The 57671-nt window shown below is 75.2% G+C and carries 56 protein-coding genes (2 of these 56 running past the window's edge); 33 read left to right on the top strand and 23 right to left on the bottom strand.

The genetic code is table 11. From position 1 onward, the window contains the following. Window positions 1-1960, top strand: the 3' portion of a protein-coding gene (locus tag BM158_RS18695) for an AAA family ATPase (protein ID WP_165629015.1). It extends 128 nt beyond the left edge of the window; the window shows 1960 of its 2088 coding nt (coding positions 129-2088); the start codon falls outside the window, past its left edge; the stop codon is at window positions 1958-1960. A 326-nt stretch (window positions 1961-2286) separates the two neighbouring features. On the opposite strand, the gene BM158_RS18700 is transcribed toward BM158_RS18695, so the two are convergent. After that, window positions 2287-3129, bottom strand: coding sequence for a DUF998 domain-containing protein (locus tag BM158_RS18700; protein ID WP_165629016.1), 843 nt, complete (start codon window positions 3127-3129; stop codon window positions 2287-2289). A gap of 37 nt (window positions 3130-3166) precedes the next feature. Between BM158_RS18700 and BM158_RS18705 the strand changes: the two genes are divergently transcribed. Both BM158_RS18705 and BM158_RS18710 read left to right on the top strand, forming a co-directional pair. Next, window positions 3167-3538: a GntR family transcriptional regulator gene (locus BM158_RS18705; protein ID WP_091562971.1), complete on the top strand. Its 372-nt coding sequence runs from the start codon at window positions 3167-3169 to the stop codon at window positions 3536-3538. Further along, entirely contained in the window at window positions 3535-3867 is a 333-nt protein-coding gene (locus tag BM158_RS18710; protein WP_091562975.1) for a YnfA family protein, read from the top strand. Before BM158_RS18705 ends, BM158_RS18710 begins: the two co-directional genes overlap by 4 nt. Here the strand turns inward: BM158_RS18710 and BM158_RS18715 are convergent. Both BM158_RS18715 and BM158_RS18720 read right to left on the bottom strand, forming a co-directional pair. After that, window positions 3842-4255: a hypothetical protein gene (locus BM158_RS18715; protein WP_091562980.1), complete on the bottom strand. Its 414-nt coding sequence runs from the start codon at window positions 4253-4255 to the stop codon at window positions 3842-3844. The genes BM158_RS18710 and BM158_RS18715 overlap by 26 nt on opposite strands. After that, complete coding sequence (locus BM158_RS18720) at window positions 4249-5202, bottom strand: WcbI family polysaccharide biosynthesis putative acetyltransferase (protein WP_091562983.1); 954 nt, start codon at window positions 5200-5202, stop codon at window positions 4249-4251. The genes BM158_RS18715 and BM158_RS18720 overlap by 7 nt, the downstream gene beginning before the upstream one ends. 79 nt (window positions 5203-5281) lie before the next feature. On the opposite strand from BM158_RS18720, the gene BM158_RS18725 reads away from it, so the two are divergent. Next, entirely contained in the window at window positions 5282-6508 is a 1227-nt protein-coding gene (locus BM158_RS18725; RefSeq protein ID WP_229827760.1) for an MFS transporter, read from the top strand. Window positions 6509-6512: 4 nt separating this feature from the next. Here BM158_RS18725 and BM158_RS21890 read toward each other — a convergent pair whose 3' ends face one another. After that, entirely contained in the window at window positions 6513-6680 is a 168-nt protein-coding gene (locus BM158_RS21890; RefSeq protein WP_165629017.1) for a hypothetical protein, read from the bottom strand. Beyond that, window positions 6677-8521, bottom strand: coding sequence for a 4-alpha-glucanotransferase (gene malQ / locus BM158_RS18730; protein WP_409359892.1), 1845 nt, complete (start codon window positions 8519-8521; stop codon window positions 6677-6679). Before malQ ends, BM158_RS21890 begins: the two co-directional genes overlap by 4 nt. Window positions 8522-8555: 34 nt before the next feature. Between malQ and BM158_RS18735 the strand changes: the two genes are divergently transcribed. Continuing rightward, on the top strand, window positions 8556-9206 hold the full coding sequence (locus tag BM158_RS18735; RefSeq protein WP_131802074.1) for a hypothetical protein: 651 nt from the start codon (window positions 8556-8558) through the stop codon (window positions 9204-9206). A gap of 2 nt (window positions 9207-9208) precedes the next feature. Here BM158_RS18735 and BM158_RS18740 read toward each other — a convergent pair whose 3' ends face one another. After that, window positions 9209-10033, bottom strand: a complete 825-nt coding sequence (locus BM158_RS18740; protein ID WP_229827758.1) for an HpcH/HpaI aldolase/citrate lyase family protein — start codon at window positions 10031-10033, stop codon at window positions 9209-9211. 47 nt (window positions 10034-10080) lie between these two features. Then, a complete protein-coding gene (hrpB, locus tag BM158_RS18745; RefSeq protein ID WP_229827757.1) occupies window positions 10081-12489 on the bottom strand; it encodes an ATP-dependent helicase HrpB in 2409 nt (802 codons plus the stop codon). A 94-nt stretch (window positions 12490-12583) separates the two neighbouring features. Between hrpB and BM158_RS18750 the strand changes: the two genes are divergently transcribed. From BM158_RS18750 to BM158_RS18765, 4 genes are read left to right on the top strand one after another with little or no spacing between them, the layout of a single operon-like run. After that, window positions 12584-13633 (top strand): TIGR03885 family FMN-dependent LLM class oxidoreductase, encoded by a 1050-nt coding sequence (locus BM158_RS18750; protein WP_091563003.1) that lies wholly within the window; start codon window positions 12584-12586, stop codon window positions 13631-13633. Next, window positions 13630-15300, top strand: coding sequence for an alpha-amylase family protein (locus BM158_RS18755; RefSeq protein WP_091563006.1), 1671 nt, complete (start codon window positions 13630-13632; stop codon window positions 15298-15300). Before BM158_RS18750 ends, BM158_RS18755 begins: the two co-directional genes overlap by 4 nt. Beyond that, window positions 15297-15887 (top strand): helix-turn-helix domain-containing protein, encoded by a 591-nt coding sequence (locus BM158_RS18760; RefSeq protein ID WP_091563010.1) that lies wholly within the window; start codon window positions 15297-15299, stop codon window positions 15885-15887. Before BM158_RS18755 ends, BM158_RS18760 begins: the two co-directional genes overlap by 4 nt. Window positions 15888-15908: 21 nt before the next feature. After that, window positions 15909-16463 (top strand): isochorismatase family protein, encoded by a 555-nt coding sequence (locus BM158_RS18765; protein WP_091563013.1) that lies wholly within the window; start codon window positions 15909-15911, stop codon window positions 16461-16463. 13 nt (window positions 16464-16476) lie between these two features. Here the strand turns inward: BM158_RS18765 and BM158_RS18770 are convergent, their stop codons facing one another. The 4 genes from BM158_RS18770 to BM158_RS18785 form a co-directional block, all read right to left on the bottom strand. Further along, window positions 16477-18297, bottom strand: coding sequence for an HNH endonuclease signature motif containing protein (locus tag BM158_RS18770; protein WP_131802075.1), 1821 nt, complete (start codon window positions 18295-18297; stop codon window positions 16477-16479). 246 nt (window positions 18298-18543) lie between these two features. Continuing rightward, window positions 18544-19305 carry a sulfite exporter TauE/SafE family protein gene (locus BM158_RS18775; protein ID WP_091563019.1) on the bottom strand — a complete coding sequence of 254 codons (762 nt, stop codon included), beginning with the start codon at window positions 19303-19305 and terminating at the stop codon, window positions 18544-18546. Then, complete coding sequence (locus BM158_RS18780; protein WP_091563022.1) at window positions 19302-20072, bottom strand: sulfite exporter TauE/SafE family protein; 771 nt, start codon at window positions 20070-20072, stop codon at window positions 19302-19304. The genes BM158_RS18775 and BM158_RS18780 overlap by 4 nt, the downstream gene beginning before the upstream one ends. After that, on the bottom strand, window positions 20069-22573 hold the full coding sequence (locus tag BM158_RS18785; RefSeq protein WP_091563025.1) for a DEAD/DEAH box helicase: 2505 nt from the start codon (window positions 22571-22573) through the stop codon (window positions 20069-20071). Before BM158_RS18785 ends, BM158_RS18780 begins: the two co-directional genes overlap by 4 nt. 99 nt (window positions 22574-22672) lie before the next feature. Between BM158_RS18785 and BM158_RS18790 the strand changes: the two genes are divergently transcribed. Then, window positions 22673-23536: an SDR family oxidoreductase gene (locus tag BM158_RS18790; RefSeq protein WP_091563028.1), complete on the top strand. Its 864-nt coding sequence runs from the start codon at window positions 22673-22675 to the stop codon at window positions 23534-23536. Here the strand turns inward: BM158_RS18790 and mmuM are convergent. After that, window positions 23533-24390, bottom strand: a complete 858-nt coding sequence (mmuM, locus tag BM158_RS18795) for a homocysteine S-methyltransferase (protein ID WP_091563400.1) — start codon at window positions 24388-24390, stop codon at window positions 23533-23535. The genes BM158_RS18790 and mmuM overlap by 4 nt on opposite strands. Before the next feature lie 10 nt (window positions 24391-24400). Between mmuM and arfB the strand changes: the two genes are divergently transcribed. The 5 genes from arfB (at window position 24401) to pip (ending at window position 31407) form a co-directional block, all read left to right on the top strand. Then, window positions 24401-24847, top strand: coding sequence for an alternative ribosome rescue aminoacyl-tRNA hydrolase ArfB (arfB, locus tag BM158_RS18800; protein ID WP_091563034.1), 447 nt, complete (start codon window positions 24401-24403; stop codon window positions 24845-24847). A gap of 108 nt (window positions 24848-24955) precedes the next feature. Beyond that, window positions 24956-27502 carry a molybdopterin oxidoreductase family protein gene (locus BM158_RS18805; RefSeq protein ID WP_091563037.1) on the top strand — a complete coding sequence of 849 codons (2547 nt, stop codon included), beginning with the start codon at window positions 24956-24958 and terminating at the stop codon, window positions 27500-27502. After that, a complete protein-coding gene (gene nirB / locus BM158_RS18810; RefSeq protein ID WP_091563040.1) occupies window positions 27502-30027 on the top strand; it encodes a nitrite reductase large subunit NirB in 2526 nt (841 codons plus the stop codon). Before BM158_RS18805 ends, nirB begins: the two co-directional genes overlap by 1 nt. Beyond that, the gene (locus tag BM158_RS18815; protein ID WP_091563043.1) at window positions 30024-30338 is read left to right on the top strand and encodes a Rieske (2Fe-2S) protein; all 315 of its coding nucleotides are present in this window, start codon (window positions 30024-30026) and stop codon (window positions 30336-30338) included. Before nirB ends, BM158_RS18815 begins: the two co-directional genes overlap by 4 nt. A 118-nt stretch (window positions 30339-30456) precedes the next feature. Next, window positions 30457-31407, top strand: a complete 951-nt coding sequence (pip, locus tag BM158_RS18820; RefSeq protein ID WP_091563047.1) for a prolyl aminopeptidase — start codon at window positions 30457-30459, stop codon at window positions 31405-31407. 82 nt (window positions 31408-31489) lie between these two features. On the opposite strand, the gene BM158_RS18825 is transcribed toward pip, so the two are convergent. After that, entirely contained in the window at window positions 31490-32263 is a 774-nt protein-coding gene (locus BM158_RS18825; protein WP_091563051.1) for a hypothetical protein, read from the bottom strand. 134 nt (window positions 32264-32397) lie between these two features. On the opposite strand from BM158_RS18825, the gene BM158_RS18830 reads away from it, so the two are divergent. Continuing rightward, window positions 32398-33792: an MFS transporter gene (locus BM158_RS18830; protein WP_091563055.1), complete on the top strand. Its 1395-nt coding sequence runs from the start codon at window positions 32398-32400 to the stop codon at window positions 33790-33792. Here the strand turns inward: BM158_RS18830 and BM158_RS18835 are convergent. Continuing rightward, the gene (locus tag BM158_RS18835) at window positions 33789-34910 is read right to left on the bottom strand and encodes a uroporphyrinogen-III synthase (RefSeq protein WP_091563058.1); all 1122 of its coding nucleotides are present in this window, start codon (window positions 34908-34910) and stop codon (window positions 33789-33791) included. The genes BM158_RS18830 and BM158_RS18835 overlap by 4 nt on opposite strands. Before the next feature lie 28 nt (window positions 34911-34938). Beyond that, complete coding sequence (locus tag BM158_RS18840; RefSeq protein ID WP_207506733.1) at window positions 34939-35817, bottom strand: polysaccharide deacetylase family protein; 879 nt, start codon at window positions 35815-35817, stop codon at window positions 34939-34941. 117 nt (window positions 35818-35934) lie between these two features. Between BM158_RS18840 and BM158_RS18845 the strand changes: the two genes are divergently transcribed. Both BM158_RS18845 and BM158_RS21895 read left to right on the top strand, forming a co-directional pair. Beyond that, the gene (locus BM158_RS18845) at window positions 35935-36492 is read left to right on the top strand and encodes a TetR/AcrR family transcriptional regulator C-terminal ligand-binding domain-containing protein (RefSeq protein ID WP_165629018.1); all 558 of its coding nucleotides are present in this window, start codon (window positions 35935-35937) and stop codon (window positions 36490-36492) included. Between the two features lie 36 nt (window positions 36493-36528). Further along, window positions 36529-36708, top strand: a complete 180-nt coding sequence (locus BM158_RS21895; RefSeq protein ID WP_091563065.1) for a hypothetical protein — start codon at window positions 36529-36531, stop codon at window positions 36706-36708. Between the two features lie 4 nt (window positions 36709-36712). On the opposite strand, the gene BM158_RS18855 is transcribed toward BM158_RS21895, so the two are convergent. Both BM158_RS18855 and BM158_RS18860 read right to left on the bottom strand, forming a co-directional pair. Then, window positions 36713-37288 carry a uridine kinase family protein gene (locus BM158_RS18855; RefSeq protein WP_091563068.1) on the bottom strand — a complete coding sequence of 192 codons (576 nt, stop codon included), beginning with the start codon at window positions 37286-37288 and terminating at the stop codon, window positions 36713-36715. Then, on the bottom strand, window positions 37285-38355 hold the full coding sequence (locus BM158_RS18860; protein WP_091563071.1) for an MBL fold metallo-hydrolase: 1071 nt from the start codon (window positions 38353-38355) through the stop codon (window positions 37285-37287). The genes BM158_RS18855 and BM158_RS18860 overlap by 4 nt, the downstream gene beginning before the upstream one ends. A 33-nt stretch (window positions 38356-38388) precedes the next feature. On the opposite strand from BM158_RS18860, the gene BM158_RS18865 reads away from it, so the two are divergent. The 10 genes from BM158_RS18865 to BM158_RS18910 all read left to right on the top strand — a co-directional run bounded on the left by BM158_RS18865 (window position 38389) and on the right by BM158_RS18910 (window position 47276). Then, window positions 38389-38874: a PH domain-containing protein gene (locus tag BM158_RS18865; RefSeq protein ID WP_229827755.1), complete on the top strand. Its 486-nt coding sequence runs from the start codon at window positions 38389-38391 to the stop codon at window positions 38872-38874. A gap of 247 nt (window positions 38875-39121) precedes the next feature. Further along, a complete protein-coding gene (gene infC, locus BM158_RS18870) occupies window positions 39122-39715 on the top strand; it encodes a translation initiation factor IF-3 (protein WP_229827852.1) in 594 nt (197 codons plus the stop codon). Between the two features lie 38 nt (window positions 39716-39753). Next, a complete protein-coding gene (rpmI, locus tag BM158_RS18875; RefSeq protein WP_091064823.1) occupies window positions 39754-39948 on the top strand; it encodes a 50S ribosomal protein L35 in 195 nt (64 codons plus the stop codon). Window positions 39949-39986: 38 nt separating this feature from the next. Further along, a complete protein-coding gene (gene rplT, locus BM158_RS18880) occupies window positions 39987-40376 on the top strand; it encodes a 50S ribosomal protein L20 (protein ID WP_091563077.1) in 390 nt (129 codons plus the stop codon). Window positions 40377-40446: 70 nt separating this feature from the next. Next, complete coding sequence (locus BM158_RS18885) at window positions 40447-41229, top strand: TrmH family RNA methyltransferase (RefSeq protein WP_091563081.1); 783 nt, start codon at window positions 40447-40449, stop codon at window positions 41227-41229. 81 nt (window positions 41230-41310) lie between these two features. Continuing rightward, window positions 41311-42054 (top strand): ATP-binding cassette domain-containing protein, encoded by a 744-nt coding sequence (locus tag BM158_RS18890; RefSeq protein ID WP_207506735.1) that lies wholly within the window; start codon window positions 41311-41313, stop codon window positions 42052-42054. Next, window positions 42051-42815 (top strand): ABC transporter ATP-binding protein, encoded by a 765-nt coding sequence (locus BM158_RS18895; RefSeq protein ID WP_091563090.1) that lies wholly within the window; start codon window positions 42051-42053, stop codon window positions 42813-42815. The genes BM158_RS18890 and BM158_RS18895 overlap by 4 nt, the downstream gene beginning before the upstream one ends. Next, complete coding sequence (locus tag BM158_RS18900; RefSeq protein ID WP_091563094.1) at window positions 42812-44080, top strand: MFS transporter; 1269 nt, start codon at window positions 42812-42814, stop codon at window positions 44078-44080. Before BM158_RS18895 ends, BM158_RS18900 begins: the two co-directional genes overlap by 4 nt. Next, window positions 44077-45561: an ABC transporter substrate-binding protein gene (locus BM158_RS18905; protein ID WP_091563098.1), complete on the top strand. Its 1485-nt coding sequence runs from the start codon at window positions 44077-44079 to the stop codon at window positions 45559-45561. Before BM158_RS18900 ends, BM158_RS18905 begins: the two co-directional genes overlap by 4 nt. Further along, window positions 45558-47276: an ABC transporter permease subunit gene (locus tag BM158_RS18910; protein WP_091563102.1), complete on the top strand. Its 1719-nt coding sequence runs from the start codon at window positions 45558-45560 to the stop codon at window positions 47274-47276. The genes BM158_RS18905 and BM158_RS18910 overlap by 4 nt, the downstream gene beginning before the upstream one ends. Before the next feature lie 2 nt (window positions 47277-47278). On the opposite strand, the gene BM158_RS18915 is transcribed toward BM158_RS18910, so the two are convergent. The 3 genes from BM158_RS18915 to BM158_RS18925 are packed head-to-tail and all read right to left on the bottom strand — an operon-like array spanning window position 47279 to window position 49583. Continuing rightward, entirely contained in the window at window positions 47279-48469 is a 1191-nt protein-coding gene (locus BM158_RS18915) for an MFS transporter (RefSeq protein ID WP_091563106.1), read from the bottom strand. Further along, window positions 48466-49017 carry a TetR/AcrR family transcriptional regulator gene (locus BM158_RS18920; RefSeq protein ID WP_091563109.1) on the bottom strand — a complete coding sequence of 184 codons (552 nt, stop codon included), beginning with the start codon at window positions 49015-49017 and terminating at the stop codon, window positions 48466-48468. Before BM158_RS18920 ends, BM158_RS18915 begins: the two co-directional genes overlap by 4 nt. Continuing rightward, on the bottom strand, window positions 49014-49583 hold the full coding sequence (locus BM158_RS18925) for a sugar O-acetyltransferase (RefSeq protein ID WP_229827754.1): 570 nt from the start codon (window positions 49581-49583) through the stop codon (window positions 49014-49016). The genes BM158_RS18920 and BM158_RS18925 overlap by 4 nt, the downstream gene beginning before the upstream one ends. Window positions 49584-49656: 73 nt before the next feature. On the opposite strand from BM158_RS18925, the gene BM158_RS18930 reads away from it, so the two are divergent. The 4 genes from BM158_RS18930 to BM158_RS18945 are packed head-to-tail and all read left to right on the top strand — an operon-like array spanning window position 49657 to window position 54611. Further along, window positions 49657-50295: a TetR family transcriptional regulator gene (locus BM158_RS18930; protein ID WP_091563114.1), complete on the top strand. Its 639-nt coding sequence runs from the start codon at window positions 49657-49659 to the stop codon at window positions 50293-50295. A 29-nt stretch (window positions 50296-50324) separates the two neighbouring features. Next, window positions 50325-51392, top strand: coding sequence for a phenylalanine--tRNA ligase subunit alpha (gene pheS / locus BM158_RS18935; RefSeq protein ID WP_091563118.1), 1068 nt, complete (start codon window positions 50325-50327; stop codon window positions 51390-51392). Beyond that, window positions 51389-53839: a phenylalanine--tRNA ligase subunit beta gene (gene pheT, locus BM158_RS18940; protein ID WP_091563121.1), complete on the top strand. Its 2451-nt coding sequence runs from the start codon at window positions 51389-51391 to the stop codon at window positions 53837-53839. The genes pheS and pheT overlap by 4 nt, the downstream gene beginning before the upstream one ends. Further along, a complete protein-coding gene (locus BM158_RS18945) occupies window positions 53832-54611 on the top strand; it encodes an SDR family NAD(P)-dependent oxidoreductase (protein ID WP_091563125.1) in 780 nt (259 codons plus the stop codon). Before pheT ends, BM158_RS18945 begins: the two co-directional genes overlap by 8 nt. Before the next feature lie 4 nt (window positions 54612-54615). On the opposite strand, the gene BM158_RS18950 is transcribed toward BM158_RS18945, so the two are convergent. From BM158_RS18950 to BM158_RS18960, 3 genes are read right to left on the bottom strand one after another with little or no spacing between them, the layout of a single operon-like run. Further along, on the bottom strand, window positions 54616-55512 hold the full coding sequence (locus tag BM158_RS18950) for a diacylglycerol/lipid kinase family protein (RefSeq protein WP_229827753.1): 897 nt from the start codon (window positions 55510-55512) through the stop codon (window positions 54616-54618). A 59-nt stretch (window positions 55513-55571) separates the two neighbouring features. Further along, a complete protein-coding gene (codB, locus tag BM158_RS18955) occupies window positions 55572-56885 on the bottom strand; it encodes a cytosine permease (protein ID WP_091563132.1) in 1314 nt (437 codons plus the stop codon). Beyond that, window positions 56882-57379 (bottom strand): nucleoside deaminase, encoded by a 498-nt coding sequence (locus BM158_RS18960; RefSeq protein ID WP_091563134.1) that lies wholly within the window; start codon window positions 57377-57379, stop codon window positions 56882-56884. Before BM158_RS18960 ends, codB begins: the two co-directional genes overlap by 4 nt. A gap of 126 nt (window positions 57380-57505) precedes the next feature. Between BM158_RS18960 and BM158_RS18965 the strand changes: the two genes are divergently transcribed. Beyond that, window positions 57506-57671, top strand: partial view of a PucR family transcriptional regulator gene (locus BM158_RS18965; protein WP_091563137.1) — the 5' portion only. It continues 1379 nt past the right edge of the window; only the first 166 of its 1545 coding nucleotides appear in the window; the start codon lies at window positions 57506-57508; its stop codon lies beyond the right edge, outside the window.

Genomic DNA, 57671 nt, shown 5'->3' on the forward strand with positions numbered 1-57671 from the left:
GAGACTGTTGAAGTCAGTTTACGGAGGCTATCAGGCTGACGAATACATGCAGTGGTTTGGCGAATTTGCAATTAATCTCCAAGACAAGTCCGCTCTGCGGCGGTTGTTCCGAGACTCGTCTCGCGAGATCAAGATCGCAGCCGAGGTGTCGTTCACAGAAGCAGAGCGCGCGTTCGTGCTGGACAATCTCGATAATTTGACGGATCCGATCGCATGGCAGATGGTGACCGGTCAGCGATCCGACCACTGGTCGTTCAGCAGAATGGCCATTGCATTGCAGTTGCAGCAGTATGAAGAACAAGTCAAGGCGGCGTCCGCCTCCCTGAAGGAGGCGGTGCGCAGCCAATTTACCTCCCGCGACCAGTCGCTCTCGCTTACTATTCTGCCGTCGGGAGAGATGTACCTGAACAATTCTAAGCCTGTCGAGGTCGCCTTTCAAAGTTATCAACCGGACCACTTGGGCGTAATCGAATATCACAGCGCGTCACGCGCTTACACGCGCCAAGATGTCGGCGGCATCGACTTGAATGTGCGCAACTTTCAGGACCAGCGCCGACAGCAGGCGCTGTACAACTGGCAAGCTAAATACCAGAACGTTAAGACCGAATTGGCGTCGAGCTACCTGCGTCAGCTTATTTCGAGGCAGGCGGGAACCGGGGGTTCGGAAGACGATCTGAACGCTACGCTGGCTGAACTATTCAAAACGTTCTTCCCAGACAAATCGTACGGGGGAGTTCGACCGCTAGAAAATGGCGGTCTCGAATTCCCGGTGAAAGTTGGCGAGAGTGCTCAGCACGATATCGACGATCTGAGCTCGGGCGAGAAGGAAATTCTATATGGGTACTTGCGCCTGCGGAACTCAACCCCCGCCAACAGTGTAATTCTGCTTGACGAACCCGAGCTGCACCTTAATCCAAGCCTGATGCAGGGGTATGCCGACTTCTATCATCGGCACCTGGGTCTAGCGAGGGGGAACCAGCTGTGGCTTGTGACGCACTCGGACGCGCTTCTGCGACAGGCCGTCGGAAATAGTAATTATCGCGTTTATCACATGGTGTCCGCATCCTCGGCTGGGCCCGCCGTGAATCAGGCGGCCGAGGTCCTCTTGGACGACGAGTTGGATCGCGCTGCGATTGACTTGGTCGGTGACCTTGCTAGTTACAGGCCGCAGGCGAAGATTGTCATCCTCGAGGGGGCGGAGGATGACGGTTTTGACGTTGGTGTCGTTCGCCGCCTCTTCCCCGATGCTGCTCGTCGACTGAATCTTGTAAGTGGCGGATCCAAGCGTCGAGTGCGCGACCTACACGAAATATTGGTGAAATCGTCGGAGCTAAACGGGGCTCACAACAAGTTTTATGCCATCTGCGACCGGGATTCGGACGTAAGGTTGACCGCCGAGATTGAGAATCGAGTTTTCACTTGGGATCGCTACCATATTGAGAACTATTTGCTCGATTCCGAGCTCATCCTCTCGGTCTCGACAAGTCTTAGTTCATCGGCACCGTTCGCGACGGTGGAAGAGGTGGATGCTGCCCTGGTGAAGGCCGCGCGGGAGGTGCTGGGAGGATTGGTAGTCCAAGTTGTGCAGCGCGGAATCAATTCTGCCCTTATTAAGACCGTGTCCATCGGCATAGATCCGGCATCTCGCACCCCCGCGGCCGATTTCTTGAACTCGGTTGCCTCGTCCACGAACAAGTTCAGGGCGGCGGCGGACGGGCTGACGTACGAGGAGGTGAACCGTCGCGTGACGGATGCGCAGGCAAAATTCGCGGACGCGCTGTCGGATGCGAGTTGGCGTACGGAATTCCCGGGTCGCGACGTGCTGAAAAGATTCGTCGGTGCTTCCCTAGTGGGTGTCAATTACGTTGCATTTCGAAACCTGCTGCTTGACAAGATGGCTGAGCAGCAGATCCAACCAGTTGGGATGAAGGCCGTCATTGAAAGGGTTCTACATGAGTAATCGTCTTGCGTAAGTCGTTCTGCATCGTTTGGGGGGTCTGATTCGTGTATACGAGGTGAGAGAAGGGTGCAACAGTTAGCGTGGATTGGCCTCCGTGCTCCGGTACTTCGCCAGGAGCGATCTGCTGGTGTCCAGCGCCGGCGCACGGGTCCGCGATGGCCGGGCGGCCGACGTTCACATCGCCGCGGGCCCGTTGGCCGCGCGGGCCCCGGTAGGGGACGGGGCCCGCGCGGCGACCTGCTGGTGCACGACGCCACCCGCACGGTCGACCTGCTGGCCCGGCACGCGGCCCCGCGCGCCGTGGTGCGGGCCGGCCGGGTGGTCGCTCAGCGCTGACGCGGCGTCTTCGGCGTCTTCCAGGCGGCCTCCTCGTCGAAGGGCTCGTCGTCCTCCTCGTCGTCCGACCGGTCGGCCGCCTGCTTCTTCGCGTGCGCCTTCAGCGCCTCGTCCCGGGCTCGCGCGCGGTCAAACGCCTCGGCCTTCTCCAGCTCACGCCGCTGCCGCTTGGTGAGCGGGGCGTCCTCCCCCTCGGGGAGCACCACGCGCCAGTCGTCGCGTTGGCGCAGCAGCAGGACGGCGGCGACGGCGAGCCCGACCGGCAGCACGTAGGCCGCCACCCGCTCCATGCCGCCGTAGCCCAGCAGCGCGGTGACGCCGGTGCCGAAGAAGACCGTGCCGATGGTGCCGACCAGACCGAGCAGCGCCAGCACGGTGCCCACCGCCTCCGAGCGGGGTCGCACGCCGTAGGCCAGCGCGATGAGGCCCAGCCCGCTGCCGAGCAGGTAGAGGACCGCGCCGACGGTGTGCGTGCCGCCGCCGGAGTCCGACGGGAACAGCCCGACCAGCAGCACCCCGGCCCCGGCGGCGGCCAGCAGCACCAGCGCCAGCCGGCCGCCGAGGCCCACGAGCGCCGGGTACAGCAGCACCGCGCCGGCCACGATGAGCACCGCCTGGGCGACGAAGGAGGCGTTCATCAGCCCGGCGGCGGGGGAGAGGTCGGTGCCCAGGTCGCTGATCGCCTGCTCGACCCGGCTGTACCCGCCGAACCGGGCGATGGCGACGGCCTCGACGACGAAGAACTGCAGGGTGAGCAGCCACGCCAGCGACCCCGCCAGGTAGCGGGTGCGGCTCAGGGAGGTCGGGGCGGTGCTCGGCTCGCTGTCGGTCACGGGGACCCATGGTCCCAGCACCGGCAGACTGGTGCCCGTGACCCTCGACGTGAGCGTGGACGCCGGCAACGGCACACCGCCCTACGAGCAGCTGCGCGCCCAGATCGCCGAGCGGGTGCACGACGGCCGGCTCACCGAGGGCGACCGGCTGCCGACCGTGCGCGGCCTGGCCGAGCAGCTCGGCGTCGCGCCCGGCACGGTCGCCCGGGCCTACGCCGAGCTGGAGGTCGACGAGCTGGTCGAGGGCCGCGGCCGGGCCGGCACCGTGGTCACCGGCGGCTCGGGCGACCCGGCCCGGGCCCGGCTGCGGGGTGCGGCCAACCGGCTGGTCGCCGCGGCCCGTGCCGACGGGCTGGACGACGGCACGGTGCTCGCCGTGGTGCACGACGCGCTCACGGCCCGCCGGTGACCGCGCGCTCGGTCGCGCTGTTCGTGCTGGCCGCGGTCTGCGAGATCGGCGGCGCCTGGCTGGTCTGGCAGGGCGTACGGGAGCACCGCGGGTGGCTGGTCGCGGGGGCCGGGGTGGTGGCGCTGGGCCTGTACGGCTTCGTCGCGGCGCAGCAGCCCTCGGCGGAGTTCGGCCGGGTGCTGGCGGCCTACGGCGGGGTCTTCGTCGTGGGGTCGCTGCTGTGGGGCGCGGTCGCCGACGGTTTCCGGCCCGACCGGTGGGACGTCGTCGGCGCGCTCGTCTGCCTGGTCGGCGTCGCGGTGATCATGTACGCCCCGCGGTCGGGCTGAGCGCCCGCACCACCGCCCACTGCTCGGGCGTCAGGTAGGACGGGTTGCTCCCGGCCGGCATCCGCAGCACCTCGGCGGTGCGCACAACCGGGTCGGCGAGCAGCGCACCGCGCGGCACCGGGTCGGCCAGGAGCTCCCACCGCACCTGCACCTCGAGGGCACCCGCGTCGACGCCGGTGACCGTGCCGACCGCGTGCACGCCCGGGTCGACCCGCCCGCTGCACCACAGCACGGCCGGGTCACCGGGTCCGACGAGGTCCAGCCGGTAGCTGCGCCGCACGCAGCGGATCAGGTCGCCCGTCTGCCCGGGGCGCCAGCCGGGGAGCAGCTGGTCGGGCAGCACCGCCGACTTCAGCAGCCAGCAGCCGATCCCCGCCCGGGTCAGCACCCGAGCGCGGCGAGCCGGTCGGCGTAGCGGTCCACGGCGCGGCGGGCGACGTCCGGGTGCTGGGCGTAGAAGCCGAGCTGGGCCTCGGCGACCTCGGCCCAGGGCACGTCGCGGCCGGCCAGCTCCCAGCGCGGCCGGGCCGCGGCGGGGTCGAGGTCGAGGGCGGCCAGGACGGCGGTGTCCAGCGGGGCCCTCGAGCTGCCCAGCATCTGGTGGTCGGGCACCGCGGGCTCGCCGGCCCAGCCCAGCGTCCTCAGCACCCCGGCACCGACCTCGCGCAGGGTGGCGTTGGCCGGGTGGTTCACCGTCCACATCGCCTCGGCGCCCCCGGCGACGACGGAGTCGGTGGTGTCGACGTCCAGCGCGGCGTTGCGCCGCCGCAGCTCGCGTTGCGAAGCGGCGGCCAGCTCGCGGACGGCTTCCGGGTCGAGCCGGGCCGTCTCGATCGCCGCCATGGCCCGGTCGGTGTCCCACCCCCGGGTAGCGGCCTGCAGCAGCCGCAGGTCGTGGTAGTCGGTGAGCGGGGCGTCGACCCGGGCGCCGGCGGCGTCGTGGGCGTGCACCTGCCACGGGAACAGGCCCTCGTAGTAGGTGGTGGGCACCCGCACCACCCGGGCGTCGGCGGGCAGCAGCGCGACCAGCTGCTCGCTGCCGCAGCCGGGCACCCGGTACTCGTCCTTGACCGGCTGGGTGACCAGCACCCCGGCGACCCCGACCAGCTCGTGCAGGCGGCCCACCTCGGCCTCGTCCATCTCGAACACCGGCGGCAGCCGGACGAACTCCACCCCGTGCTCCGCGCCCGCCGGGGCGACCATCCGGCGGATCGACTCGGCCTGGCAGTTGCCCCACACGAAGCCCACGCTGCCCGGTTCCACGGTGGCGGCGTCGAGCTCGTGCCAGCGGCGCAGGTGCTCGGGGACGGGGATCTCCACCTGGTGCGCGGTCATGTGCCCAGCCTGGGACCTGGACGTGAGATGGGCGACCCCGGCTGGCCCCGGAGCGGTCACCGGTTGCAGGGTGGTCGCCGTGACCGTGACCGCCGAGCTGCCCGTCGGGCACCGGGCGGGGGAGCCGGGGCTGCGGCGGGCGTCGCTGGCCGTCTTCCTGGCCGGCATCGCCACCTTCGCGATGCTCTACGAGCCGCAGGCGCTGCTGCCCGAGCTGGCCCGCGCCTTCGACGTCGGCCCGGCGGCCTCGACGCTGTCCATCTCGGTGTCGACCGTGGCGCTGGCGGTGGGCCTGCTCGTGCTGGGGCCGCTGTCGGACCGGCGCGGCCGCACCGGGCTGCTGCAGCTGAGCCTGGCGGCGTCCGCGGTGCTGGCGGTGGCCATCGCGCTGGCCCCGACCTGGCCGGTGCTGCTGGGACTGCGCGGCCTGCAGGGCTTCGCGCTGGCCGGCCTGTCGGCGGTGGCGGTGGCCTACCTGCGGGAGGAGCTGCACCCCTCGGTCAGCTCGCGGGCGATCGGGCTGTTCATCGCCGGCAACGCCATCGGCGGGCTGACCGGCCGGCTGCTGGGTGGGTTCCTCACCGACCTGGGCGGCTGGCGGGTGGCCCTGGGCGGCGTGGCGGTGCTCGGGGTGGCCTGCGCGGTCGCCGTCCGGGTGCTGATGCCCCCGGCCCGCCGGTTCGTCCGGGTGGACCGCTCCACGCCGCTGCTGCGCTCGCTGGGCAGCGCCTTCACCGACCCGGCGCTGCTGATGCTCTACGCGGTGGCCGCGTTCCTGATGGCGGCGTTCGTGGCGGTCTACAACGCCGGCACGTTCCGGCTGGAGTCCCCGCCCTACGACCTCACGCCCGCGCTGGCGTCGCTGGTGTTCCTGGCCTACCTGCTGGGCTCGGCGAGCTCGCCGACCGCGGGATGGCTGGCCGACCGGTCCAGCCGGCGGCTGGTCGTGCCGGTGTCGGTGCTGGTGATGGCCGGCGGGCTGGCGCTGACCCTGCTCGGCCCGCTGTGGTGCTTCGTGCTGGGCCTGTGCGTGCTCACCGTCGGGTTCTTCGCCGCGCACGCGGTGGCCAGCGGCTGGGTGGGTGCCCGGGCGGCGCTCGGCGGCCGGCCGGTCGGGCAGGCCGCCTCGCTGTACTCGTTCTGGTACTACGTCGGGTCCTCGGTGGGCGGCACGCTGGCCGGCAAGGCCTGGCAGGGCGCCGGGTGGACCGCGGTGGTGCTGCTGGCGGGCGGGTTCACGCTCGCCACGCTGCTGCTGACGGTGGCGCTGGGCCGGACCCGTTCCCTGGACCCGACCCAGCGCTGACGCCTCAGGCGTCGTCGGAGTCGACCAGCTCGCGCTCGTGCTGGGTGCGGGCGTCCAGGTTCTCCTGCGACGGGTGCGGGTCCTTGGCGTGCTCGCGGTGGTCGGGCGACACGTTCTCGGTGGGCACCATGACGTCGTCGGTGGTCGGGGTGTCCTGCTCGGGGCTGCTCATGCCCCACCCGTCCCCGACCCGCCCGAGGACGAAACCCGCAGCGCCCGGGCCACCGCCCTCACCCCGCGGTGGCCGGCCAGGTCCTCCACGGCGACCGGCAGGGGCAGCCGCCAGTTCGGCCGCTCCATCGCCCCGGGCACGTTCGGCCGGCGCTCCACGCCGAGCGCGTCGTCCAGGGTCGCGGAGACCAGCAGGCAGGGCGCGGTGGCCAGCAGGGCGTGCGCCCGCTCGACGGCCTTGGCCACGCCCATCCGCTTCGTGGGCCCGTCGGGGTGCTCGGTGAGGTGGGCGAGCAGCTGCTGGCGGTCCTTCTGCAGCTGCTCGCGCTCGCCGGTGCCCAGCTCGACCTGCTCGGCGACGTCGGACCCGGTCCACAGGCCCGCGACGGTGGGCAGGTCGTGCGTGGTGATGGCGCCCATCGCGGCGGCCGGCCAGTCGGCGGGGGCGTCGTCCTCGAACCACAGCAGCCGGTAGGACAGCACGCCGTGCTCGGCCATGGCCTCCCGCACGCCGTCCTCGACGGTGCCGAGGTCCTCGCCGACCACGACGGCCTGCGCGCGGTGGCTCTCCAGCGCGACGATGCCCAGCAGGTCCTCGGCCGGGTAGCGGACGTAGGCGCCCGCGGTCGGGTCGCCGCCGGGCACCCACCACAGCCGGAACAGGCCCATCACGTGGTCGATGCGCAGGCCGCCGGCGCCGGCCATGGTGGCCCGGATGCTCTCGACGAAGGGTGTGTAGTCCGCGGCGCGCAGCCGCCACGGCACCAGCGGCGGGGAGCCCCAGTCCTGGCCGCGGGCGTTGAAGGCGTCCGGCGGGGCGCCGACGCTGACGCCCTCGGCGAGCACCTCCTGCCAGGCCCAGGCGTCCGCGCCACCACCGGAGACGCCGATCGGCAGGTCCTGGATGACGGTGAGGTCGCCGGTGGCGTCGGTGAGCTGGCCGTCGAGCAGCCACTGCACCCAGGCGTGGAAGGCCACCTGCGGCTCGTGCGCGGTCGACCACTCCCGGACGGCGTCCCCGTGCGGGTCGCGCAGGCCGGCCGGCCAGGTGTGCCAGTCGGCGCCGTGCTCGTCGGCGATCGCGGCCCAGTTGGCCCAGTCCTGCAGCGCCTGGCCCTGGTGCCACCACCAGTCGCGGAAGCCCTCGGGGTGCGGGTCGGCGTCGAAGGTGCGCTGCAGGACGGCGCGCTTGAGCGCCCAGGTGGCGTCCCGGTCCAGCAGCTCGGCGGCGTTGAGCTCGGTGACCCGGGCCCGGTCGTCGTCGGTCAGCTGCACGCCGGGGACGTCGTCCAGGCGCAGGTACACCGGGTTGCGGAAGCGGCGGGTGGCCGGCAGGTAGGGGCTGTCCTCCTGCTCGGGGCCGGGGCCGACCGCGTGCAGGGGGTTGACCAGCACGAAGCCGGCACCCTGGGCCTGCGCCAGCTCCCGGACGGTGCGCAGGTCCGCCAGGTCGCCGACGCCGGCGCTGCCGTGCCCGCGGGCGGCGTAGAGCTGCACCGCCCAGCCCCAGCTGCGCTCGTCGGGCAGCCAGCAGCGACCCGGGTGCACCACCAGCAGCCGGTCGCGGCCGTCGGGGGTGCGGATGCGGTGGTAGCCCAGCGGCATGTCCTCGGGCAGCTCGCCGTCGACGTCCACGCTGGTGCCGTCCTCGCAGACCACGAGTGCCCGGTCGACCTCCAGCGCGTCCCCGGGGACGGCGACGATCGGCGCGGTGTCCTCGAGGTCGGCGGGCGGTTCGCCGATGACCTCGCGCAGCCGGTCGATGGTGTCCTGCTCGACGGTGTGCTCGGTGTCGAGCGCGTCGAGCCAGCGGTCGTCGATGCCCCAGCGGTCAGTGCTCACGTCGTCCATCCTCGGGGCTGGTGTCATGGGTGGCATGCCGACCTGGTTGCTGTGCCACCCGCCGCTGCTCAGCGCGGCGGTGCTGCGCCCGCTGGCCCGCGAGCTGACCGCCGCGGGGCACCGGGTGGCCGTCCCGGACCTGCGGGCGACCGTCGAGGTGGCGCAGGGCTGGTGGGACGCCTACACCCGGGGGGCGGCCGCCGGCGGGCCGGTCGACGTGGTGCTGGGGTTCTCCGGCGCCGGGGTGGTGCTGCCCTCGGTGGCCGCCGCGGTGGGCGCGCGCCGGGTGGTGTGGGTGGACGCCGTGGTCCCGGTGGAGCGCGGGGCCACCCTGCCCTCGGCCGACCTGCGCCGTGCGGTGGCCGGGCTGGCCCGCGACGGGCGCATCCCGCCGTGGCCGACCTGGTGGGGGCCCGACGCGATGGCCGACCTGGTGCCCGACCCGCAGCTGCGGGCCGAGATCTCCGCGGAGGCCCCCTCCCTCCCGCTGGACCTCTACGACGAGGAGGTGCCGGTGCCCGACCGCTGGCCGGACGCCGACGTCACCTACGTGCACCTCTCGCCGGCCTACGACCGGGACGCCGAGGAGGCCGCCCGGCGCGGCTGGCCGGTGGTCGGTGACGGGGCCGGCCTGCACACCGACGTCGCCACCGACCCCGGGCAGGTGGTGGCGCTGCTGGCCTGAGGTCAGGCGGGCTCGACGCCGAACGCCGTCGCCAGGTTCATGATCTTGCGGGCCCGGCCGAGGCGGGGCAGGTCGCTGCCGTCGCGGATGACCTGGCCGCGGGCGTCGAAGTCGGCGAGGAAGTCCGTCGCCCACGCCACGTCCGACGGGGTGGGGGAGATGACCTCGTTGATCACCGGCAGCTGGTCGATGACCAGGCACAGCTTGCCGGTCAGGCCCAGGGAGACGGTGACCTCGGTGGCGTCGCGCAGCACGCCGTGGCTGGAGCCGACGGTCGGGCCGTCGATCGGGCCGGGCAGGCCGCCGACCCGGCTGGCCACGACCAGGCGGGAGCGGGGGTAGGCCATGGCCAGGTCGTCGGCGGCGGTGCCGGTGTCGCGGCGGTAGTCACCCGAGCCGAAGGCCAGCCGGAACGCACCGCGGGCCTTGGCGATGTGCACGGCCTCCTCGATGCCCAGCGCGGACTCCACCAGCGCCAGCACGCGGGTGGCGCCGCCGAGCCGGTCGTAGGTCTCGGTGACGTGGCTGCCGTCCTCGGTCTTGGCCAGCATGACGCCGGCCAGGCCGGGCATGCCCGCCAGCGCCGCGACGTCGTCGGCCCAGAACGGGGTGGAGTGGTCGTTGATCCGCACCCACGCCTGGCGGTCGCGCCCGCTGGAGAGGTAGTCCACCACCGAGGCGCGGGCCTCGGGCTTGGCCTTGGGGTCCACCGCGTCCTCGATGTCGAGGATCACCTGGTCGGCGCGCGAGGCGAGCGCGGCGTCGAACTCGGCGTGGTCCCGGGCACCGTTGACCAGCAGCCAGGAGCGGGAGATGTCGGCTTCCACGTGTCGTCTCTGCACGGGCGGGATCATCCTCGACGCGGTGCTGTGACTCAGCTCCGGGGTTTCGCCCGGCGGGTCGGCACCGCGGCCGCCGGGTCCTCGGGCCAGGGGTGGCGGGGGTACCGCCCGCGCAGCTCGCTGCGGACGGCGGGGTAGCCGGTGGTCCAGAACCCGGCCAGGTCCCCGGTGGTGGCCACCACCCGCCGGGCCGGCGAGAGCAGCTCCAGCCGCAGCGGCCGGCCGGCGACCACCGGGGTCTCCCGCCAGCCGAAGGCCTCCTGCACCCGCATCGAGGCGGTCGGCACGTCGGGGTCGAGGTAGTCCACCCGGTGCGCGGTGCCACCGGGCACGACCACCTTCTCCGGGACGACGTCGTCCAGCGTGCCGGCGACCTGCCAGGGCACCAGCGCGCGCAGCGCCGCGACCAGGTCGAGCCGGCGCAGGTCGGCCCGGCTGCGGGCGGCCTGGAGCTGCGGGGTACCGGCCAGCGCGGCGGCCAGCGCGTCGTCGTCCACCGCGGGCCAGGGGTCGCCGAGCCCGGCGGCCGCCGCGGCCAGCCGCTGCCGCAGCGAGGTCGCCGCCGGTGTCCAGCGCAGCAGCGCCAGGCCCTCGGTGCGCAGGCCCGCGGCGACGGCCGCCGCGACCAGGGCGGGGTCGGGGTCGGGCAGCGGCCGCTCGGCGAGCACGACCGCGCCCAGCCGCTCGACGCGGGCGGCGCGGACGTCGCCGTCGCGCCACACCACCTCCGGGCCGTCGGTGTGCGCGCCGACCTCCAGCGCGGTGCCCCGGTCGACCGCGGCGGCCAGCCGGATGCGGGCGTCGCGCCGTCCCGGGGCCCGGTCGGCGGCCGCGACGGCCAGCCACTCCGCGCCGGCCAGCGCCGAGCCGGGCGGCAGCTCGGCGCCGGTGCCGGCGGCCAGCAGGTAGGTGCGCTCGGTGCCCGGCCGGCGGCGGGCCAGCCAGCCGGGGTGGGCCAGCGCGGCGACCAGCCCGACCGCGGTGTCGTCGGTGAGCGCGGTGCGCGGGACCCGCGGGACGGCCCGCTCCAGCCTCGCTGCGTCGTCGCGCCAGGGCCCTCCGCCCCGGAGCGCGGCGGCCAGGTCGTCGGTGCGCGGGGCGGCGTCGGCCGAGAGCAGCGCGACCACCTCGGCGGCGCGTCGGGAGCCGACCAGCGGGGCGCCGTCGAGCAGGGCGCGGGCCAGCCGGGGGTGCGCGCCCACGCCGGCCAGCCGGCGGCCGCGGTCGGTGACCCGCCCGTCCTCGTCCACGGCGCCGAGCTCGCGCAGCACCTGGCCGGCCACCTCGAGCGCCGCGGCCGGCGGCGGGTCGAGCAGCGCCAGCCCGGCGCCGCCGGGGGCGCCCCAGACGGCGAGCTCCAGGGCGACCGGGGTGAGGTCGGCGGTGGCCATCGCGGGTTCGGGTGCGGCGGGCCGGCGGGCGTGCTCGGCGGCCGACCACAGCCGGTGCACCCGGCCCGGCCCCTCGCGCCCGGCGCGGCCCGCGCGCTGGGTGGCGGCGGCCTGCGAGGCGGGGACGGTGACCAGGGTGCCCAGGCCGCGGGACAGGTCGACCCGGGGCGTGCGGGCGAGGCCCGCGTCGACCACCACCCGCACGCCGGGCACGGTCAGGCTGGACTCGGCGACGTCGGTGGCCAGCACCACCCGCCGGCCGTCGCGGGGGCGCAGCGCCGCGTCCTGCTCGGCCGACGGCAGCCGGCCGTGCAGCGGCAGGACGGCGGCGTCCACCCCGGCCAGCCGGCGCTGCACCGCGGCGATCTCCGCGACGCCGGGCAGGAACACCAGCACGTCGTGCGGGCCCTCGGCCAGCGCCTGCCGCACCGCGTCGGCGGCGGCGTCCAGCAGCCGGGGGTCCACGCCGGGCGCGGCGGGGACGCCGTGCCACACCACCTCGACGTCGTGCAGCGCGCCGGTCGCCTCGACCACCGGCGCCCCGCCGAGGAGCCCGGCCAGCCGCTCGGCCTGGGCGGTCGCCGACATCGCCAGCAGCCGCAGCTCCGGGCGCAGCGCCGCCCGGACGTCGAGGGCGAAGGCCAGCGCCAGGTCGGTGTCGGTGTGCCGCTCGTGCACCTCGTCCAGCACGACGACGTCCACCCCGGGCAGCTCCGGGTCGGCCTGCAGCCGGCGCACCAGCAGCCCGGTGGTGACCACCTCGACCCGGGTGGCGCCCGACCGCCGCGACTCCCCGCGGACGCTGAACCCGACCCGCTGCCCGACCGGTTCGCCGAGCAGGTCGGCCATCCGCCGGGCCGCGGCGCGGGCGGCCACCCGCCGCGGCTCGGCGACCAGCACCGTGCCGTGCGCGGCCAGCGCCAGCGGGACCAGGGTGGTCTTGCCGGTGCCCGGCGGGGCGACCAGGACGGCGCTGCCGTGCGCGTCCAGGGCCGCCGTCAGCTCGGGCAGGACGGCGCGCACCGGCAGGTCGACGTCCGCGGGCAGCACGGGGACCAGTGTCGGTCCCGCCGTGCGGCGACGGATCGGTTGCTCCCCGCAACCCGGGTCGCCCTACCGCGGGGTAGCCGCTAGACACGGCCCGGTGACCGTGATCGGCTTCCACGCCAGCCACGAGCAGATCCCCCCGTCGGAGCTGCTCACCGCCGTCCAGCACGCCGAGCGGGTCGGGTTCACCGCCGCCATGTGCTCGGACCACCTCGAGCCCTGGTCGGTGCGCCAGGGCCAGTCCGGGTTCGCCTGGTCCTGGCTCGGCGCCGCCCTGGCCACGACGTCCCTCCCGTTCGGGGCGGTGAACGCGCCCGGCCAGCGGTACCACCCGGTGGTCATCGCGCAGGCCGTCGCGACGCTGGCGCAGATGAACCCGGGCCGGTTCTGGGTGGCGCTGGGGTCGGGCGAGCTGATGAACGAGCACGTCACCGGGCAGCAGTGGCCCCGCAAGGAGCTGCGCGACGCCCGGCTGCGCGAGTGCGTCGACGTCATCCGCGCGCTGCTGGCCGGCGAGGAGGTCACCCACGACGGCCTGGTGACCGTCGACCGCGCCCGCGTCTGGTCGCTGCCCGAGCAGCAGCCCGCGCTGGTGTGCCCCGCGGTCACCGCCGCGACGGCCCGCCGGGGTGCGGACTGGGCCGACGGCCTGATCACCATCAACCAGCCGCACGACCGGCTGCGCGAGGTGCTCGGCGCCTACCGCGACGCCGGCGGGCACGGCCCGGCCACCGTGCAGGTGCACCTGTCCTGGGCGCCGGACGACGACGAGGCCCTCGAGATCGCCTACGACCAGTGGCGCTCGAACCTGCTGCCGCCCCCGACGTGCTGGGAGCTGGAGGGCGCGAAGAGCTTCGACCAGGTCGGCGAGCTGGTGACCCGCGACCAGGTGCGCGAGGCGGTGCGGGTGTCGGCGGACCTCGGGCAGCACGCGGCCTGGATCGCCGAGTACGCCGAGCTGGGCTTCGACCAGGTGGTGCTGCACCACGTCGGGCAGAGCCAGGAGCGGTTCCTCGACGCGTTCGGGTCCGACGTCCTGCCGCAGCTCGACGTCACCCGGCCCGGGCCCGCGGTGGCGATCGACCCACCGGGGCCGGAGGGCGTGCGCCGTCCCCAGCAGGAGCCGCAGCCGGCGGTGCTGGCGTGAGGGTCAGCGACACCGCCGACCTGTGGTGGAAGAACGCCGTCCTGTACTGCCTGGACGTCGAGACGTTCATGGACTGGGACGACGACGGCAGCGGCGACTTCCCCGGCCTGGTGCAGCGCCTGGACCACCTGGTCGACCTGGGCGTCACCTGCCTGTGGCTGATGCCCTTCTACCCGACCGCCGAGCGGGACGACGGCTACGACATCACCGACTTCTACGGCGTGGACCCCAAGCTCGGCACCCACGGCGACCTGGTCGAGCTGGTCCGGACCGCGCACGACCGTGGCCTGCGGGTGATCGCCGACCTGGTGGTCAACCACACCTCCGACCAGCACCCCTGGTTCAAGGAGTCCCGCCGGTCGAAGGACAGCCCCAAGCGCGACTGGTACGTGTGGCGGGCCGACGCACCGCCGGACACCAGTGACCAGGTGGTCTTCCCCGACCAGGAGGACTCGATCTGGGAGCTCGACGAGCGCACCGGCGAGTACTACCTGCACCAGTTCTACAAGACCCAGCCCGACCTGGACGTGACGAACCCGCTGGTCCGCGACGAGATCGCCAAGATCGTGGGGTTCTGGACGCAGCTGGGGCTGGACGGCTTCCGGATGGACGCCGTCCCGTTCCTGCTGGACACCAACGGCGCCGAGGCCGACCGGCTGCCCGACCCGCACGCCTGGATGCGCGACGTGCGCAGCTTCCTGGACCGCCGGACCAGCGGGGGGATCCTGCTCGGCGAGGTGAACCTGCCCTTCGAGCAGCAGCTGAAGTTCTTCGGCGGCGCCGACGGCGACGAGCTGACGATGCAGTTCGACTTCATCTCGATGCAGGCCACCTACCTGTCGCTGGCCCGCTGCGACGCCGGCCCGCTGACCCGTGCGCTCACCGGGCGGCCCGCGACGTCGCCGCACTCGCAGTGGGCGACGTTCGTGCGCAACCACGACGAGCTGACCCTGGACAAGCTGACCGAGGACGAGCGGCAGGAGGTCTTCGCCGCGTTCGGGCCCGACCCGGCGATGCAGATCTACGACCGCGGGCTGATCCGCCGGCTGCCGCCGATGCTCGGCGGGGACCCGCGGCGGGTGCGGATGGTCTACAGCCTGCTGTTCTCCCTGCCGGGGACGCCGACGATCTTCTACGGCGAGGAGATCGGCATGGGGGAGCAGCTCGACGTGGGCAGCCGCCTCGCCGTCCGCACCCCGATGCAGTGGACGTCGGGCACCAACGGCGGGTTCTCGCGGGCGAAGGCGTCGAAGCTGCCCGGCCCGGTGGTGACCGGCGGCTACGGGCCGGAGTTCGTCAACGTGGCCGACCAGCGCAAGGACCCCGACTCCCTGCTGTCGTTCTTCCGCCGGCTGGTCTCGCGCCGCAAGGAGTGCCCGGAGCTCGGCTGGGGCGAGTTCGAGGTGCTGGAGCAGCCGCACGCCGCGGTCCTCGCGCACCTGTGCTCCTGGGACGACGGTGCTCTGGTCGCGCTGCACAACCTCGGCCCGGAGCCCGCGGTGGTGCCGGTGGAGCTGGACGGCTGCGGGGCCGAGCACCTGCTGGCCGACCTGCTGGTGGAGGGGACGACGGCGCTGGACGAGCGGGGGCGGGCGGACGTGCCGCTGGAGGGCTACGGCTACCGGTGGCTGCGGGTGGTGGCGCCGGGGACGCGGCGGTTGCTGTGACCGCGCCGGACGACGACTCGGTCCTCGCCGGCGTCGGGCCGCGGCTGCGGGCGCTGCGGCAGCGGCGGGACCAGACGCTGACGGGGCTGTCGGCGGCGACGGGGATCTCGGTGAGCACGCTCTCGCGGTTGGAGTCCGGTGGGCGCAAGCCGACGCTGGAGCTGCTGCTGCCGATCGCGCGGGCGCACGGGGTGGCGCTGGACGAGCTGGTCGGGGCGCCGCGGGTGGGGGACCCGCGGGTGCGGGCGGACCCGGTCGAGATGCACGGCATGACGATGTGGCCGCTGTCGTCGCAGCCGGGGGGTCTGCAGGCCTACAAGCTGGTCGTGCGACCGGGGACGGGCCGGGGGGAGCCGGACCAGAAGACGCACGAGGGCTACGACTGGCTGTACGTGCTGTCGGGGCGGCTGCGGCTGGTGCTCGCGGAGCACGACCTGGTGCTGGGCCGGGGGGAGGCGGCGGAGTTCGACACCCGGACGCCGCACTGGTTCGGCAGCGCCGACGACCGGCCGGTGGAGCTGCTGGCGCTGTTCAGCAAGCAGGGGGAGCGGCTGCACCTGCGCGCCCGGCCGAAGGGGTCGGGCTGAGGGTCGTGGCAGGCTGCTGAGGTGGCCGTCTCCTCCCTGGACCCCGCCCGTACCGCGCTGGTCGTCGTGGACCTGCAGCGGGGGGTGGTGAGCCGCGACGTGGGTCCGCACCCGGCGGACACGGTGCTGGAGAACGCGCTGCAGCTGGCCGAGGCGTTCCGGGCGGCCGGGGCGCCGGTGGTGCTGGTGAAGGCCGAGCCGGGGGAGGCCCCGCCGGCGGACGCGGACGTGCAGCGGACGGCGGCGACCCCGCCGGTGGGCGACGTGGTGGACGAGCTGGCGCCGCTGGGTGACCTCGTGGTGGTCAAGCACGGGTGGAGCGCGTTCCACGGCACGGACCTGTCCTCGGAGCTGCGGGACCGCTCGGTGGACACGGTGGTGCTGGTCGGCCTGGCGACCAACATGGGCGTGGAGTCCACCGCGCGGGACGCCCGGGAGCACGGGTTCGCCGTCGTCGTGGTCGAGGACGCGACGAGCAGCACGGACGCCGTCATGCACGAGTTCGCCGTCGCCCGGATCTTCCCGCTCATCGCCCGCGTCACCACCACCGCCGGAGCCCTCGCCGCCCTCGCCTGACCCCGGCCGGGCGTCAGAAGGGCGGCGGGTCGGCCTCGTCCGCGGTGGGGGTGTTCTCCGGTGTCCCGGCCGCCGCGCGGGCGAGGGCAGCGTCGAGCTCGGCCTCGATCTCGGCGGCCAGGCGTGCCCGGTCGACCGCGGCCTGACGGCGGGCGGCGCGATCGTCCGGGGTGGGCGAGCGGAAGCGGGCGGGGGTGCGGCCGAAGAGACCGGTGAGCACGTCGGGGCACGTGGGTATCGACATGTCGACCTCGGCCATCCCGGCGGGCCGGGTGGTGCGGGTGGGACCGCCGGGCGGGGTGACGTGCAGCGTGCCGTCGGCGTCCATCGCGAACACCCAGCCCCGGGCGTGCGTCTTCAGCCGGTGGTGCCGTCGGCACAGGCACACCAGGTTCGACACGCACGTCGGGCCGCCCGCGGCCGGGTCGTCGTGGTCGCGGGGGACCACGTGGTCCAGGTCCGCATACTCCGCCGGCCGGGCGCAGCCGGGGAAGCGGCAGTGCCGGTCACGGGCCTTGACGAACCTGGTCTGCGCGGCGCTCGGGGCGTACCGGTCGACCGGTGGCGGCGGTCCGAGCCCGCCACCCCGCCGGACGGCCGCCCTCAGCTCCGCCGCCGAGGCCACGGCCCGGAGCCGCCCCGTGCCGTCGACGACCTCGAACCAGACCTCGCCGCCGTCGACCCGCGCGATCGGTCCGGCGGACGTCAGCGCCCCGAACCGGGCCAGGACCTCCGCGACCGCCACCGGCGTGACCGGCAGCCGACCCACCGACCCGACCCTGGACCCAGTGGGTGCAGGTGCAGGCGAGGAGTCGGACGAACTGCCGAGGTCGTCCGGCACGGGGCCGAGGTCGTCCAGGTCGGCGAGGTCCACCTGCAGCCGCAGGTGCCAGCAGGCGCGGGCGACCTCGTCGGGCACGCTGTCCCACGGCCGGGTGAGCAGCTGCTTGAGCGCATCGACCCGGAGCTGGCCGATGGGCCGCCGGTCGCCGGCCTTGTGCATCGTCGCAGCCATGGCGTCGAGCACCGCTTGCATGGCCGCTGCGTCCGCGGCGTCCAGCAGGTCGGCCCGCAGGCCGGCGAGGCCGTCGCCGCAGCCGGTGACGGAGACGTTCTGCTTCCGCTTCCTGCGCTCCGCCCGCCGCTGGGCCTCGGCCGGGTCCGCGGCGACGAGTGCACCGCCGATGCGGTCGGCGAGCGGGGTGGGGCCGATGCCCTCGCCGATCCAGCGCAGGCCCCGGGCGGCCACGGCGTCGACCACGTCGTCGTCCAGGCTCCCGCCCGCTGACCTCTTGCGGTGGGCGAGGGCGTCGACGAGCACCTGCGCGCGGCGGACGTCGACGCGACCGTCGGCCAGCGCTTCCCACACCCTGGGCAACTGCTCCACCAGGGCGCGCTGCCTGTCGACCAGGACGGACGCCGTCCCGGTGCCGATCCCGAGCACGACCGCGACCTCGTCGGGCACCCAGTCGTCCGGTCGGTCGGGGTCGTCGGGGTCGTCGGCGCGGGAGCCGGGGAGCGTGGACTGCCGGGGCTGCAGCTCCGCCAGTCGGGAGAGGGCGGCGGCCTGCAGTGCGTGCAGCTGCGCCTGCGCCTCGGCGACGTCGCGGAGCACGGCGTGCACCTCGGCCCGCCCGGTGGCGGACGTGACGAGCAGGTCGGCCAACCGGGTCGGGCGGTAGGTCAGGGTGGCTGTGTCGTCGTCGACCGCGACCTGGGCGATGCGCTCGGCCTCGAGGACGGCTGCGCGAGCGGCGGCGGAGGCGAAGACCTCGACCTGGGCGATGCCCAGCGAGACCCCGAGCCGGCTGCCGACCACCATGTCCTGCTGCACCGCCGCCACCTCCGTCTCGTTCGATCAGGTGTTCGAAGCCTACGGCACGGAAACGGCTAGGACAAGGCGAAACTGCAGGTCGGAGCCCCGTCCACAGCTATCGGCAGACCTGTCAGAGGGGTATGCCAGGATCCCGCGAGCCGCGAGCCGCGAGCCGCGAGCCGCGAGCCGCGAGCCGCGAGCCGCGAGCCGCGAGCCGCGAGCCGCGAGCCGCGAGCCGCGAGCCGCGAGCCGCTGAGAGCACGGTCAACCGAAGGCGTCGAAGCCCAGCTTGATGGCCAGCCCGAGGCCCAGGACGGCGATGACCCGGCGCAGCCAGGTGCCGTCGACCCGGCGCACCACCCGCGGGCCCAGCCGGCCACCGACGAAGAAGCCGAGGGCCAGCGGCAGCATCGCCGCCCAGGCCACGTCGGCGAACAGCGCGAAGCCGATCGCGGCCACCAGGTTGGCCACGAACAGCAGCACGTTCTTCGCCGCGTTGCCCCGGGCCACCGTCGTCCCGGTCGCCAGCAGGAACATCGCCAGCATGAGGACACCGGCCGCCGCCCCGAAGTAGCCGCCGTAGATCGCGATCGCGTACACCCCGACCGCCAGCCACCGGCCCGACCCGCCCGGGTGCCGGGCGCCCTCGACGGCCAGCTCCCGCGGCGGCCGCTGCACGAGGATCGCCACCGAGGCCCCGGCGATGAGGAAGGGCACGATGCGCTCGAACCCGCCGGCCGGGGTGATCAGCAGCAGCACGGTGCCGGTGACGCCGCCCAGCAGCGCGGCCACCGAGAGGCGCGCCAGCCGCCGTCCCTGCCCCACCAGCTCCGGGCGCGAGGCGCTCACCGACCCGACCCCGTTGAACACCAGCGCCACGGTGTTGGTCACGTTCGCCACCACCGGCGGCAGCCCGGCGGCCAGCAGCGCCGGGTAGCTGACCAGGGACGCCAACCCGGCGATCGAGCCCGCCAGCCCGCCACCGACGCCGGCGAGCAGCAGCAGCAGCCAGGTCAGCACGCTCACCGGGTCACCAGCACCACGATCGCCACGACCCCGACCGCGACGATCAGGGACCGGAGCAGCCAGGACGGCAGCCGGCGTCCGTACCGCCCGCCAAGGAAGCCCCCCACGAGCGACCCGGCCGCCACCAGGCCCGCGGCGACCCAGTCGACGCGGTCGGTGGCGACGACCGCGTAGGTGATCGCGGCGACGGCGTTCACGCCCAGGGTGAGCACGTTCTTCAGCGCGTTGAGCTGCTGCAGGGAGTGGGGGAGCAGCAGCCCGAACAGCCCGATCTGCAGCACGCCCTGGCTGGCCGCGAAGTAGCCGCCGTACGTGCCGGTGGCGTAGGCGCACCCGAACAACGCCGCGGTCCGGCCCGGGCCCACGCGGTCGGTGGGCGAGGACCGGTGCCGGAGCCACCGCTGCAGCAGGGGCTGCACCGCGACCAGGACGACGGCGAGCGCCACCAGCACCGGGACGACGGTCTCGAACGCCGCGGCCGGCAGGTGCAGCAGCAGGAACGCCCCGGTCAGCGCCCCCAGCACCGACGCGGGGAACAGCGAGAGCAGCAGCCGGCGCTGGCCGGTCAGCTCACGCCGGTAGCCCAGCGCGCCGGTCAGGTTGCCCGGCACCAGGCCCATCGAGTTCGACACCGTCGCGGTCACCGGCGGCAGCCCGACGGCCAGCAGCACCGGGAAGGTCACCAGCGTTCCCGACCCGACGACGGCGTTGATGCCGCCCGCCGCCAGGCCGGCCGCGACGACGGCGACCATCTCCCAGACGGTCACGAGTCCTTGCGTCCGGCATCGACCACCCGCAGCACGGGTGCGCCCTGGTCGTCGGAGGCCTCCAGGTCGACCTCGACGTCGATGCCCCAGTCGTGGTCGCCGTCCGGGTCGTCGATGATCTGCCGCACCTCCCACACCCCCGGGCGCGAGGTGCGGTCGACGACGAACAGCCCCGGCCCGCGCGCGTCGGCGCCGGTGAGCACCTCGGTGTGCTGCGCGAAGTAGGCCCGCACGACCTCGCCCCAGCGCTCGGCGTCCCAGCCCGAGCCGGCGTCCAGCTCGCCCAGGTCGTACCAGCGCCGCCGGGCCCAGAACTGCACCCGCTGCCAGACCGCGTTGCGCACCATCGCGGTGAACGCCCGCACGTTGCCGGTCAGCGGCCGCGGTCGGGCGGGCACCGCGGGGACCGCGACGTCGGCGACCGGGTTCGTCAGCTCCTCCCACTCGTCCAGCAGCGACGAGTCCACCTGCCGCACCACCTCGCCCAGCCACTCGACGACGTCGGTGACCTCCTCGGTGCGGGCCTCGGCCGGGACGCCGGACCGCAACGCCCGGTAGGCGTCGGTCAGGTAGCGCAGCACCGCCCCCTCCGACCGGGTCAGCCCGTAGGCGTTGACCAGCTCGCGGAAGGTGTAGGCGTTCTCCCACATGTCCCGGACGACGGACTTCGGCGAGGGCTCCACCGCGGCGGCCCACGGGTTGCCGCGCACGAACGTCTCGTGCGCCGCCGCCAGCAGCTCCTCCAGCGGCTTGGGGTAGGTGACCTCCTCGAGGAGCTCCATCCGCTCCTCGTACTCGATGCCCTCGGCCTTCATCTCGGCCACGGCCTCGCCCCGGGCCTTGTTCAGCTGCGCGCCGAGGATCTGCCGCGGGTCGTCCAGCGTGGACTCGATGACGCTCACGACGTCGACCACGAAGGTCTCCGACGCCGGGTCCAGCAGGTCGATGACGGCGAGGGCGAACGTCGACAGCTGCTGGTTCAGCGCGAACCCCGGCGGCAGGTCACCGGTCAGCCGGTAGGTCGGCCGGCCGTCCACGACGACCCGCTCGACGACCTCGGCGGCGATGAGCGTGCGGCCGATGCCGATCGCGTCGCGGATGTGCTTGAGCTGCCGCTTGCGCGGCTCGTGGTTGTCGGTGAGCAGCTGCGCCAGTGCCGCCACCGGGTCGCCCGGGCGGGCCAGCACGTTGAGCAGCATCCCGGTGGTGACCTGGAAGTGGCTGGTCAGCGCCTCGGGCTCGGCGGTCTCCAGCCGCTGCGCCGTCGCCTCGCTCCACGGCACCATGCCCTCGGGCACCTTCTTGCGCACCAGCTTGCGGCGCTTCTTCGGGTCGTCGGCCACCTTGGCGAACTGCTTGAGGTTCTCCACCTCGTGCTCGGGCGCCTGGACGACGACGTACCCCGCGGTGTCGAACCCGGCGCGGCCGGCCCGCCCGGCGATCTGGTGGAACTCGCGCGCCGAGAGCAGCCGCATGCGGGTGCCGTCGTACTTGGACAGCGCGGAGAACACCACGGTGCGGATCGGCACGTTGATGCCCACGCCCAGGGTGTCGGTGCCGCAGATGACCTTGAGCAGCCCGGCCTGGGCCAGCTGCTCCACCAGCCGCCGGTACTTGGGCAGCATCCCGGCGTGGTGCACGCCGATCCCGTGCCGCACCAGCCGCGACAGCGTCGTCCCGAAGGCGCTGGAGAAGCGGAACCCGCCGATCAGGTCGGCGATCCTCGCCTTCTCCTCCTTGGTGCACACGTTGACGCTCATCAGCGCCTGCGCGCGCTCCAGCGCGGCGGCCTGGGTGAAGTGCACGACGTAGACCGGCGCCTGCCGGGTGTCCAGCAGCTCCTGGATCGTCTCGTGCGCCGGGGTGGTGGCGTAGCTGAAGTGCAGCGGCACCGGCCGCTCGGCGCCGGCAACCAGCGCGGTGGGCCGGCCGGTGCGGCGGGTGAGGTCCTCGCGCAGCGCGGTGGTGTCGCCGAGGGTGGCCGACATCAGCAGGAACTGGGCGCCCGGCAGCTCGAGGATGGGCACCTGCCAGGCCCAGCCGCGGTCGGGGTCGCCGTAGAAGTGGAACTCGTCCATGACGACCAGGCCGATGTCGGCCTCGGGGCCCTCGCGCAGCGCGATGTTGGCCAGCACCTCGGCGGTGCAGGCGATGATCGGGGCGTCGGCGTTGACCGCGGCGTCGCCGGTGAGCATGCCGACGTTCTCCGCGCCGAACACCCCGCACAGGGCGAAGAACTTCTCGCTGACCAGCGCCTTGATCGGCGCGGTGTAGAAGCTCACCCGGTCCTGGGCGAGCGCGGCGTACTGCGCGCCGGTCGCCACCAGCGACTTGCCCGACCCGGTGGGGGTCGCCAGCACCACGTTGGCGCCGCTGACCAGCTCGATCAGCGCCTCCTCCTGGTGCGGGTACAGCTCGGTGCCCGCCTCCGACGCCCAGGCGGCGAACTCGGTGAACAGGGTGTCGGCGTCGGCGCCGTCAGGAGGGGAGAGAACAGCCATGGTGTCCCCAGGGTCCCGCACGCGTGCCCGCCGGACGCCGGGGGTAGGGCGGGTGCGGGTCGAGGCCAGGCCGCGCACACCAGACCGAGGAGCCTGATCGTGACCGAGCCCCGCCCCGAGCCCGACGCCCAGCCCGCCCAGCAGCAGACCCCGCCCGGCACGCTGGACCAGATGCAGCCGCGCCCCGACCACGGCGAGGAGAGCTACCGCGGCTCCGGCAAGCTCACCGGCAAGGCCGCGATCATCACCGGCGGCGACAGCGGCATCGGCCGCGCCGTCGCGATCGCCTTCGCCCGCGAGGGCGCCGACGTGCTGATCAGCTACCTGTCCGAGGACGACGACGCCCGCGACACCGCGCGTCTGGTGGAGGAGGCCGGGCGCCGCTGCGTGCTGGTGCGCGGCGACCTTGCCGACCGCGCGCACGCCAAGACCGTCGTCCCGAAGGCCGTCGAGGAGTTCGGCCGGGTCGACGTGCTGGTCAACAACGCCGCGTTCCAGATGAGCCGCGACACCCTGGCCGACGTCCCCGACGAGGAGTTCGACCACACCGTCGCGCTCAACCTCGGCGCGATGTTCACCCTCTGCAAGGACGCCGTGGAGCACATGGGCCCGGGCGGCGCGATCATCAACAGCTCGTCGGTGAACTCCGACATGCCCAGCCCCACGCTGGCCGTCTACGCGATGACCAAGGCCGGCATCGCCAACTTCACCGCCAGCCTGGCGCAGCTCTACGCGGACAAGGGCATCCGGGCCAACAGCGTCGCACCCGGGCCGGTCTGGACCCCGCTGATCCCCTCGACCATGCCCGAGGACAAGGTGGCGTCCTTCGGCGAGCAGGTGCCGATGGGCCGGGCCGCCCAGCCCGCCGAGCTCGCCCCGGTCTACGTGCTGCTGGCCAGCGACGAGGCCAGCTACGTCTCCGGTGCGCGGGTCGCGGTCACCGGCGGCAACCCGATCCTCTAGATCGCCGCGGCGACCCGGGCGACGTCGTCCGGCCGCACCCGGCAGCAGCCGCCGACGAGCCGGGCGCCGGCGGCGACCCAGCCGGGCACGTCCCAGCCGGCGCCGGTGTACCCCGTCCACCGGCGCCCGGCGGCGTCCCAGCCCTCGCCGCTGTTGGGGTAGACGACGGTCGCGCCCGCGGCCACGGCCGGGGCGACGGCGGCCGGGTCGGTGCAGTTCACCCCCACGGCCAGGACCGAGCCGGCGCACATCGCGACGACGGAGGCCAGCGGCTCGCCGCGGCGGGTGCGCACGCCGTCCGGCCCGTCGACGACGGTCAGCGAGATCCAGGCCGGCACACCGAGCGGTTCCAGCTCGGCCAGCAGCGCCTCCACCTCGGCGGCGCCGGGCAGCGTCTCGCAGGCCAGCACGTCGACCCCCGCCTCGGCGAGCACCTGCAGCCGCGGCCGGTGGAACTCCCGCAGCTGCGCCACCGTCACGTCGGACAGGTACGCGCCGGTGTACTCCGACCCGTCGGCCAGGTACGCGCCGTAGGGCCCGACCGACCCGGCCACCCAGGACGACGGCGCCCCCTCCCGGGCCAGCTGCACCGACCGCGCGATCAGGCCGGGGGCGTTGGCGTACCCCGCGGCGGCGAACCCCGGCGCGGTGGCCTGGTAGCTGGCGGTGGTGGCCACCTGGGCGCCGGCGGCCTCGAACGCGGCGTGCGCGTCGCGGACCGCGTCCGGGTCGTCGCGCAGCAGCCGGGCCGACCAGAGCGCACTGGTGACGTCGTGGCCGCGGGACTCCAGCTCGGTCGACAGACCGCCGTCGAGCACCACGGGTCCGACGGCCAGCGCATCGGCGAGGGGCATCACGGGGAGGATGGTGCCCGTGCCCACCGACGACCCGTCCGGCGACCTCCCGGTCACGCCTCGGCTCGTCGTGCCCGCGGCGATGCTCGGCTGGCGGTTCAGCCGGTCGTCGGGCCCCGGCGGGCAGGGCGTCAACACCGCCGACAGCCGGGTGGAGCTCTCGGTGCGCCCCCTGGACATCCCGGGGTTGAGCGAGCACCAGCAGGCCCGGCTGGCCGACCGGCTGGGCCCGAGGCTGGTGGACGGCGTCCTCACGATCGCCGCGTCGGAGCACCGCCAGCAGCTGCGCAACCGCGAGGCCGCGCGCGCCCGGATGGCGACGGCCATCGGCCAGGCCCTGGCCCCGCCCGCACCCCCGAGGCGGGGGACCAAGCCCACCCGGGGGTCCCAGCAACGCCGGATCGACGCCAAGAAGCGCCGCGGCCAGCTCAAGAAGCAGCGCGGCGGCCTCGACTGATCGGCTGACCGACCTCACCGCCGTCCCCGGGGGGCCGTGAGGACGACGGAACGCGAGCTTGACGCCGGTGACCCCGGTGCGGAACGCGCCCCGCGCAGGCTCGCCGACGTGTTCACCGCCGTCCCCGCCCGCACGCGGACGACGCAGACCCACTGCCCGTACTGCGCCCTGCAGTGCGGCATCGCGCTCACCGCCGGCGACCGGCCGGCCACCCTCGTCCCGGCGGACTTCCCGACCAACCGCGGTGGCCTGTGCTCCAAGGGCTGGTCGGCGACCGAGCTGCTGGACCACCCCGAGCGGCTGACCCGCCCGCTCGTGCGCGCCGTGCCCGGCGACCGGTCGAGCGCGTTCGTGGAGACGACCTGGGACGCCGCACTCGACCTCGTCGTCGCCCGGGTCCGGGCCGTGCAGGAGGCCCACGGGCTCGACGCCGTCGGCTGCTTCGGCGGCGGCGGGCTGACCAACGAGCAGGCCTACCAGTTCGGCAAGTTCGCCCGGGTCGCGCTGCGCACCTCCCAGATCGACTACAACGGCCGGTTCTGCATGTCCTCGGCGGCCGGCGCGGCCAACCGGGCGTTCGGCCTGGACCGCGGGCTGCCCTTCCCGCTCGCCGACGTCGGCGAGGCCGACGTCCTGCTGCTGGTGGGCAGCAACCCGGCCGACACCATGCCGCCGGCGATGCAGTACCTGGACGCCTCCCGCGAGAAGGGCGGCCGGCTGTTCGTCGTCGACCCCCGCCGGACGGCGACCGCCCGCGCGGCCGAGCTGCACCTGGCGCCGCTGCCGGGCACCGACCTCGCGCTGGCCAACGGCCTGCTGCACATCGCGGTCGCCGAGGGCCTGGTCGACGAGCACTACGTCGCCGCCCGCACCACCGGGTGGGACGCCGTCCGCGCCTCGGTGCAGGCCTCCTGGCCCGACCGGGTGGAGCGGCTCACCGGCGTCCCCGTCGCCGCCATGCGGCGGGTGGTGCTGGCGCTGGCCGGGGCGCAGAACGCGATCGTGCTCACCGCCCGCGGCGCCGAGCAGCACCGCCACGGGACCGACACCGCGCAGGCGTGGATCAACCTGGCGCTGGCCCTCGGCCTCGTCGGCCGCCCGGGCAGCGGGTGGGGCACCGTGACCGGGCAGGGCAACGGGCAGGGCGGCCGCGAGCACGGCCAGAAGGCCGACCAGCTGCCCGGCTACCGGATGCTCGCCGACCCCGCCGCCCGCGCCCACGTCGCCGCGGTGTGGGGCGTCGACCCCGACAGCCTGCCGCAGCCCGGGCGCAGCGCCTTCGAGCTGCTGGACGCCCTCGGCCGGGACGTGCACGCCCTGCTGGTGCTCGCCTCCAACGTCGCCGTCTCCGCCCCCGACGCCCGCCGGGTGATGAGCCGTCTGCGGGACCTGGAGTTCCTGGTCGTCAGCGACTTCTTCCTCTCCGAGACCGCCGAGCTCGCCGACGTCGTCCTGCCCAGCGCCATGTGGGCGGAGGAGGACGGCACGATGACCAACCTGGAGGGCCGGGTCATCCGGCGCCGCAGGACCCTCGACCCGCCCGGTGAGGCCCACGACGACCTGGCCCTGCTGGCCGACCTCGCCGACCGGCTGGGGGCCGGCGCGCACTTCAGCGCCGACCCGGAGACCGTGTTCGCCGAGCTCGGCCGCGCCAGCGCGGGCGGCAGGGCCGACTACGCCGGCATCACCTGGGCGCGGGTGGACGACGAGCAGGGCGTCTTCTGGCCCTGCCCCACGCCGGACCACCCCGGCACCCCGCGGCTGTTCCTCGACCGGTTCCCGACGCCGGACGGCCGGGCCCGGTTCGTCGCCGTCGAGCACGTCGGCGCCCACGAGCCCCCGGACGCCGAGCACCCCTACGTGCTCACCACCGGCCGGGTCATGGCCCAGTACCAGTCGGGCACGCAGAGCCGCCGGTCGCGCAGCCTGCAGCTGGTCGCCCCGGCCCCGCGGTGCGAGCTGCACCCCGACCTCGCCGCCCGGCACGGCATCGCGCACGACGACGTCGTCGAGCTGACCACCCGCCGCGGGAAGGCCCGGTTCACCGCCACGGTCACCGACGCCGTCCGGCCCGACGTCGTCTTCGCGCCCTTCCACTGGGGCGGCGGGTCCAGCGCCAACGCGCTCACCGACGCAGCGCTCGACCCGATCAGCCGGATGCCGGCCTTCAAGACCTGCGCGGTCGCCGTCGCCCGCGTCGGCGGCCCCGTCGAACGGGTCCCCGCCCCGACCTCCCAGCCCGTACCCGTCGTCCTCGAACCCGCACCCCGCACCCCGCTCACCCCCACCCGGAGGAGAACCGCAGCCGTGAAGAGCACCCCGAGGTTCCTGCAGGGCGTCTTCCCCCTGACCGGCGAGGGCCTGACCAAGCCCGGCCCCGTCGACCCGGCGCTCACCTACACGGTGCCGAGCGGGGCCAGCGCGCAGGCGCTCTACTTCCGCGGCGGCAACTCGACCGACGAGCTGGTGTACGTGCTGCTGGTGCGCGACGGCGAGCCCGTGCGCTGGTTCCCGATCGGCGCCAAGGGCGACGTGCACGTGCCGCTGCGCGTGGTCGAGGACCTGCCCGGCGGCACGGTGGTGTCCCTGCACGCCGCCGCACCGGCGGGCACCACCGGCGAGCTGGTGGTCGACCTGGGTCTGGTGGAGGTCTGATGACGGCGGTCCTGGGCGGCCGCACCGCCGGGCAGACCTCGCTCGCGCTGGACGGCGACGACACCCGGGCCCGGCTCGTCGTGGTCGGCAACGGCATGGCCGGCGCCCGGTTCGTGGAGGAGGTGCTCGAGCGCGACGGCGGCGAGCACCTGCGGATCACCGTCTTCGGCGACGAACCGCACGGCAACTACAACCGGATCATGCTCTCGCCGGTGCTGGCCGGGGAGGCCGACGAGGCCGACATCGTGCTCAACAGCCACGACTGGTACGCCGACCGGGACGTCGACCTGCGCGCCGGTGTGCGGGTCGAACGGGTGGACACCGTCGCCAAGGTGGTCCACGCCGCCGACGGCAGCGCCACCCCCTACGACCACCTGGTGCTCGCCACCGGCAGCCACTCGTTCATCCCGCCGATGACCGGGGTGCGCACCGCCGACGGGTCGCTGCTGCCCGGTGTCGTCGGCTTCCGGACCATCGACGAGACCCGCCAGATGCTGGCCGCTGCCCGCACCCACCGCCGGGCCGTCGTGCTGGGCGGTGGGCTGCTCGGGCTGGAGGCCGCCCGCGCGCTGCAGGCCCAGGGCATGGTCGTGGAGCTCGTGCACGCCGCGGAGTGGCTGATGAACGCCCAGCTGGACGCCGAGGCCGGCGCCGTGGTCCGGCGCAGCGTCGAGGAACTGGGCATCGCCGTCCACCTGGGCGCGCTGGCCACGGAGGTGGTCGGCACCGACCGGGTCGCCGGGATCGTGCTCAAGGACGGCCGCCGGCTGGACTGCGACCTGCTCGTGGTGGCCGCCGGCGTCCGGCCGCACACCGACGTCGCCGTCCGGTCCGGCATCGAGGTGGAGCGGGCCGTCCTGGTCGACGACCGGATGGCCACCGACGTGCCCGACGTGTACGCGATCGGGGAGTGCGCGCAGCACCGCGGCACCGTCTACGGCCTGGTCGCCCCCGCCTGGGAGCACGCCACCGTGCTCGCCGACCTGCTCACCGGTGCCGACCCCGAGGCCGCCTACACCGGCTCCCGGACGGCGACCAAGCTCAAGGTCGCCGGGGTCGACGTCGCGGTGATGGGGGTGAGCACCCCCGAGCGCGACTCCGACGAGTTCCTGGTCATCAGCGAGCCCAGGCGCGGGGTGCACCTCTCGGTGGTCGTGCGGGACGACCGGCTCATCGGCGCCACCCTGGTCGGCGACACCCGCAAGGTCGCCTTCCTCACCCAGGCCTTCGACCGGGGCACCCCGCTGCCGGCCGAGCGGATCAAGCTGCTGGTCGACCTCTCCGACGGCGACGCCGAGGTGGGCGTGGCCGAGCTGCCCGGCGACTCCCAGGTGTGCAACTGCAACGGGGTGTCCAAGGACCGCATCTGCGGCGCGGTGGCCGACGGCTGCACCTCGCTGCCGTCGGTCATGGACGCCACCCGCGCCGGCAAGGGCTGCGGTTCCTGCAAGGGCCTGGTGCGCCAGATCGTGGAGTGGGCCGCCGACGGCGAGCTCACGGTGGAGGAGTCGGCGTCCTGGTACGTGCCGGGCATCCCGATGCCCAAGCCCGAGCTCGTCACCGCGATCAGGGAGCACGACCTGCGCAGCGTCTCCTCGGTGTTCGCCACGCTGGCCCGGGGCGGCGTGGAGGACGCGAAGTCCAAGATGGGGCTCGCCAGCCTGCTCAAGACGATCTGGGGCAGCGACTACGTGCCCGAGCCCGACGCCACCTTCGTCAACGACCGGGTGCACGCCAACATCCAGCGCGACGGCACGTTCTCCGTCGTCCCGCAGATGAAGGGCGGGGTGACGACGCCGGCCCAACTGCGGCGGATCGCCGACGTCGCGGAGAAGTACGAGGTGCCGATGGTCAAGGTGACCGGCGGCCAGCGGATCGACCTGCTCGGCATCCGCAAGGAGGACCTGCCGAAGGTGTGGGCCGACCTCGGCATGCCCTCGGGCTACGCCTACGGCAAGTCGATGCGCACGGTGAAGACCTGCGTGGGCAGCGACTTCTGCCGCTTCGGCCTGGACGACTCCACCCAGCTCGGCATCGACATCGAGACCCGGTTCCAGGGCGTGGAGAGCCCGGCCAAGATCAAGATGGCCGTGGTCGGCTGCCCGCGGAACTGCGCCGAGGCCTACGTGAAGGACGTCGGCGTGGTGGCCACCGGCAAGGGCCGGTGGGAGGTCTACGTCGGCGGGGCGGCGGGTGCCTCCGTGCGCAAGGGCGACCTGCTGGCCACCGTCTCCACCACGGAGGAAGTGCTCACGCTCATCGGCCGGTTCATCCAGCTCTACCGGGAGAACGGCAACTGGCTGGAGCGCACCTACGACTTCGTGCCCCGCTGGGGCCTGGACCGCATCAAGGCCGTGCTGCTGGAAGATTCCGAGGGCATCTGCGACGCGCTCGACGAGGGCATCCAGCGCTCCATCGACGCCTACACCGACCCGTGGGCCCGCGACCTCGCCGAGCCCGCGTCGCCGGGGCAGTTCCGGACGTCGCTGCCGCTGACCGTGCTGCCGCAGGTGCCGGTCCGGTGACGGCGACCGCGCAGGCGTACGTGGTCGGCCGGGCCGAGGAGGTGCCGCTGGGGGAGGGCCGTGCCTTCACCGCCGGGGGAACGCCGGTGGCGGTGTTCCGGCTGCGCGACGGCTCGCTGCGGGCGGTGGCGGCGGTGTGCCCGCACGCCGGTGGCCCGCTGGCCGACGGGCAGAGCGACGCCACGGTCGTGGTCTGCCCGCTGCACCTCAACGCCTACCGGTGGGAGGACGGCAGCTCGCCCACCGGCGCCCCGCCGGTCGCGGTCTACCCGGTCCGCGAGGAGGACGGCGCCCTCGTCGTCGAGACCTGACCGCACCCGGGCCGCATGGGGCCGCACATCCAGCACGGTGGCCGGCTCACACGACGGCCGGCCACCGTCAGCGATGTCGGGCAACCCCGCCGGACCGGGTGCATGGCAGGGTGCCGGCATGGGCCAGCGGTACCCGGAGATCGAGCCGTACGACAGCGGGGTGCTGGACGTCGGCGACGGGCACCGCCTGCACTGGGAGACCTGCGGCAACCCCGACGGCAAGCCCGCGCTGGTGCTGCACGGCGGGCCCGGCGGCGGCTGCAGCCCGGGCATGCGGCGCTGGTTCGACCCCGACCGTTACCGGATCGTGCTGCTCGACCAGCGCAACGCCGGGCGCAGCACGCCGTGGGCCGGCGAGCCCGAGGTCGACCTGTCGACCAACACCACGCAGCACCTCGTCGGGGACCTCGAGCGGCTGCGCGAGCACCTCGGCGTCGAACGCTGGCTGCTGTGGGGCGGGTCCTGGGGCGTCACCCTCGCGCTGGTCTACGCCCAGGCCCACCCCGAGCGGGTCTCCGAGCTGGCGCTGGTCGCCATCACCAACGGCGACCGGCGCGAGACCGACTGGATCACCCGTGACATGGGCCGGGTCTTCCCCCGCGAGCACGATGCCTTCCTCGCCGCGGGCCAGGTCGGGGACGGCGACCCGTCGGCCGCCTACAGCCGGTTGCTGCACGACCCCGACCCGCAGGTGCGCGCCGACGCCGCCGCGGCCTGGTGCGCGTGGGAGGACACCCACGTCTCCCTGGCCCCCGACCACGAACCGTCGATGTCGGTCCTGCCGCCGGCGGAACAGCTGGCGATCGCCCGGGTGGTCACCCACTACTGGGCCCACGGCTGCTTCCTGGAACCCGGCCAGGTGCTCCGCGACGCGCACCGGCTGGCCGGCATCCCCGGCCTGCTGGTGCACGGACGGTTCGACGTCAGTGGCCCGCTCGACACGGCCTGGGCCCTGCACCGTGCGTGGCCGGACAGCGAGCTGGTCGTCGTGGGCGACGCCGGCCACGCCAGCGCCACCATGACCTCGCCGGTGATCGACTTCCTCGACCGCGTCGCAGATGGGGGTTGACCCGCCTCGAGGTCTCCCGGCCGATGCCTTCGCGCGGAGCAAGGGACCGTGCCGGGGGTCGAGCCACGCTGCAGCACGACCCTCAGCCCAGCGCGGCGAGGGCGGCGTCGACGTCGTCGGGGTGCACGAAGTCCAGCGCCAGGAGCCGGTGCACCAGCACCCCGCGGCGGGTCAGCCGCAGGTCGGCCGGGCGCAGCCGCGGCTGGGCGGCGCCACCGGGCCGGGGGACGGCGACCGGCGGGTCCAGCAGGCCCGCGCGCTGCAGCTCCACCAGGTCCTCCAGCGCGCCCCACGTCACCCAGGCGCGCGGGTCGGCCGGCAGCGGGGTGAGCGGCAGCGGCGCGCGCTCGCGGCGACCCACCGCCGCCAGCAGGGCCAGCTGCCGCCAGGTCAGCGAGCGGGTCAGCAGCAGCGTGCGGTCGGCCAGCGCGGCGTCGACGTCGGGGGAGCACACCACCTCGGCGAACAGATAGCCCAGGTGGCGCACCCGGCGCTCCTCGGCCGAGGAGCGGGCGGCCAGGAGCACGCCCTCGCCGACCTCGCGCGCGGCCACCCGGCCCCCGGCCCGCTCGGTGAAGAAGCCGTCGGCGCGCACGTGCCGGTCGCGGCGGGACAGCGACACCCCGTGCTCCACCGCGAAGGCCAGCGCCGCCCCGGCCCGGGCGCGCTCGCGGCGGGGCAGGCCGCCGTCGGCCAGGTCGTCGGCCAGCCCGCGCAGGCACGCCGCGAACCGGTCGTCCAGCTGCAGCGCGGCGTCGTCGGGGGCGTAGACGACGGTGGCCGCCGACCCGGTCATCGACCCGGCGATCCCGAACCCGGACTCGATCAGCGCACGGCCCGGCTCGGTGGTGGTCACGCCGCGATCCTCCCGGCTGCGCCCCGTCCCCGCAGCACTCCTCACCACGAGGGGTCAGCCGCGGTGCGGGGAACGGAACAGAGGTCGCCCGCGCGCGCAACGGAGGGGTCACCCGCAACGCCCAGTCTCGCCCCATGGCCCTGGCGACCGACCCCGCACCGACCACCCGCACCCGCCTCGGGGGGAGGTGGATCGACGACTGGCGCCCCGAGGACCCGGAGTTCTGGGAGAGCACCGGCAAGCCGATCGCGCGGCGCAACCTGTGGTTCTCGGTGTTCTCCGAGCACATCGGCTTCTCGATCTGGAGCCTGTGGTCGGTGATGGTGCTCTTCCTCGGCCCGGCCTACGTCGCCGCCGGCACCTTCACCGGCGAGCCGCCGGAGGTCGCGGCGCAGAAGTTCCTGCTGACCGCGCTGCCCACCGCGCTCGGGGCCTTCGTCCGGCTGCCCTACACCTTCGCCGTCGCCACCTTCGGCGGCCGCAACTGGACCATCGTCTCGGCGTCCCTGCTGCTGGTGCCCACCGTCGCGACCGCGCTGGTGCTCGAGCCGGGCGTCTCCTACGGCACCCTCCTCGCCGTGGCCTGCCTGGCCGGCGTGGGCGGCGGCAACTTCGCCAGCTCCATGGCCAACATCAACGCCTTCTACCCCGAGCGGGAGAAGGGCTGGGCGCTGGGGCTCAACGCCGGCGGCGGCAACCTCGGCGTCCCGGTGATCCAGCTGGTCGGCCTGCTCGTGCTGGCCACCGCCGGCGCCGAGCACCCGCGCATCGTGCTGCTGGTCTACGTCCCCTTCATCGTGGCCGCCGCGGTCGGCGCCGCCCTGCTCATGGACAACCTGTCGACCACGAGCAACCAGCCGCGAGCGCTGCGCGACGCGACCCGGGAGAAGCACACCTGGGTCATGTCGTTCCTCTACATCGGCACCTTCGGGTCGTTCATCGGGTTCAGCTTCGCCTTCGGCCAGGTGCTCACCAACCAGTTCAGCGACTCCTTCGCCACGCCGCTGGCGGCCGCCTCGCTGACCTGGCTCGGCCCGCTGCTGGGCTCCCTGATCCGCCCGGTGGGCGGCAAGCTGGCCGACCGGTTCGGCGGTGCCCGCATCACCGCCGGCAACTTCGTCGCGATGGCCGTCGGCGCGCTGGTGGTGCTCGCCGCCAGCAGGCTGGAGTCGCTGCCGCTGTTCGTCGTCGGGTTCGTGCTGCTGTTCGTGCTCAGCGGCCTGGGCAACGGGTCGACCTACAAGATGATCCCGGCGATCTTCCGGGTGCAGGCCATGGACGCCGTCGCCGCCGGCGAGGACTCCGCGGTGGCCGACCGCCGGGCGCTGCGGATGTCCGGGGCGCTCATCGGCATCGCCGGGGCCGTCGGGGCCTTCGGCGGCGTGCTGGTGAACCTGGCGTTCCGGCAGTCCTTCCTGACCACCGGGACCGGGGACGCCGCCTACCTGGTGTTCGTCGGCTTCTACGTCGTCTGCACAGCGGTGACCTGGGCGGTGTACCTGCGCCCGGGCGCCCGGGTGCGGGTCTAGGTCGACACGGCGAGGCGGTAGCCGCGCTTGACGACGGTCTCCACGACCGGTGCGCCGAGCGCGGCCCGCAGCCGGGTCACCGCCATCTCCACCGCGTGCGCGTCCGCCCCGCCGGTCAGCCCGGCGAGCAGGTCGGGGCGGGAGACCACCGCACCGGGACGGCGCACCAACCCCCGCAGCACCGCCATGGGCGCGGGCGCCAGCTCCACGAGCCGGCCGTCCAGGACGACGGCGTGCCCGCGGACCTGCAGCACGTGGCCGCCGACGGCCAGCACGGGGTCCCGCTCGGGCAGCCGGTCGACGACCTCGCGGGCCAGCGCGCCCAGCCGGGCCCGCTCCGGCTGCACCGTGCGGATGCCGGCGGCCGCCAGCGGCCCGGCCGTCACGACGCCGACGGCGACGGCCAGCACCCCGTCGCCGAAGGCGGCGAGGACGCCGCCGAGCACGCCCTCCTCCTCGGCCACCTGCAGCGTCGAGGCGGCGGCCGGGGCGGAGGTGAAGGTGACGGCGTCGACCCCGCGGGCGGCCACGACGTGCACCAGCCGGCGCAGCGGGGCGGTGTCCTCGGGCAGCACCCACCGGTAGACGGGGACCTCGAGCACCGCGGCGCCGGCCGCGCGCAGGCCGGTCACCAGGTCCGGCAGCGGGTCCCCGTGCAGCTGGACGGCGATGCGTCGGCCCTCGAGCGGCCCCTCGGCCCCCGACAGCAGGTGCTCGAGCACCTCGGCCGAGCTCTCGGACGCCGGCGACCAGGCGTCGACCAGCCCGCCGCCGCGGATGGCGCCGCGCGCCTTCGGCCCGCGGGCCAGCACCCGCGCACCCGCGAGGTGGCCGACCAGCGGCAGGTCCCAGGCCTCGGCGGCCTCCAGCCAGCCCCGGAAGCCGACGCCGGTGGTGGCCACCACCAGGTCCACCGGCGCGCGCAGCACCTCCTTCGTGGCCGCGACCAGCTGGGCGTCGTCGGCGAGCGGCACGATGCGGATGGCCGGGGCGGAGACCACCCGGGCGCCGCGGCGGTCCAGCAGTGCGGTGAGCTCCTCGGCGCGGCGGGCCGCCGTGACGGCCACCGTGTACCCGGCCAGGGGCGGGACGTCCACGCTCTCGGTCACGGCTCCCATGGTGTCGGGTGCGTGTTCCGGCGGTGTGTCAGGGCAGCACGGCGGCCGCGTGCGCCGCGACCGCCCCGGCGGTGGTCAGCCACACGTCGTCCCGGTGGGCCGCGACGTGCGCCAGTGCCGCGCGCAGCGGCCGCAGCCGGTGCGGGTGGCCCACCACGTAGGGGTGCACGGCGATGCCCATGACCAGCGGCGCGGAGCGGGACTGCTCCAGCAGCTCGTCGAACGTGGCCACCACCATGTCGGCGAACCCCTGCCCGGACACCTGCCGGGCCACCACGGCCGGGATGTCGTTGAGCTCCTGCGGGTAGGGCACCGACAGGATCCGCCCCGAGCGGGTGGCGAACCAGGTGGGCTGGTCGTCGTGCGCCCAGTCCAGCAGGTAGTCGTAGCCGGCCTCGTCCAGCAGGTCGGGGGTGACGTGGCTCTGCGAGATCCAGGGCCCCAGCCACCCGGCCGGACGGCGGCCGGCGCGGTCGGCGTACACCGCGGTGGCCTCGGCGATCAGCGCCCGCTCGTCGTCCTCGGACAGGTCGGCCTGCCGCTCGGCGTTGGTGCGGCCGTGCCCGACCAGCTCGTCGCCGCGGGCCAGGAACGCCTCCACCAGCCCCGGGCACTCCTCGAGCACCCGGCTGTTGGCGATCACCGAGGTGGGCAGGCCGAGGGCGTCGAGGGTCTCCAGCAGCCGCCAGGCGCCGACCCGGTTGCCCCAGTCCCGCCACGAGTAGTTCAGGACGTCGGGGTCACCGCCGCCCGGGGCGAGCTCGGCGCCCCGGCCGCGGCCGAAGTCGAACACCTCGAGGTTCGTGCCGATGTAGACGGCGAGGCGCTTCCCGTCGGGCCAGTCCCAGACCGGGCGGTCGGGGAGCGGGGACCAGGCGTAGCGGCCGTGCCGGGCGGGGGAGTCCACCTGCGCCAGCATGCCCGTGGGGCGCACGGGGCGCGTGGGACGACGGCGTTCCTGGTCGGCGCGCGGCTGCCGATGTGTCGGTCACCACACCCCTGCGGACCCCCACCAGGACCGGCCATGTCGCTTCCGCTCCCCGCACCCACCACCGCCGTCGTCCCCCCGGCGCTGGCCGCCGCCGTGGACCTGCTCGCCGAACGCGGCTGGCACGGCCTCCGCCTCGACGCCGTGGCCGCCCGTGCGGGTGTGCCGGTGCTGCAGCTGCAGGCGGAGTGGCCGTCGCTGTCCCACCTGGTGGCCGCCGCGGTCGCCGGGCTGCCCGTGGTCGTCGACCGCGGCGACACCGGCAGCACCGCCGGCGACCTGGCCGCGGCGCTGGAGCACTGGGGCCGCCCCCTGGGCCGCGGCGAGCTCGCCGTGGCCGCGGTGGCCGAGGCCGCCGGCGGGGACGGCGTGCTGCGCGCCGGCGTCGAGGCCGCGGTCGGCGACGCCGTCGAGGAGCTGGTCTGCGCCGTCGGCGCCCGGGCCCGCGCCCGCGGCGAGGCGCTCAGCGGCGCCCGGCAGCAGTGGGTCACCGCCGTCCTGGGGGGGGTGGTCTGGGAGCGCATCACCGGCCGCGGCCGGCCGGTTCCCGAGGCCCGCCGCGCCGAGCTCGTCGCCTCCGTCCTCGCCGCCTGAGCTGCGCCGGGACCGCCGGGACGGCACCATCCCGGCATGAGGATCCGGCGCCCGCTCACCGTCCTGCTCGCCACCACCGCCGTGCTCGCCGCCGGCGGCACCCTGACCGCCTGCGGCGGCGGGGTCGGTGACGCCGTGCAGGACCAGCAGGACGACGGCGGCGACGACGGCGTCGAGCAGGACGACGACGGCGGGGACGACCAGGACGACGACTGACCGCTCAGCCCAGGACGGCGACGCCGTCCGGGCCGGGGTCGTGCGCGGGGGCGCCGTCGACGCGGACGTCGGCGCGCGCCCGGGTGCCCTCCCGGGCGAACACGGCGGCCTCGGCCCGCGCCCAGTCCGGCTGGAAGGCGGTCATCGCCGCCCCGCCGCGGTCGGCCCACCGCCGCGCGCAGACCTCCGGCGGCGCCTCCACCCAGACCAGCAGCGACACCCGGTCGGCCAGCTCCCGGGCACCGGCCCCGCAGCCCTCCACCACCAGCACCGGACCGGCCGGCACCGTCGTCGGCACCCGGAACGCACCGGCGTGCCAGTCGTAGGCGTCGAAGACGGCGTCCCGGCCGGCGGCGACCGGCTCCAGCACCCACCGGGTCAGCCGGTCGACCACGCCGTCCAGGGTCCAGCCGGCGTAGAGGTCGTCCAGGTGCACGACCGGCGCGTCCAGGGCCCCGGCCAGCCGCTGCGCGAGGGTGGTCTTCCCCGAACCGGCCGGGCCGTCGACCAGCACCAGCCGGGTGCCGCCCAGCCGCGCCGGCGCGGCCCGCACCCGGTCCGCGAGCTCGGCGAGCCTCACGCCGCGGTGTAGCGGGGCACCGGCCCCGGTGTGCCGACGACGGCGCCCCGGCCGGCCAGCACCCGCAGGTGCGCGTCGGTCTCGGTGACCGCGAAGACCCGCATGCCGCGCTCGTAGGACGACCACGGCCGCGACCAGGTCAGGTGCGCGGCCAGGTCCCACGGCGTGCCGCCGGGGTGCGCGCGCACGGCGTCCAGCAGCTCGGCCAGCCGGTGCTCGTGGTGCTCGCGCAGCTGCGCGGTGCGCGCGGCCAGACCGGTGAACCGCCACTCGTGCGCCGGCAGCACCTCGGCCGGCTCCGGCCGCTCGCCCACGTCGGCCAGCGCCGCGAGGTAGTCGCGCAGCGGGGACGCAGCGCCCCCGGGCACGGTCGAGATGTTGGGGCTGATCCGGGGCAGCACGTGGTCCCCGGACAGGAACACACCGGTGCGCTCCTCGTCGAAGCACAGGTGCCCCGGCGTGTGGCCGGGGGTGTGCACCGCGCGCAGCGACCAGCCGGGGAAGTCCGCGACATCGCCGTGCAGCAGCCGGCGGTCCGGCACGGCCATCCGGTGGAACCGCTCCCAGCGCTCGGGGTCGCCGACGTCGGACACCGCGGTGTCCCGGTCGGCGCCGAGGCCCACCAGGAACTCGACCTGGGTGTCCACCGCGGTGGCGGCGTCCCGGCCGGAGAAGGCGGCCACCGCCTCGCCGTCGGCGGGGTGCATGGCGATCCAGGCGCCGCTGGCCTCCCGCACCCGCCCGGCCAGGCCCAGGTGGTCGTAGTGCAGGTGGGTGACCAGCACGCCCCGGACGTCGGCCACCCCCGCGCCGATGCCGGCCAGCCCGTCGGTCAGCGCCGTCCAGCCGGCCTCGTGCTCCCAGCCGCAGTCGACCAGGCCGAGCCCGCCGCCCTCCAGGGCGAAGGCGTACGCGGAGACGTAGCGCAGCGGGTTGTGCGGGATGGGCACCGGCACCGACCACAGACCGGGCCGCACCTCCTCCACCGGCGGCAGCTCGCGGGCCTGCCAGGCGGCGTGCTGCAGGGTGCCGGTGACCTCGGTGCCGGGGCTCTCGCTGCTGCTCACGGGCGCGACTCTGCCAGTGGGACACTGGGGCGCGTGAGCAGCCCCGCGACCACGACGGTGACCGCCACCCCCCGCCGCCAGCGCATCATGTGCGGCCTGATGGCGGCGGTGATCTTCACCGTGATGCTGGTGGTGTCGATCCTGCTCAAGACGCACACCACCGGGGTGATCGCCTTCCGCACCTCCGACCAGGTGGCCACCACCGGGCTGGGCATCGCGATGGCCGCGGCCACGGTCTACCTCTCCCGCGCGCGGGTCGACGCCGACGCGTCCGGGGTGCGGGTGCGCAACATCGTCGGCACCCACACGCTGCCGTGGTCGGCGGTCCGGGCGGTCCGCTTCGACGAGAACTCGCCCTGGGCGTCGCTGCTGCTGGTCGACGACGACGAGCTCTCGGTGCTGGCCGTGCAGGCCGCCGACGGCGAGCGGGCGGTGCGCGCGGTCGAGGGCATGCGCACCCTGCTGGCCGCCAGCCGGGCCGACGGGGTACGCTCGGAGGCACCTCACCCCGCTACATGAGGCGCACCACCACGCCGACCCCGCCCCGGGTCGGCGTCCAAGAGGAGCCCGCTCCCACCTGACGCCCCCCGGGCGGCCAGGTCACCTGAAGTGCGGGGCCGGTCCGCCGGCCCCTCGGCCCTCCCCGCCCTGCGCGGGTCGAGGGCCCTTCTTCGGGTCGGGACGCTGACTCCTCGTCGCAGAACGAAGAGGAGAGGCCATCACCGAGCCCCGCATCAACGACCGCATCCGCGTCCCCGAGGTCCGCCTGGTCGGACCCGAGGGTGAGCAGGTCGGCATCGTCTCCATCGGCGAGGCGCTGCGCCTGGCCCAGGACTCCGAGCTCGACCTCGTCGAGGTCGCTCCCATGGCCCGGCCGCCCGTCGTGAAGCTCATGGACTACGGGAAGTTCAAGTACGAGGCCGCGCAGAAGGAGCGCGAGGCCCGTCGGAACCAGTCGCAGACCGTCATCAAGGAGATGCGCCTGCGGCTGAAGATCGACCCGCACGACTACGAGACCAAGAAGGGCCACGTCGTCCGCTTCCTCAAGGGCGGCGACAAGGTCAAGATCACGGTGATGTTCCGCGGTCGCGAGCAGTCCCGCCCCGAGATGGGCTACCGGCTGCTGCAGCGTCTGGCCGGCGACGTCTCCGACCTCGGCGTCGTGGAGTCCAACCCCAAGCAGGACGGCCGCAACATGGTCATGGTCATCGCGCCGCACCGGAACCAGGCGGCGCAGCAGGACCGGACCGCGGAGCGGAAGAAGGCCAGGGCCACCGAGGCCGAGGACGCCGCACCGCTGGCGCCCCAGGCCCCGCCGAAGCCCGCCCCCATGGACCCGGTCGAGGCCGACCAGGCCTGACGGCCCGGCCCAGACCCAGACACCCAGAAGGACCCATCATGCCGAAGAACAAGACCCACAAGGGCACCGCCAAGCGCATCCGCGTGACCGGCTCCGGGAAGCTCGTCCGCGAGCACACGAACAACCAGCACAAGTTCGAGGTGAAGTCCTCCTCGCGCAAGCGCCGGGTGAAGGGCTCCGAGGTGCTGTCGCCGGCCGACGCGCCGCGGATGAAGAAGCTGCTCGGTCTCTGACCGCCCCCACCCCCTTACCGATCTAGAGGAGTACTCACGTGGCACGCGTGAAGCGGGCGGTCAACGCCCAGAAGAAGCGTCGGACGACCCTGGAGGCCGCCAGCGGCTACCGGGGCCAGCGGTCGCGGCTGTACCGCAAGGCCAAGGAGCAGGTGCTCCACTCGGCGACCTACGCCTACCGCGACCGCAAGGTGCGCAAGGGTGACTTCCGCAAGCTGTGGATCACCCGCATCAACGCCGCGGCCCGCAGCAACGACATGACCTACAACCGGTTCATGCAGGGCCTCAAGCTCGCCGGCATCGACCTCGACCGCAAGGTCCTGGCCGAGCTCGCGGTGAACGAGCCGGCCGCCTTCACCGCCCTGGTGGAGGCCGCCCGCGCCGCCGTGGCCGCCGCGCCGAACCAGACCGGCGTCGCCGCCGCCTGACGCAGGACCCCGACGACGCCGTCACCCCCACCGGGGTGGCGGCGTCGTCGCACGTCCGGGGAGGGACCGCATGACCGAGCTGCTGACCGAGCGCAGCGGCCGCGTGGCCGCGGCCCGCAAGCTGACCCGCCGGGCCGGCCGGGACGCCGCCGGGGCCTTCCTCGCCGAGGGCCGGCAGGCGGTGTCCGAGGCGCTGGCCGCGGGCGTGGTCACCGAGCTGTTCGCCACGGAGGCCGCCGCCGCCGCGCACGCCGACCTGCTGGCCGGGGCGCCCGTGCGGCTGGTCACCGAGAAGGCCGCAGCCGGGCTGAGCGAGACCGCCAGCCCGCAGGGCCTGGTCGCGGTCTGCCCGCTGCGCGACGTCCCCGCAGCGACCCTGGCCACCGCGCCGCCCCGGCTGGCGGTGGCGCTGGCCGAGCTCAACGACCCGGGCAACGCCGGCACCGTGCTGCGCACCGCCGACGCCTGCGGTGCCGGTGCCGTGGTGTTCGGCGCCGGGTCGGCCGACCCGTTCCAGGGCAAGACCGTGCGCTCCAGCGCCGGCAGCCTGTTCCACCTCGACGTCGTGCGCAGCGCCCCCCTCGAGCCGCTGCTGGCCGACGTCCGGGCCGCCGGGGTGACGGTGCTGGCCGCCGCCGGGGACGGCGAGGTCACCCTGCCCGCCGCGGGGCAGGCCGGTCTGCTGGCCGGCCCCGTGCTGTGGCTGTTCGGCAACGAGGCCCGCGGCCTGGACCCCGCGCTGGCCGCGCTGGCCGACCACCGGGTGCGGGTGCCGATGCGCGGCCGGGCCGAGTCGCTCAACCTCGCCGTCGCCGCCGGCATCTGCCTGTACGCCACGCAGCTGGCTGGTTGACCGCATGCGCAGTCATTGATGCGAACGTTTCGCAGTTAGGGTCGGGTCCGTCCCCGTCCGAGAGGCTGCTGAGTGCTGCGCGTGCACGACCTGTCCGTCGCCCTGCCCGACCGACGGCTGCTGGACGGTCTGTCCTTCGACCTCGCCCCCGGGGAGCGGGTCGGCGTCGTCGGCTCCTCCGGGGCCGGCAAGTCCCAGCTGGTCGCCGCCCTGCTCGGGCTGACCCCGCCCGGCCTGGCGGTCACCGGCAGCGTGCTGGTCGAGGGCACCGAGGTCGTCGGCGCCGGCCCGGCCACCTGGCGGCCGCTGCGCGGGCGGGCCACCGCCCTGGTCGCGCAGGACCCCGGGACCGCGCTGGACCCGCTGACCCGGGTCGGCCGCCAGGTCGCGCTGCCCCTGCGCGCCCGCGGGGTCGGCCGGGCCCGGGCCGCCCGCCGGGCCGACGCCCTGCTGGCCGAGGTCGGCCTGACCGGCACCGGCCGGCGCTTCCCCGGCCAGCTCTCCGGCGGCCAGCGGCAGCGGGTGGCGCTGGCGATGGCGCTGGTCGGCGCCCCCCGGCTGCTGGTCGCCGACGAGCCCACCTCCGCCCTGGACCCCACCGTGCAGGCCGGCGTGCTGGACCTGCTGGACCGGGTCACCGGCCCCGACCGCGCCGGGCTGCTGCTGGTCACCCACGACCTCGCCGTCGCGGCGCGGCTGTGCAGCCGGCTGCTGGTGCTCGACGCCGGCCGGCTGGTCGCCGACGGCCCGGTGGCCGAGGTGCTCGCCGACCCGCGGCTGGCCGACGTGGTCACCGCCGCCCGCGAGCTGGCGGTGACCCGGTGACCGAGCCGCTCCTCCAGGCCCGCGGGCTCGTCCACCGGTACCGCGGCACGACGGCGCTGGACGGCGTCTCCCTGCAGCTGCGGGCCGGCGAGCGGCTCGCCGTGGTCGGGGGGTCCGGGTCGGGCAAGTCCACCCTGGCCCGGCTGCTGCTGGCCCTGGACACCCCCGACGCCGGCACCGTCGCCCTCGACGGCCGCCCGGTGCGCCCCGGCTCCCCGCGGTCGCTGCGCTGGTTCCGCCGCCGGGTGCAGACCGTGCCGCAGGACCCGGGCCGGTCGTTCAACCCCCGGATGCGGGTCGGCCAGGCGGTCGCCGAACCGCTGGCCTGCCTGCGGGTGCCCGGCGACCACGGCGCGCGGGTGGCCGAGCTGCTGGTCGCCGTGGGCCTGGAGCCCGACGCCGCCCGCCGCTGGCCGCACGAGTTCTCCGGCGGCCAGCGGCAGCGGCTGGCGATCGCCCGCGCCCTGGCGCCCCGGCCCGACGTGCTCGTCGCCGACGAGCCGGTGAGCGCGCTGGACGGGGTGGTCCGGCTGCAGGTGGTCGACCTGCTCGCCCAGCTGTCCGCGGCGGCGGGCCTGGCCCTGGTGGTGGTCTCCCACGACCTCGGGGTGGTGCAGCGGCTGTGCGAGCGGGTGCTGGTGCTCGACGCCGGCCGGGTGGTGGAGCAGGGCCCGGTCGCGCAGGTGTTCACCGCCCCCGCCTCCGGGGTCACCGCCGGGCTGCTGGACGCCGTCCCCGCCCTCGCCCCGGCGCCGGCATGAGCTGGGCGCCCTGGGTCCTGGTGCGCCGGCTGCCCGCCGTGCCGCGGTTGCTGCTGGCCAGCCAGCTGGCCTTCAACGTCGGCTTCTACCTGGTGGTGCCCTTCCTCGCCGTCCACCTGGCCGAGGACCTGGCGCTGGCGGGCGGGGTGATCGGGCTGGTGCTCGGCATCCGCACGTTCAGCCAGCAGGGCCTGTTCTTCCTGGGCGGCGGGCTGACCGACCGGTTCGGGGTCAAGCCGGTGGTGGTGACCGGCTGCGCGATCCGGATCGCCGGGTTCGGCGTCCTGGCCGTCGTGGAGAGCCTGGCCGGGGTCCTGGTGGGCGTCGTGCTGGTCGGGTTCGCCGCCGCGCTGTTCTCCCCGGCGGTGGAGTCGGCCCTGGCCGACCAGGGCCGCCGGCTGGAAGAGGCGGGGGTGGCCACCCGCGCCGAGGTGTTCGGCCTGGACGCCGTCGCCTCCAAGCTCGGCTCGGTCACCGGCCCGGTGCTGGGCGCGCTGCTGCTCGGCGTGCCCTTCGCCGTCACCTGCGTGGTCGCCGCCGGGGTGTTCGTCGTCGTCCTCGTGGCGCACGTGCTGCTGCTGCCGCGGGACCTGCGCACCGGCACCGGGCCGGTCGAGCCCGTCACCGCCGGGTGGGGCCAGGTGCTGCGCAACCGCCGGTTCCTGGCCTTCACCGCCTGCTACTGCACCTACCTGCTCTCCTACAACCAGCTCTACCTCGCCCTGCCCGTCGAGCTCGACCGCGCCACCGGCTCGCAGGGCGCGCTGGGCTGGATGTTCGTCGCCGCCGCGGTGAGCGTGCTGCTCCTCCAGCTGCCGATCACCGTCCGGGCCCGCCGCCTGGGTCCCGCCCGGGCGCTGCCGCTGGGGTTCGCCCTGATGAGCGCCTCGTTCCTGGTGGTCGCCGTCGCCGCCCCGGCCGCCCCGCCGCCCGGGGTCTGGGCGCTGGCTCCCGCGGTCGGGTTCGCGCTGCTGCTCTACCTCGGCCAGATGGTCGCCGTCCCCGTCGCGCAGGACCTCGTCCCGCGGCTGGCCGGCGAGCAGCGGCTGGGCGCGCACTTCGGCGTCCTGGCCTCCGCCGGGGGGCTCGCCGTCCTGGTCGGCAGCACCGGCGTCGGCGCCCTGCTCGACCTGGCCACCGAACCACGGCCGGCCGCCGCCGTTCCCTGGCTCGTCCTCGCCGCCCTGCCCGCCGCCTCGGCGGTCGGGCTGTGGCTGCTCACCCGCCGCACCGCCCCCGCCCTCGAGACCGTAGGAGCCCCGTGAAGCGCCGCACCGCCCTGCTCGCCGTCCCCGCCCTGTTCGCCGGTGGGTGCTTCGCCCCCTCCGGCGGTGACGGCGGTGCGGACGCCGCCGACCGGCTGCGGGTCGCGTTGAGCTTCCCGCCGGTGGCCGCGCTGTCCCCGTACACCGACGACGCGCTGCTGCTCACCCGGGTGGGCGCCGCGGAGACGCTGGTGACCTTCGACGCCTCCGGCGCCGCCGAGCCGCAGCTCGCCGAGTCCTGGGAGTTCACCGACGACCGGACGGCGCTGCTGGAGCTGCGCGACGGCGTGGTCTTCCACGACGGCACCCCGATGGACGCCGAGGCCGTCGCCGGGTCGCTGAACGCCGCCGCGGCCGCCGACCCGGGGGTGCGGGTGCTGCGCGACGTGGGCCTGGTCGCCACCGCCGTGGACGACGACACCGTGCAGGTGCAGGCCGCCCAGGCCGACCCGTTGCTGGTGCAGCGGCTGGGGGCCCCGTCGCTGGTCGTGCTGTCCCCGGCGGCCTACGCCGACCCGGCCGCCCCCGACCCGGTGGGCCACGGCACCGGGCCCTACGCGATCACCGCGGTGCAGGGCACGCAGTCGGCCACCCTCGACGCCGCCGACGCCTACTGGGGCGGCCCGCCCGCCGCCGACGGCCTCGACGTCCGGTTCGTCGACGACGCCGACGCCCGCACCTCGGCCCTGCGCGCCGGCGAGCTCGACGTCGTGCAGGGCGTGCCGATCGCCGCGCTGCCCACCCTGACCGACGAGCAGCGGGTGGTCACCACGTCGCTGCCGCGGGTCACCGCGCTCCAGCTCAACACCGCCTCCGGGGTGTTCGCCGACCCCGCGCTGCGGGCCGCCGCGGTGGCCGCGGTCGACCCCGGCGCGGTCGTCGACGGCGTCTTCGAGGGCCAGGCCGACACCGCACCGGGCCTGCTCACCGACGACACCCTCGGCAGCGCCGCCCGCACCGCACCGGTGCTGCCCGCGGCCGGCGACCCGGCCGGGGCCGGCATCCGGCTGGCCACCTACGACGACCGGCCCGAGCTCCCGGAGGCCGCGGCCGTGCTCGCCGAGCAGCTGCGCGCCGCCGGGTTCACCGTCGAGGTGGTCGTGCAGACCTACGCCACCCTCGAGCCCGACCTGCTGGCCGGCGCCTTCGACGCGGTGCTCGGCAGCCGGCTGACGCTGCTGGACACCGGCGACCCGGTCGGCTACTTCGGCACCGACTGGACCTGCGAGGGCGGCTACAACCTGGCCCGGCTGTGCGACCCGGCCGTGGACGCCGCCGTCGCCACCGCGGCCGGGCTGACCGACCCGCGCGAGCGCCGCCAGGCCGCCGCCGACATCGAGGCCCAGGTGCTGTCCACCGGCGCGGTGGTGCCGGTGCTGCACGAGCAGAGCCGCACCGGTGTGGCCGCCGGCGTGCAGGGCGTGGGCGACGACCCGTTCGAGCGGCAGGTCGTCACCGTCGCCACCAGCCCCGGCCGGTGACCGCCACCGTCGTCCGGCGGGCGGCGGAGGTCCTCGGCGCGGTCGTCGGCACGGCGCTGCTGGTCGGTGCGCTGCCGTGGCTGTCCGGCACCGACCCGGCCCGCGCGGTGCTGCGCGCCCGGGAGGAGGAGGGCGCCCCCGACGCCGCGGCGCTGCAGGCGGTGCGCGACACCCTCGACCTGCCCGCCGACCCGGTCACCGGCACCCTCGGCTTCCTCGGCCGGCTGGCCACCGGCGACCTCGGGACGTCGTGGGTGTCGCGCACCCCGGTCGCGGACACCGTGCTGCCCGCGCTGGGCATCTCGCTGACCCTGGCCGGCACCGCGTCGGTCGTCGCGCTGCTGCTGGCCGGGCTGCTCACCGTCCCGGCGCTGCTGCGCGCCGCCGACGGCCGGCTGCGCGGCGGCGGGCCCGGGGCGGCGCTGGGCGGGGCCCTCTCCGCGCTGCCGGAGTTCGTGCTGGCCGTGCTGCTGGTCGCCGTCGTCGCCGTCGGCTGGGGGCTGCTGCCCACCTCGGGGTTCACCGGGCCCGAGCACCTGGTGCTGCCGGTGCTGGCCCTGGCCCTCCCCGCGGCCGGCGTCCTGGCCCGGCTGCTGGCCGGGGCGGTCGCGGCGACGGCGGGGGAGTCCTGGGTGCGCACCTGGCGGGCCGCCGGCGTCGCGCGGCGGACGACGGCCGCCGCGCTGGGCCGCCGCGCGGTCGGCGTGGTCGTCCCGCAGGTGCTGCTGCTCCTGGTCGGCACGCTGGGGGCCGCCGCGGTGGTCGAGGCGGTCTTCGACGTCCCCGGGCTCGGCGGGGTGGCGCTCTCGGCCGCGCTGGCCCAGGACGTGCCGGTGGTGCAGGCCGCCGTCGTGCTGCTGGTCGCGATCGGGCTGCTGGTCGGCGGTGGCGGGGTGCTGGCGCACCGGCTGCTGCTCGGCCCGGCCCTGGCGACCAGCGGGTTCACCCCGGAGACCGCCCGGGCCGGGCGCCGGCCTCAGCGGGTGGCGGTCGCCGTCGCCGGGGTGCTCGCGGTCGCGGTGGTCGCCGGGCTGCTGCGCGACCCGTCCGCCCAGGACGTCGGCCGCCGGCTGGCCCCGCCGTCCTGGGCGCTGCCGCTGGGTGCCGACCCGCTGGGCCGTGACGTGCTGGCCCGGTTCGGCCACGGCGCGCTGCTGTCGGTGGGCCTGGCCGCCGTCCTCGCCGCGGTGGCGCTGGGGGTCGGGCTGGCCGTCGGGCTGCTCGGGCGCGGGGGCCGCTCCGGCCCGGCCGACGTGCTCAACGCGCTGCCCGCGGTGGTGGTCGGGATCGTCGTGGCCGCGGTGGCCGGGCCCGGCCTGCTGGCCGCGTGCGTCGCGGTGGCGCTGGTCGGCTGGATCCCGCTGGCCGTGCACACCCGCACGCTGGCCGCGCAGGCGCGGGCGTCGGGCTTCCACGTCGCCGCGGTGGCCGGGGGAGCGGGCCGGTGGCACGTGCTGCGCCGGCACCTGCTGCCGGTCGTCGGCCCGCCGGTGGTGCGGCACGCGCTGGTCCGGGTGCCCCACGCGTCGCTGGCGCTGGCCGGGCTGTCCTTCCTCGGGCTGGGCGCGGGCGCGGAGTCCCCGGAGTGGGGCCGGGCGCTGGCCGAGACCACCGGCTACCTGGAGCGGGCGCCCTGGGTGGTCGCCGCCCCGGTCACCGGCCTGGTGCTGCTCGGCGTGGTCGCCGCGCTGGCCGACCCCGCCCCGGGACGCTGAGCTCAGGTTACCCGGGCCCGCAGCGACCGGCCGAGCACGAGGACCACGACGCCGGCCACCACGACGGTGAGCAGGCCGACCCGCAGGCCCGCGGCGTCGGCGAGCAGACCGATCAGCGGCGGCGAGACCAGGAAGCCGATGCGCAGCAGCAGGTTCACCGCGGTCAGCCCCACCCCGGGCGGCAGGCCCGGCAGCGCGTCGGCGGCGGCGTACACCGCCGGCACCAGGGTGGCCACGCCGACGCCGGCCAGGACGAACCCGAGCAGCGTGGTCGGCACCGACGGGAAGCCCAGCGCGAGGCCGAACCCGGCCGCGATCACCGCCCCGCCGACCCGGGCCACCACCCGCTGGCCGAACCGGTCGACCACGCGGTCACCGGTCAGCCGGCCGGCCGTCATCGCGACCTGGAAGGCCACGAACCCCAGCCCCGCCACGACGACGGTCGCGCCGAGGTCGTCGCGCAGCCGGATGGCGCTCCAGGACGCCGCGGAGTCCTCCACGAACGCCCCGGCCGCGGCCAGCGCACCGAGCACGGCCAGCGTGCCGGCCGCCCGCCGCCAGGCCCGGCCCCCGCCGGAGGCCTCCGGTGCCACGGACGGGACGTCGGCGGCGGTGTCCGGGCCGGGCAGCATCCAGGCCCGGACGGCGACCGCCACCGCGCCGAACACCACCGCGGACACCCCGAGGTGCACCTCGAGCGGGACGCCGAGGCCGGCCACCACCGAGCCGAGCAGGCCGCCGGCGACCGCGCCCAGGCTCCAGAGCCCGTGCAGGGCGTTGAGGATCGACCGGCCGTAGCCGCGCTGCACCCGCAGGCCGTGGGCGTTCTGCGCCACGTCGACGACGGTGTCCAGCACGCCGACCACGAACAGCGCCGCCGCCAGCACCCACCAGGACGGCGCCGCGGCCGCCCCGGCCACCCCGACGCCCAGGCCGACCAGCCCGAGGGAGGCCACCGGCCCCGACCCCCAGCGGCCGATGAGCACGGCGGCCACGGGCCCCATCAGCAGGGCACCGAGCGGCGCGGCCGCCAGCGCCGTCCCGAGGGCGGCGTTGGAGAGCCCGACGTCGTCGCGCAGCTCGGGCAGCCGCGGCACCAAGTTGGCGTAGAAGACCGCGTTGAGCGCGAAGCAGGTGGCCACCGCCACCCGGGCCCGGCGCAGCTGCGTGCCCGGGCGGGCGGGTGCGGTCACGGGGCGACCTGCAGGACACGGGCGAGCACGGTGCGGGTCTCCTCGCGGGTGGGCGGAGCGGTGGTGAGGATCGCGTGCATGGTCAGGCCCTCCATGACGCCGTCCAGGGCGCGGGCCAGCTCGGGGTCCAGGACCCGCTGGAGGGTCTCCCGGCTGCTGCGCATCCAGTCCTCGGTGACCTCGCGCAGGGCGGGGTCGCGCAGCGCGGCCAGGTAGAGCTCGTAGGCGATGGCCCACTGGCGCTGGGTGGCCAGGTGGCCGCGCAGCACGAAGTCGGTGGCCGCGTCCAGCATCGAGCCCCGGTCGGTGGCGACGGCGAAGTGCGCGCGGAACAGCTCGGCCATCCGCTGCGCGTGCCGGGTGAAGGCGGCGCGGACCAGGTCGTCCAGGCCCTCGAAGTGGTAGGTCACCGACCCCAGCGGGACGTCGGCCGCGGTGGCGATGCGGCGGGCGGTGAGCCCGGCGAGGCCGTGCTCGGCGATCACCTCGATGGTCACGTCGACGAGCCGGTCGCGGCGGTCGGGGTCGAAGCGCCGGGCGCTGCTCACGCGTCCAGCTCGCGGACGACCCGCGCCGGGTTGCCCACCGCCACGACCCGCGGCGGCAGGTCCCGGGTGACCACCGAGCCGGCGCCCACCACGGTGTCGTGGCCGATGGTCACGCCCGGCAGGACGACGACCCCGCCCCCCAGCCACACGTTGTCCCCGATCGTGATCGGCGCCGAGCCCTCCCACCGCTCGCGGCGGCGCACCGGGTCGACCGGGTGGGTCGGGGTGAGCAGCTGCACGCCGGGCCCGATCTGGACGTCGTCGCCGATGGTGACCGGGCCGACGTCCAGGCAGACCAGGCCGAAGTTGGCGAACACCCGCGCCCCGACGGTGGTGCGGTAGCCGTAGTCGCAGCGGAACGGCGGCAGGATGGTGCTGCCCTCCCCGAAGGAGCCGAGCAGCTCGGTCATCAGCTCCCGCAGCCGGCCGCGGTCGGTGGGGTCGGCGGTGTTGTAGGCGTGCGTCAGCGCCTGGGCGCGGGCGTTCTCCCGCGCCAGGTCGGGGTCGTCGGCGATGTACTCCTCGCCGGCCAGCATCCGGTCCCGCATGGTCCGCTCGTCGGTCACCCGGCCACGGTAGCCGACGATGCGTACGTCCGTACACATGGAGCAGGCGTCGCGGATGGGAGGATGACCGACCGTGACGACCACCGGCCGATCCGACGGGCGCTCCTCGCGCTGGACCGAGCACCGCCGCGTCCGGCGGGTCGAGTTCGTCACCGCAGCCGTCGAGTCGGTCCGCCGCACCGGCCCGGAGCTGGCCGTCGACGACGTCGCCCGCACCGCCGGGGTCAGCAAGACGGTGCTCTACCGGTACTTCACCGACAAGGACGAGCTGGTCGACGCCGTCCTGGAGCAGATCAGCACCGAGATCCTGCTGCCCCGCCTGCTCGGCGAGCTGGCCATCGACCGGGCCACCGACCGCGACCGGCTGCGCGCCGTCGTCGCGGCGTTCGTGGCGATCATCGAGGAGGAGCCGGCGCTGTACCGGTTCGCCTACGCCCAGGCCGGCCGGTCCGGGCGGGCCGACCTGGTCGCGCAGACCGAGCGCGAGGTGGCCGAGGCGTTGGCCTGGGTGATGGGGGAGCGGCTGACCTCGCTGGGCCGCAGCCCCGAGGGCACCCAGACCTGGGCCTACGGCGTGGTCGGCATGGTGCAGCTGGCCGCGCACTGGTGGTCCACCGAGCGCAGCGTCACCGCCGCCGACCTGGTCGACCAGCTCACCGTGCTGGCCTGGGGCGGGCTCTCGGCCCTGCTGCCCCCCGCACCCGGGGAGTGACCCGGACCGGGCAGGCAGAATGGCCTCCCGTGTCCGGCGCCAACGACCCATTCGACCCCAAGCAGGTCGCGGCCCTCTCGCCCGAGGCCCTCGACGCCGCCGTCGCCGAGGGCCTGGCCGCCTTCGCCGCCGCGGCCGACCTCGACGCGCTGGCCGCCGTCCGGCCCGCGCACCTCGGCGACCGCGGCCCGGTGCTGCTGGCCCGCCGCGAGCTCGGCGCGCTGCCGCCGGCCGCGCGCAAGGACGCCGGGCAGCGGGTCAACGCGGCGCGCGTCGCGCTGACCGAGGCCTACGACGCCCGGCTGGCCGTGCTGTCGGCCGAGCGCGACGAGCGGGTGCTCGCCGAGGAGCGGGTCGACGTCACGCTGCCCTCGGGCCGCACCCGGCGCGGCGCCCGGCACCCGCTGACCACCATCCAGGACCGGATCGCGGACATCTTCGTCGGCATGGGCTACGAGGTGGCCGAGGGCCCCGAGCTGGAGAGCGAGTGGCTGAACTTCGACGCCCTCAACACCGGCCCCGACCACCCGGCCCGCTCGCTGGCCGACACCTTCTTCGTCGCGCCCGAGGACTCCGGGCTGGTGCTGCGCACGCACACCTCGCCGGTGCAGGCGCGCACCATGCTCGAGCGCACCCCGCCAGTCTACGTGGTCGCGCCGGGCCGGGTGTTCCGCACCGACGAGCTCGACGCCACGCACACCCCGGTCTTCCACCAGGTCGAGGGCCTGGCGATCGACCGCGGGCTCACCATGGCGCACCTGCGCGGCACCCTGGAGGCCCTGGCCCGGGCACTGTTCGGGCCGGAGTCCGAGATCCGCTGGCGGCCGCACTTCTTCCCGTTCACCGAGCCGTCGGCGGAGTTCGACGTCTGGTTCCCCGAGCACCGCGACGGCCCGCAGTGGGTCGAGTGGGGTGGCTGCGGGATGGTCAACCCGCGGGTGCTCACCGCCTGCGGCATCGACCCCGAGGTCTACGGCGGGTTCGCCTTCGGCATGGGCATCGAGCGGGCCCTGCAGTTCCGCCACGGGGTGTCGGACATGCACGACATCGTCGAGGGCGACGTCCGGTTCACGAGCGCATTCGGGGTGGAGCAGTGAAGGTCCCGGTCAGCTGGCTGTCCCAGCACGTCGACCTGCCCGCGGGCACCGGTGTCGAGGACCTCGACGCCGCGTTCGTCCGGCAGGGCCTGGAGGTCGAGGACGTCCTCCGCGCTCCGGAGACCACCGGCCCGCTGGTGGTGGGCAGGGTGCTGGAGATCGAGGAGCTCACCGGCTTCAAGAAGCCGATCCGGTACTGCCGGGTGGACGTCGGCAACCCGGAGGCGCAGGGGATCGTCTGCGGTGCCCGGAACTTCGCCGTCGGCGACCTCGTCGTCGTGGCACTGCCCGGTGTCGTGCTGCCCGGTGACTTCGCCATCGCGGCGCGCGAGACCTACGGCCGGGTGTCGGACGGGATGATCTGCAGCGTCCGCGAGCTCGGTATCGGCGACGACCACGAGGGCATCCTGGTGCTGGGCACCGAGGGCATCGAGCCGGGCACGCCCGCGGCCGGCGTCCTGGGCCTGGACGACGTCGTGTTCGACCTCGAGGTCACCACCGACCGCGGCTACTGCATGGCCATCCGGGGCGTGGCCCGCGAGGTGGCCGCCGCGCTCGGCGCGCCCTGGCAGGACCCGGCCGCGGCCACCCCGCCGGCCTGGTCCGGCGAGCCCGCGTGGGCCGTGGAGGTCGAGGACCCGGCCCGCTGCGACCGGTTCTCGATGATCGCGATGGAGGGCCTGGACCCGGCCGCGCCCACCCCGTGGTGGATGCGCCGCCGGCTCACCCGCTGCGGCGTGCGGTCGATCTCGCTGGCCGTCGACGTCACCAACTACGTGATGCTCGAGCTCGGCCAGCCGATGCACGCCTTCGACCGGGACGCCGTCCGCGGCCCCGTGGTGGTGCGCACCGCCCGGCCCGGTGAGCGGGTCACCACGCTGGACGGCGCCGACCGCGCGCTGACCGACGACGACCTGCTCATCACCGACGACACCGGCCCGATCGGGCTGGCCGGCGTCATGGGTGGGGCGACCACCGAGGTGTCGGGCTCGACCACCGCGCTGCTGCTGGAGGCCGCGCACTGGGAGCCCACCGGCATCGGCCGCGGCGTGCGCCGGCACAAGCTGCCCAGCGAGGCGGCCAAGCGGTTCGAGCGCGGCACCGACCCCGACGTCACCGTGGTCGCCCTGGCCCGCGCCGCGGAGCTGCTGGCCGAGTTCGGCGGCGCCCGCGTCGTCGGCGGCGTGGTCGACGTCGACGCCCGCGCGCCGCGGCCGCAGATCGCGCTGGCCACCGACCGCCCGCAGGCCGTCGCAGGCATCCCCATCTCGCCGGACACCGTGGTCGACGCGCTGCGCACGGTCGGCTGCACGGTGGAGGCCGAGGGCGCCGCGCTGACCGTCACCCCGCCGTCCTGGCGGCCCGACCTCACCGACCCGGCCGACCTGGTCGAGGAGGTGGTGCGCGCGGTGGGCTACGACGAGATCCCGGGCGTGCTGCCCACCGTCCCGCCGGGCCGCGGGCTGACCCCCGCCCAGCGCCGCCGCCGCTCGGTGGGCCGCGCGCTGGCCGACGCCGGCTACACCGAGGCGCCGGCCTACCCGTTCGTCGGCCCGGCCGCGCTCACCGCGCTCGGCCTGCCCACCGAGGGCCTGCTGACGCTGCGCAACCCGCTGTCGGAGCAGGAGCCGGCCATGCGGCCCTCGCTGCTGCCGGGGCTGCTGGCGACCGTGGCCCGCAACCTGGGCCGCGGCCAGCGGGACCTGGCCGTCTTCGAGCTCGGCGTGGTCTACACCCCCGGCGCGGTGTCGGCCGCGCCGCTGCCGCCGGTCGACCGCCGGCCCGACGACGACGTGCTGGCCGCGCTCCTCGGGGCGGTGCCGGCCCAGCCGTGGCACGTGGGCGTGGCGCTGACCGGGCTGCGCGAGCCGCGCGGGCAGTGGGGCCCGGGCCGGGTCGCGGACTGGGCCGACGCCGTGGAGGCCGCCCGCACCGTCGCCGACGCCGCCGGGGTGGAGCTCGTCGTGCGGGCCGGCGACCGGCTGCCCTGGCACCCGGGCCGCTGCGCCGAGCTGGTGGTCGGCGACGTCGTGGTCGGGTACGCCGGGGAGCTGCACCCGCGGGTGTGCGCCGCGCTGGAGCTGCCCGCCCGCACCTGCGCCATGGAGCTGGACCTGGACGCGCTGCCGGAGAAGGCGGTCGCGCAGGCGCCGGCCATCTCGGCCTTCCCGCCGGTGCGGATGGACGCCGCGCTGGTCGTGGACGCCGGGGTGCCCGAGGCCGGCGTGCGGGCGTCGCTGGCCGGTGCCGCCGGGCAGCTGCTGGAGGACCTGCAGCTGTTCGACGTCTACACCGGTGCCTCGCTGGGGGAGGGCCGCAAGTCCCTGGCCTACGCCTTCACCTTCCGGGCGGCCGACCGCACGCTGACCGGCGAGCAGGCCCGCGAGGCCTTCGACGCCGCGGTGGCCGCCGCGGCCGCCGACCACGGCGCGGTGCTGCGTGCCTGAGCTGTCCCTGTCCGGCCAGGTGGCGCTGGTGACCGGTGCCTCCACCGGGATCGGGCTGGAGCTGGCCCGCGGGCTGGCCGCCCGCGGGGCCCGGGTGGCCGGGCTGGCCCGCGGCGCCGACCGGCTCGCCGCCGCGCTGGACGGCGTCGGGCTGGCGGTGCCGGCCGACGTGACCGACCTGGCCGCCGTGCGGGCCGCCGTCGAGCGGGTGACCGCCGAGCTGGGCCCGGTGGACCTGCTGGTCAACAACGCCGGGCTCATCGACGCCGCCGAGGTGCCGGTGTGGCAGGCCGACCCGCAGCAGTGGTGGTCGGTGGTGGAGAGCCAGCTGCGCGGTCCCTTCCACCTGGTGCAGGCCGTGGTCCCGGGCATGGCCGCGCGGGGCAGCGGCCGGGTGGTCGGGCTGGCCAGCGGCATGTCCACCCGGGCGAACCCCGACTACAGCGCCTACTCCGTCGGCAAGGCCGGGGCCCTGCGGATCACCGAGTCCCTCGCCGCCTCGGGCGTGCTGGCCTTCGACGTGGCGCCGGGCGTGGTGGACACCCCGATGACCCGCTCGATGGCGATGTGGGACGGCTTCACCGACTGGACGCCGGCGTCGGCCGTCGTCGAGCTGGTGGCCGCCGTCGCCGAGGGCCGGCTGGACCACTGGTCGGGCCGCTTCGTGCGGGCCGGCAAGGACGCGGTGCAGACCCTGGCCGCGACCCGACCCGAGGGCACCCAGCGGCAGGTCCGGCTGCTGCCCTACGGCCCGGACGACCCGGTCGCCTGACCGCTCACCCCACCGTCCGCAGGGCGCCCGGGACGATGTCGACGGCGACGTGGGTGTCGGCGTCCAGCTCGACCAGCTCGCCGTCGAGCTGCAGCGGCATCGGCGCGCGGATGGTGAGCTCGTGGTGCGTGGCGTGCGGCTGCGGCCCCAGGCCGACGGTGGCCGAGCGGATCGCGGTGAGCAGCACCCGCAGCTTGCTGTGGTGGGGGAGCAGCACCAGCTCGAACTCGCCGTCGTCGGGCCGGCCGTCGTCGGAGAGCGTGGCGACCTTGGCCATCCGGTCGATGTTGGCGTAGAGCAGGCTGTCGACCTCGACCCGGCGGCCGTCGGCGAACTCCACCGGGAACGGCCGGAAGCGCCGGAACCCGCGGACCACGGCGACGATCTCCCGCCACGACCCCTTGCCGCCCTCCTCGAGGTCGACGGCCACCACCGGGGTGATGCCCAGTCCGATGTAGGAGTGCGCGTGGCGGACCACCGGCTCGCCGCCGGCCGGGGTGACGGTGAGCCGGAGGAGGTCGGTGCGGTCGGTCTCCCCGGTGCGCAGCGCGTGCGAGACCGCGGCGTCCAGCGGGCGGCGCTTGGTGGCCCGGCGGTGGTCGTTGGCGTTGCCCGCACCCCGCACGGCGGCCACCGCGTCGGGGTTGCCCGCGTCCACCAGGCCGTTGACGACGTCGTTGTACCCGCCGTCCCCGCTGACCGAGACGACCAGCGGCCGGCCCTCGCGGGCGGCCGCGGCGGCGAGCTCCCGGCCGTGCCCGGCGCGCTGGGTGGGCGCGAGCTCGATCGGCAGGTCGGGGTGCCGCTCGGCCAGGTCGTCGCGCAGCTCGCGGGCCAGCGTGGGCGCGTCGCCGGTGCTGTGGGGGTTGAAGACGATGACGACGCGGTCGAACGCGGCCACGGGGAGCCCTCTCCTGCAGCGAGCACGGGTGCGGGACGCGATCGGCCCCGCACCCGTGATCATCGCGGTCCGCGGGCCGCGGCGCCCGTCCGGGTGCCGGGGACCACCCGCCCGAGCACGACCACCAGGACGACGGCGGACACGATGCCGATGACCGGCGGGATGCCGATGCCGACCTCGCCCGAGGTCCAGGCCAGCGCGGCGGCGACCGCGTAGGCGGCGATCGCGTGCCACTGCAGGCCCGGCGGGGTGTACGAGGCCGGGATGCCCCCGCGCCAGCGCATCACCCAGTCGCCGATGACCACCCCGCCCAGCGGCGGGATGAAGGTGCCCAGCAGCACCAGGTAGTCGACCAGGTGGGTGTGCACCCCGGTGAGCGCGAGCACCGTGCCCAGCACCGACCCGGCCACCACGAACGGCGCCTTGTTCGGCTTGTCGAACAGCTCGGCCCCGGCCACCCCGAAGGCGTAGGCGGTGTCGGCGTTGGACTTCCAGAGGTTGCCGAACAGCAGCACCAGGCCCCAGCCGACCAGGCCGAGCTGGAACAGCACCAGCACGAAGTCGCCCACCCCGAAGGTCAGCGCGCCGACCGCGCCGAGGAACACCATCAGCCCGTTGCCGACGAGGAAGCCGATCGCGCAGGCCCAGATCGCCTGCTTGCCCGACCGGGCGAACCGGGTCCAGTTGGGCGCCTGGGTGCCGGCGGAGACGAACGTGCCGACCACGGTGGTGACGGCGACCGCGAAGGCCATCGACGTGGTGGGCGCGATGGCGGCCAGCCCCGCCCAGCCGCCGACCTCCTGCAGCGACCGGGCCAGCACCCAGAACGCCAGCACGAGGATCAGCGGGGTGGACACCAGCGACACCCAGTACATGCCCCGGTAGCCGTAGTAGGCGGTGGCGCACATGAGCACGCTGGTCACCACCATGACCGCGGCCCGGGCGCCGTAGGACGTCCAGTCGAAGGCCTGCGCGGTCAGCTCGCCGATGGTGCCCACGACGACGCCGTACCAGCCGATCTGCGTGCCGCCGAGCAGGACCGAGGCGAGCTTGGCCCCGCGGCTGCCCAGCGTGTAGCGGGCCATGACCACGGTGGTGAGACCGGTGCGTGCCCCGACGTAGCCCATCGCCGCGACGTACACGCCGAGCACCAGCGAGCCCACGGCGATGACCACGAGCAGGTTCCCGAACGTGAACGCCGGACCCAGGGAGGCACCGGCCAGCATCGTCGGGGTGAAGACGGTGAACCCGAGCAGCACGACCGCGACGGAGAAGAAGGACTTGCGGGCGTGCGCCGGGACGGGGGTGACCGGGTAGTCGGGGTCGACGACCTCGTCGGCGGCCGTGGTGTCGGGGTCGCGGGTCGTGCTCACGCCTCCTCCCCGATGTCCTCGAGCCACAGCGCCGGGCGCTCGTCGAGCATCCGCTGCATGAGCGCGGTGCACTCGGCGTCGTCGAGCACGTCGACCTGGACCCCGTGGCTGCGCAGCAGCGACTCCGAGGCCTGGAAGCTGCGGTTCTCCCCGACCACGATGCGCGGGATCTCGTAGAGCAGCGCGGTGCCGGCGCACATGTAGCAGGGCGACAGCGTCGTGTAGAGCGTGCTGCGCCGGTAGACCGAGGCGGCCAGCCGCCCGGCGTTCTCGATGCAGTCGGTCTCGCCGTGCCGGATGGCGCTGCCCATCTGCACCCGCCGGTTGCGGCCCACCGCGAGCACCTCGCCGTCGACGACGAGCGCGGCCCCGATCGGCACCCCGCCCTCGGCCCAGCCGGTGCGGGCCTGCTCGACGGCGAGCGCGAGGAAGCGGCGGTCGGCGTCGGGGTCGGGCGCGGCGGTGCGGGGGTCGGTCGTGGGTGTGCTGGTCACGGTGCCTCCTCGGGCGGTCGGTGTGCCGACCCAACCGGTACTGGCCGGGACCGACAAGGGACGACCTGTCCTGTGGACGGCGGGATCTGCTTGACGGTCCGTCCGTGGACACCGCACCCTGCGCGGGTGCTGCCCACCGTCGCGGAGGTCCTGGCCCTCCCCGCCGTGGCCGCCGCCGCCCCCCGTGTGCTGGCCGGCGACCCCGGTGCCGCGGTGGTGCGCTGGCTGCACTCCTCCGAGGTCTACGAGATGGGCGGGCTGCTGTCGGGCGGGGAGTTCCTGCTCACCACCG

This window comes from Klenkia taihuensis (assembly GCF_900112525.1).
Classification (GTDB): Bacteria; Actinomycetota; Actinomycetes; order Mycobacteriales; family Geodermatophilaceae; genus Klenkia; species Klenkia taihuensis.

Coding starts and splice junctions, on each gene's coding strand:
- BM158_RS18835 (WP_091563058.1), bottom strand. CDS start 34,910: ATGGGAGCCGTGACCGAGAGCGTGGACGTCCCGCCCCTGGCCGGGTAC.
- BM158_RS18830 (WP_091563055.1), top strand. CDS start 32,398: ATGGCCCTGGCGACCGACCCCGCACCGACCACCCGCACCCGCCTCGGG.
- BM158_RS18900 (WP_091563094.1), top strand. CDS start 42,812: ATGAGCTGGGCGCCCTGGGTCCTGGTGCGCCGGCTGCCCGCCGTGCCG.
- BM158_RS18720 (WP_091562983.1), bottom strand. CDS start 5,202: ATGACCGCGCACCAGGTGGAGATCCCCGTCCCCGAGCACCTGCGCCGC.
- BM158_RS18885 (WP_091563081.1), top strand. CDS start 40,447: ATGACCGAGCTGCTGACCGAGCGCAGCGGCCGCGTGGCCGCGGCCCGC.
- nirB (WP_091563040.1), top strand. CDS start 27,502: ATGACGGCGGTCCTGGGCGGCCGCACCGCCGGGCAGACCTCGCTCGCG.
- BM158_RS18735 (WP_131802074.1), top strand. CDS start 8,556: ATGCCGACCTGGTTGCTGTGCCACCCGCCGCTGCTCAGCGCGGCGGTG.
- BM158_RS18845 (WP_165629018.1), top strand. CDS start 35,935: ATGTCGCTTCCGCTCCCCGCACCCACCACCGCCGTCGTCCCCCCGGCG.
- BM158_RS21895 (WP_091563065.1), top strand. CDS start 36,529: ATGAGGATCCGGCGCCCGCTCACCGTCCTGCTCGCCACCACCGCCGTG.
- mmuM (WP_091563400.1), bottom strand. CDS start 24,390: ATGCCCCTCGCCGATGCGCTGGCCGTCGGACCCGTGGTGCTCGACGGC.
- BM158_RS18785 (WP_091563025.1), bottom strand. CDS start 22,573: ATGGCTGTTCTCTCCCCTCCTGACGGCGCCGACGCCGACACCCTGTTC.
- rpmI (WP_091064823.1), top strand. CDS start 39,754: ATGCCGAAGAACAAGACCCACAAGGGCACCGCCAAGCGCATCCGCGTG.
- BM158_RS21890 (WP_165629017.1), bottom strand. CDS start 6,680: ATGAGCAGCCCCGAGCAGGACACCCCGACCACCGACGACGTCATGGTG.
- pip (WP_091563047.1), top strand. CDS start 30,457: ATGGGCCAGCGGTACCCGGAGATCGAGCCGTACGACAGCGGGGTGCTG.
- arfB (WP_091563034.1), top strand. CDS start 24,401: ATGGTGCCCGTGCCCACCGACGACCCGTCCGGCGACCTCCCGGTCACG.